The 46645-nt window shown below is 63.9% G+C and carries 42 protein-coding genes and 3 tRNA genes (1 of these 45 running past the window's edge); 28 read left to right on the forward strand and 17 right to left on the reverse strand.

What is annotated here, in order from left to right; all coding sequences use genetic code 11:
- On the reverse strand, nucleotides 1-373 hold the start of the coding sequence (gene pyrB / locus BN1132_RS15930; protein WP_042078770.1) for an aspartate carbamoyltransferase. It extends 548 nt beyond the left edge of the window; only the first 373 of its 921 coding nucleotides appear in the window; the start codon lies at nucleotides 371-373; the stop codon falls past the left edge of the window.
- Between the two features lie 274 nt (nucleotides 374-647).
- Complete coding sequence (locus BN1132_RS15935) at nucleotides 648-1190, reverse strand: hypothetical protein (protein WP_042078771.1); 543 nt, start codon at nucleotides 1188-1190, stop codon at nucleotides 648-650.
- 202 nt (nucleotides 1191-1392) lie between these two features.
- On the opposite strand from BN1132_RS15935, the gene BN1132_RS15940 reads away from it, so the two are divergent.
- Nucleotides 1393-1469: transfer RNA gene (locus BN1132_RS15940), tRNA-Trp, on the forward strand.
- 209 nt (nucleotides 1470-1678) lie between these two features.
- Nucleotides 1679-3049 carry a phosphatidylserine decarboxylase family protein gene (locus tag BN1132_RS15945; RefSeq protein ID WP_042078772.1) on the forward strand — a complete coding sequence of 457 codons (1371 nt, stop codon included), beginning with the start codon at nucleotides 1679-1681 and terminating at the stop codon, nucleotides 3047-3049.
- Nucleotides 3050-3096: 47 nt separating this feature from the next.
- On the opposite strand, the gene BN1132_RS15950 is transcribed toward BN1132_RS15945, so the two are convergent.
- Nucleotides 3097-3615 carry a class IV adenylate cyclase gene (locus BN1132_RS15950; RefSeq protein WP_042078773.1) on the reverse strand — a complete coding sequence of 173 codons (519 nt, stop codon included), beginning with the start codon at nucleotides 3613-3615 and terminating at the stop codon, nucleotides 3097-3099.
- A 240-nt stretch (nucleotides 3616-3855) separates the two neighbouring features.
- Here BN1132_RS15950 and BN1132_RS15955 point away from each other — a divergent pair, with 240 nt between their 5' ends.
- Nucleotides 3856-5745 (forward strand): methyl-accepting chemotaxis protein, encoded by a 1890-nt coding sequence (locus BN1132_RS15955; RefSeq protein WP_042078775.1) that lies wholly within the window; start codon nucleotides 3856-3858, stop codon nucleotides 5743-5745.
- Nucleotides 5746-5806: 61 nt separating this feature from the next.
- On the opposite strand, the gene BN1132_RS15960 is transcribed toward BN1132_RS15955, so the two are convergent.
- Nucleotides 5807-6313 carry a lipocalin family protein gene (locus tag BN1132_RS15960; protein WP_042078777.1) on the reverse strand — a complete coding sequence of 169 codons (507 nt, stop codon included), beginning with the start codon at nucleotides 6311-6313 and terminating at the stop codon, nucleotides 5807-5809.
- Nucleotide 6314: 1 nt separating this feature from the next.
- The gene (locus BN1132_RS15965) at nucleotides 6315-7238 is read right to left on the reverse strand and encodes an AraC family transcriptional regulator (protein ID WP_042078778.1); all 924 of its coding nucleotides are present in this window, start codon (nucleotides 7236-7238) and stop codon (nucleotides 6315-6317) included.
- Between the two features lie 118 nt (nucleotides 7239-7356).
- Between BN1132_RS15965 and yqhD the strand changes: the two genes are divergently transcribed.
- From yqhD to BN1132_RS15985, 4 genes are all read left to right on the forward strand, one after another.
- Nucleotides 7357-8517, forward strand: a complete 1161-nt coding sequence (yqhD, locus tag BN1132_RS15970; protein ID WP_042078779.1) for an alcohol dehydrogenase — start codon at nucleotides 7357-7359, stop codon at nucleotides 8515-8517.
- Between the two features lie 506 nt (nucleotides 8518-9023).
- Entirely contained in the window at nucleotides 9024-10550 is a 1527-nt protein-coding gene (gene pntA / locus BN1132_RS15975) for a Re/Si-specific NAD(P)(+) transhydrogenase subunit alpha (RefSeq protein ID WP_042078780.1), read from the forward strand.
- Between the two features lie 11 nt (nucleotides 10551-10561).
- On the forward strand, nucleotides 10562-12046 hold the full coding sequence (gene pntB / locus BN1132_RS15980; protein ID WP_042078782.1) for a Re/Si-specific NAD(P)(+) transhydrogenase subunit beta: 1485 nt from the start codon (nucleotides 10562-10564) through the stop codon (nucleotides 12044-12046).
- Between the two features lie 320 nt (nucleotides 12047-12366).
- Nucleotides 12367-13659: an L-cysteine desulfidase family protein gene (locus BN1132_RS15985; RefSeq protein WP_042078783.1), complete on the forward strand. Its 1293-nt coding sequence runs from the start codon at nucleotides 12367-12369 to the stop codon at nucleotides 13657-13659.
- A gap of 74 nt (nucleotides 13660-13733) precedes the next feature.
- On the opposite strand, the gene BN1132_RS15990 is transcribed toward BN1132_RS15985, so the two are convergent.
- Nucleotides 13734-14489: an outer membrane protein assembly factor BamD gene (locus BN1132_RS15990; protein WP_042078784.1), complete on the reverse strand. Its 756-nt coding sequence runs from the start codon at nucleotides 14487-14489 to the stop codon at nucleotides 13734-13736.
- Nucleotides 14490-14605: 116 nt separating this feature from the next.
- Between BN1132_RS15990 and rluD the strand changes: the two genes are divergently transcribed.
- The 4 genes from rluD to BN1132_RS16010 all read left to right on the forward strand — a co-directional run bounded on the left by rluD (nucleotide 14606) and on the right by BN1132_RS16010 (nucleotide 20071).
- Entirely contained in the window at nucleotides 14606-15586 is a 981-nt protein-coding gene (gene rluD, locus BN1132_RS15995; RefSeq protein ID WP_042078785.1) for a 23S rRNA pseudouridine(1911/1915/1917) synthase RluD, read from the forward strand.
- A gap of 117 nt (nucleotides 15587-15703) precedes the next feature.
- The gene (pgeF, locus tag BN1132_RS16000; protein ID WP_042078786.1) at nucleotides 15704-16441 is read left to right on the forward strand and encodes a peptidoglycan editing factor PgeF; all 738 of its coding nucleotides are present in this window, start codon (nucleotides 15704-15706) and stop codon (nucleotides 16439-16441) included.
- A 171-nt stretch (nucleotides 16442-16612) separates the two neighbouring features.
- Nucleotides 16613-19186 (forward strand): ATP-dependent chaperone ClpB, encoded by a 2574-nt coding sequence (gene clpB, locus BN1132_RS16005; protein WP_042078787.1) that lies wholly within the window; start codon nucleotides 16613-16615, stop codon nucleotides 19184-19186.
- A 60-nt stretch (nucleotides 19187-19246) separates the two neighbouring features.
- Nucleotides 19247-20071 carry an MBL fold metallo-hydrolase gene (locus BN1132_RS16010; protein WP_042078788.1) on the forward strand — a complete coding sequence of 275 codons (825 nt, stop codon included), beginning with the start codon at nucleotides 19247-19249 and terminating at the stop codon, nucleotides 20069-20071.
- Between the two features lie 205 nt (nucleotides 20072-20276).
- Here BN1132_RS16010 and asnA read toward each other — a convergent pair whose 3' ends face one another.
- A complete protein-coding gene (asnA, locus tag BN1132_RS16015; protein WP_042078789.1) occupies nucleotides 20277-21269 on the reverse strand; it encodes an aspartate--ammonia ligase in 993 nt (330 codons plus the stop codon).
- A gap of 154 nt (nucleotides 21270-21423) precedes the next feature.
- Between asnA and asnC the strand changes: the two genes are divergently transcribed.
- Nucleotides 21424-21885: a transcriptional regulator AsnC gene (asnC, locus tag BN1132_RS16020; RefSeq protein ID WP_041211931.1), complete on the forward strand. Its 462-nt coding sequence runs from the start codon at nucleotides 21424-21426 to the stop codon at nucleotides 21883-21885.
- Between the two features lie 56 nt (nucleotides 21886-21941).
- Here the strand turns inward: asnC and BN1132_RS16025 are convergent, their stop codons facing one another.
- A complete protein-coding gene (locus BN1132_RS16025) occupies nucleotides 21942-22697 on the reverse strand; it encodes a substrate-binding periplasmic protein (protein ID WP_245196061.1) in 756 nt (251 codons plus the stop codon).
- Between the two features lie 270 nt (nucleotides 22698-22967).
- Entirely contained in the window at nucleotides 22968-23372 is a 405-nt protein-coding gene (locus BN1132_RS16030) for a CBS domain-containing protein (RefSeq protein WP_042078791.1), read from the reverse strand.
- Between the two features lie 159 nt (nucleotides 23373-23531).
- On the opposite strand from BN1132_RS16030, the gene BN1132_RS16035 reads away from it, so the two are divergent.
- The gene (locus BN1132_RS16035) at nucleotides 23532-24236 is read left to right on the forward strand and encodes an SDR family oxidoreductase (RefSeq protein WP_042078792.1); all 705 of its coding nucleotides are present in this window, start codon (nucleotides 23532-23534) and stop codon (nucleotides 24234-24236) included.
- A 52-nt stretch (nucleotides 24237-24288) separates the two neighbouring features.
- Here the strand turns inward: BN1132_RS16035 and BN1132_RS16040 are convergent, their stop codons facing one another.
- A complete protein-coding gene (locus BN1132_RS16040; RefSeq protein ID WP_042078794.1) occupies nucleotides 24289-24834 on the reverse strand; it encodes a 2-amino-4-hydroxy-6-hydroxymethyldihydropteridine diphosphokinase in 546 nt (181 codons plus the stop codon).
- Nucleotides 24835-24959: 125 nt separating this feature from the next.
- On the opposite strand from BN1132_RS16040, the gene cydH reads away from it, so the two are divergent.
- The 4 genes from cydH (at nucleotide 24960) to BN1132_RS16055 (ending at nucleotide 28519) form a co-directional block, all read left to right on the forward strand.
- Nucleotides 24960-25052, forward strand: coding sequence for a cytochrome bd-I oxidase subunit CydH (cydH, locus tag BN1132_RS20065; protein ID WP_157005474.1), 93 nt, complete (start codon nucleotides 24960-24962; stop codon nucleotides 25050-25052).
- A 102-nt stretch (nucleotides 25053-25154) separates the two neighbouring features.
- Nucleotides 25155-26567 (forward strand): ATP-binding protein, encoded by a 1413-nt coding sequence (locus tag BN1132_RS16045; protein WP_042078795.1) that lies wholly within the window; start codon nucleotides 25155-25157, stop codon nucleotides 26565-26567.
- A gap of 103 nt (nucleotides 26568-26670) precedes the next feature.
- Nucleotides 26671-27180 (forward strand): hypothetical protein, encoded by a 510-nt coding sequence (locus tag BN1132_RS16050; protein ID WP_042078819.1) that lies wholly within the window; start codon nucleotides 26671-26673, stop codon nucleotides 27178-27180.
- A 58-nt stretch (nucleotides 27181-27238) separates the two neighbouring features.
- A complete protein-coding gene (locus tag BN1132_RS16055) occupies nucleotides 27239-28519 on the forward strand; it encodes a sigma 54-interacting transcriptional regulator (RefSeq protein ID WP_042078796.1) in 1281 nt (426 codons plus the stop codon).
- A 72-nt stretch (nucleotides 28520-28591) separates the two neighbouring features.
- Here the strand turns inward: BN1132_RS16055 and BN1132_RS16060 are convergent, their stop codons facing one another.
- The gene (locus tag BN1132_RS16060) at nucleotides 28592-29074 is read right to left on the reverse strand and encodes a DUF1097 domain-containing protein (RefSeq protein ID WP_042078797.1); all 483 of its coding nucleotides are present in this window, start codon (nucleotides 29072-29074) and stop codon (nucleotides 28592-28594) included.
- 370 nt (nucleotides 29075-29444) lie between these two features.
- Here BN1132_RS16060 and msrP point away from each other — a divergent pair, with 370 nt between their 5' ends.
- Nucleotides 29445-30455, forward strand: coding sequence for a protein-methionine-sulfoxide reductase catalytic subunit MsrP (msrP, locus tag BN1132_RS16065; protein WP_042078798.1), 1011 nt, complete (start codon nucleotides 29445-29447; stop codon nucleotides 30453-30455).
- 16 nt (nucleotides 30456-30471) lie between these two features.
- The gene (gene msrQ / locus BN1132_RS16070; RefSeq protein ID WP_042078799.1) at nucleotides 30472-31128 is read left to right on the forward strand and encodes a protein-methionine-sulfoxide reductase heme-binding subunit MsrQ; all 657 of its coding nucleotides are present in this window, start codon (nucleotides 30472-30474) and stop codon (nucleotides 31126-31128) included.
- A gap of 10 nt (nucleotides 31129-31138) precedes the next feature.
- Here msrQ and BN1132_RS16075 read toward each other — a convergent pair whose 3' ends face one another.
- Nucleotides 31139-31387 (reverse strand): PepSY domain-containing protein, encoded by a 249-nt coding sequence (locus BN1132_RS16075; RefSeq protein WP_042078800.1) that lies wholly within the window; start codon nucleotides 31385-31387, stop codon nucleotides 31139-31141.
- A gap of 63 nt (nucleotides 31388-31450) precedes the next feature.
- Here BN1132_RS16075 and BN1132_RS16080 point away from each other — a divergent pair, with 63 nt between their 5' ends.
- The 4 genes from BN1132_RS16080 (at nucleotide 31451) to BN1132_RS16095 (ending at nucleotide 34458) form a co-directional block, all read left to right on the forward strand.
- The gene (locus tag BN1132_RS16080) at nucleotides 31451-31783 is read left to right on the forward strand and encodes a PepSY domain-containing protein (protein WP_042078801.1); all 333 of its coding nucleotides are present in this window, start codon (nucleotides 31451-31453) and stop codon (nucleotides 31781-31783) included.
- Nucleotides 31784-31853: 70 nt separating this feature from the next.
- Nucleotides 31854-32510, forward strand: coding sequence for an AHA_4052 family stress response regulator transcription factor (locus BN1132_RS16085; protein WP_025328630.1), 657 nt, complete (start codon nucleotides 31854-31856; stop codon nucleotides 32508-32510).
- Between the two features lie 31 nt (nucleotides 32511-32541).
- Nucleotides 32542-33891 carry a sensor histidine kinase gene (locus BN1132_RS16090; protein WP_042078802.1) on the forward strand — a complete coding sequence of 450 codons (1350 nt, stop codon included), beginning with the start codon at nucleotides 32542-32544 and terminating at the stop codon, nucleotides 33889-33891.
- Between the two features lie 105 nt (nucleotides 33892-33996).
- Entirely contained in the window at nucleotides 33997-34458 is a 462-nt protein-coding gene (locus BN1132_RS16095; RefSeq protein WP_042078803.1) for a hypothetical protein, read from the forward strand.
- 230 nt (nucleotides 34459-34688) lie between these two features.
- On the opposite strand, the gene torA is transcribed toward BN1132_RS16095, so the two are convergent.
- The gene (gene torA, locus BN1132_RS16100) at nucleotides 34689-37169 is read right to left on the reverse strand and encodes a trimethylamine-N-oxide reductase TorA (RefSeq protein ID WP_042078804.1); all 2481 of its coding nucleotides are present in this window, start codon (nucleotides 37167-37169) and stop codon (nucleotides 34689-34691) included.
- A 23-nt stretch (nucleotides 37170-37192) separates the two neighbouring features.
- Complete coding sequence (locus BN1132_RS16105) at nucleotides 37193-38323, reverse strand: NapC/NirT family cytochrome c (protein ID WP_042078805.1); 1131 nt, start codon at nucleotides 38321-38323, stop codon at nucleotides 37193-37195.
- A 274-nt stretch (nucleotides 38324-38597) separates the two neighbouring features.
- Here BN1132_RS16105 and BN1132_RS16110 point away from each other — a divergent pair, with 274 nt between their 5' ends.
- On the forward strand, nucleotides 38598-40586 hold the full coding sequence (locus BN1132_RS16110) for a DNA topoisomerase III (protein WP_042078806.1): 1989 nt from the start codon (nucleotides 38598-38600) through the stop codon (nucleotides 40584-40586).
- A 229-nt stretch (nucleotides 40587-40815) separates the two neighbouring features.
- On the opposite strand, the gene BN1132_RS16115 is transcribed toward BN1132_RS16110, so the two are convergent.
- Nucleotides 40816-42171, reverse strand: coding sequence for a TrkH family potassium uptake protein (locus tag BN1132_RS16115; RefSeq protein WP_042078807.1), 1356 nt, complete (start codon nucleotides 42169-42171; stop codon nucleotides 40816-40818).
- The gene (locus BN1132_RS16120; RefSeq protein WP_042078808.1) at nucleotides 42168-42821 is read right to left on the reverse strand and encodes a potassium channel family protein; all 654 of its coding nucleotides are present in this window, start codon (nucleotides 42819-42821) and stop codon (nucleotides 42168-42170) included. Before BN1132_RS16120 ends, BN1132_RS16115 begins: the two co-directional genes overlap by 4 nt.
- A gap of 125 nt (nucleotides 42822-42946) precedes the next feature.
- Here BN1132_RS16120 and murB point away from each other — a divergent pair, with 125 nt between their 5' ends.
- Together murB and birA are read left to right on the forward strand one after the other, a co-directional pair.
- Complete coding sequence (murB, locus tag BN1132_RS16125; RefSeq protein WP_042078809.1) at nucleotides 42947-43984, forward strand: UDP-N-acetylmuramate dehydrogenase; 1038 nt, start codon at nucleotides 42947-42949, stop codon at nucleotides 43982-43984.
- Entirely contained in the window at nucleotides 43981-44946 is a 966-nt protein-coding gene (birA, locus tag BN1132_RS16130) for a bifunctional biotin--[acetyl-CoA-carboxylase] ligase/biotin operon repressor BirA (RefSeq protein ID WP_042078811.1), read from the forward strand. Before murB ends, birA begins: the two co-directional genes overlap by 4 nt.
- A 59-nt stretch (nucleotides 44947-45005) precedes the next feature.
- Here birA and coaA read toward each other — a convergent pair whose 3' ends face one another.
- The gene (coaA, locus tag BN1132_RS16135; RefSeq protein WP_042078812.1) at nucleotides 45006-45944 is read right to left on the reverse strand and encodes a type I pantothenate kinase; all 939 of its coding nucleotides are present in this window, start codon (nucleotides 45942-45944) and stop codon (nucleotides 45006-45008) included.
- 263 nt (nucleotides 45945-46207) lie between these two features.
- Here coaA and BN1132_RS16140 point away from each other — a divergent pair.
- Together BN1132_RS16140 and BN1132_RS16145 are read left to right on the forward strand one after the other, a co-directional pair.
- Nucleotides 46208-46292, forward strand: a tRNA-Tyr gene (locus BN1132_RS16140).
- Between the two features lie 38 nt (nucleotides 46293-46330).
- A tRNA-Gly gene (locus BN1132_RS16145) sits at nucleotides 46331-46405 on the forward strand.
- The last annotated feature ends 240 nt before the right edge of the window (nucleotides 46406-46645 follow it).

Genomic DNA, 46645 nt, shown 5'->3' on the forward strand with positions numbered 1-46645 from the left:
TGATGACCGGCACCCGGGAGAACTCGGAGGCGAGGCGGGCGGCGCCCTCCTTCGGGTGGCGCATCACCACCGCATCGGAGTAGGAGCCGATGATCTTGATGGAGTCGGCCAGGGTCTCGCCCTTCTTGGCGCTGGTGTTGCCGCCGTCGGCGAAGCCGATGATGTTGCCGCCCAGGCGCTGGACGGCAGTTTCGAACGACAGTCGGGTACGGGTGGAGGCCTCGAAGAAGCAGCTGGCGACCAGCTTGTCTTTCAGCAGGCGGCTGTCGGGTTCGGCCTTCAACCGCTGTGCGGTGGCGACCACCAGTTCCATGTCGGACCGGGTCAGATCCGAGATGGAGATGACGTGTTTGTTATAGAGTGGATTGGTCATCGTCTGCATTCCCTTTGACATCAATGAAGGTTTTTCCGGCACAAAAAAAAGCCCCTGAAACAGGGGCTCTTTTTAAAAACAACTGGGGATCTGTGGGGCGGGAACCGGAAACAACGGGGCCGCTCTGGTGCGCTCCACCCGTCTGCAAGGCTGCTTTTTTCATCAAAAACGGCATCGTCCTGTCCCGACCTTTTTTCAAACCGGACAGATTATAGGGCCGCTTTTTGAATTGTCAAAAATTTATTTGATAGGCAGGATTCGCCTGGGAAAACGTTTAAGTATCGCGAACGGGCCGGCAAATCCACAGCTCATGTTCATTTCGCAGCGGCGCGCCGTCTTCGGCCATGCTGCGCAGGTAGCCGAGTCTGTGGTGTCCCTCCAGCAGGCAGTATGGGCGGGGCAGGGGCTGGCCGTCGGGGTAGCAGGCATCGGGCTCGGGTTCCAGCACTATGATGGGTTCGGACCAGGTGCCGAGACTCAGCATCTTCTCCCCGAGCCAGGAGCGGCGCACGTAGCGATTGTGGCGCAGCATCTCGCCCCAGCGGTCGATCACCTCCATATGGCGGGAGTCGATGTTGGCGACAATCTGCGCCGTGGGCCAGCGTTCCCGCTCGAAGCGGTGGCTGGCGAGGTCGATAAAGCTCCAGTTGGATTCAAAACCGCGCCAGTGGCGGTAAATCCACTGGGCAAGCACGTTCGGGGGAATGAAGGGCACCAGGGGATAGACCCGCTCGAGGTAGTCAGCCAGGGACTCGGTTTTGCGCTCATCCCGGAAGTTGAGCGGTGCAAGTTGTTGCAGCAGTCGGTAATTGAGCATGGGCGGCCTCCCTGTACCTGATTTCACCCTACCCCCATTTGTGTCCCATTCCTACCCCGTTGGGGCTGCAAATACAGCAGCTTACCCCTGCTCCTTGCAAGAATGACGGGGATTTGCTCGTCATTTGTTCGATCGCATCGAAAGTGAGAAAAAAAGCCTTTACCTTTGAACCCCGCTTTGTATACTACGCCTCGTTTGTTGCAGGGGCGTAGTTCCAATTGGTAGAACAGCGGTCTCCAAAACCGATGGTTGCGGGTTCGAGTCCTGCCGCCCCTGCCATTTTTCAGAAAGGCCAGCTCATTGAGCTGGCCTTTCGCATTTCCGACGTTTGCCGCCGCCTCCGTTAGCCTCTTTTCCCCCTCTTCGCCGCTGCCATTTCTGCCAATGGAGGCCGCTTTTCCCCTGTGCTACACCTTGCTTCCTGCCAGATGGCGCCCTCAGGCGCATCGCATCCGGCGGGCCCAAGGCGCTTCAACAAGGAGAGAGCGATGAACAAGGCAGTGGATACGCGTCACCCCCATGCCCATGCCGGTGGCTGGGTCCCCCGGGATCAGGCCCATGTGGCGCGCTGGGTGCAGCGGCTGCGTCAGGCGGTCACCCGCCAGCCGCGCCCGCTGGTGGCACCAATCGCCGGGCTGAAGGCGCTGGTGGAGCAGGATCCTGTCCTGCATCTGCAGGCCCAGGCGATGTTTGACGAGGCGTGGCAGCACGAGCAGAGCACGCCGCTCGGCCAGATCGAGGTGCGCAGCTTCGACGAGTTCCTGTTGCTGCTCAACGGCATCATGACCACGGCCCCGGAGGCCTATCAGGATGTGAAAACCCAGGAGCCTGCCGGGCTGATCGGATTTCCCATCAATGCCCTGCTCAACTGGCCCATGGCGACGGCTGCCGGCTACGACTTCTTCGCCAATGCGCTGGTGAACCAGCAACTGCGCAAGATCCTCGGCTACTGGGCCGACTTCCTGCAAAGCCCCGCGTCCCGCTATGTGCTGACCGAGTCGGTGAGCCCCCTGGATCGCCAGACCCTGATCGTCCCCTGGCTCGGCGAGGCGGCGAAGGAGGAGATGGTCCGGGTGGCTCAGGGGGCACTCGGGGCCGGTGACAACCCCACCCCAGACCGCTTCGAGGAGATCTTCCACACCGTGCCGGGAGAGCAGTACGAGGGCTTTGCCAGCTGGGACGACTTCTTCACCCGCCGTTTCTGCCCCGGCGTGCGGCCGGTGACGGCCCCGGATGATGACAGCGTGATCGCCAACGCCTGCGAATCGGCCCCGCTGCAGGTGGTCAGAGGGGTACGGCGGCAGGATGCCTTCTGGCTCAAGGGGCAGCCCTATTCCCTGGACAACCTGCTGGACTTCGACCCGCGTGCCGCCGTGTTCGAGGGGGGCACCCTCTATCAGGCCTTCCTCAGCGCCCTCAGCTATCACCGCTGGCACAGCCCGGTGAGCGGCACAGTGCGCTCGGTCAAGGTGGTCAACGGCAGCTACTACCTGGCCAACCGCCATCAGGGTTTCGACAATCCGGAGGGGCCCGACCCGAGCGCCCCCAACCAGTCCCAGCCCTTCCTCACCGCGGTGGCGACCCGGGCACTCATCTTCATCGAGGCGGACAACCCCAAGATCGGCCTGATGTGCGTGGTGCCGGTGGGCATGGCGGAGGTGTCGAGCTGCGAGGTGACGGTGCAGCCGGGGCAGCGGATCGCGAAGGGGGAGCAGCTCGGCATGTTCCATTTCGGCGGCTCCACCCACTGCCTGCTGTTTCGCCCCGGGGTCGAGCTGGCGTTCGACTTCTACGGCCAGCAGCCGGGGCTGGAGGCGACCAACCTGAGGATCAACACGGCGCTGGCGCGGGTCGGATAACCCCGCCTCCGATAGCACGAGGCCGCCTTCGGGCGGCCTTGTTGCATTCAGGCCTGCTGCCGGAGAAGCAGATCCAGGTAGGCACCTTCTATCAGTTGGGAGGGCTCTACCTCAAGCTGCGCCATGATGTCGTTGGCTTCCTGCATCCCCGCCTCAAGCGGCTCGTCATCCTCCAGCACCACCTCCAGTTCGAGGAAGTGGCCAAGCCCCTGCACCTGATCGAGGTGGATCCGGGTTCTGCCGACCAGCAACAGGGTGCGCTTCTTCTGCACCCTGCCGATCTGGCCCCAGGCCAGGCTGAGGGTCTCCCGCAGGCGATCTGGTTCATGTGTCGGGGTCAGCTGATAGAAGCTCTCCTTGGGGCCTTGTTGATCGGCGCGGCGGTAGAAGATGAGCTCGCCGGCCGAGGGGGAAAAGGTTCGCAGCTTCAGACGACCGGCGTCACAGCGAAAGAAGGAGTCATCCTGCTCGATCTCGACGGGGCCCTGATCGGCGATGGCGAGTGCCTTGGGGAGTAGATCATCTATCCGCTCTATGCTGGCTTTGATCTCGATATTTCGGGGCATGGCAGGTTTATCTATCAGGGTTTGAAGGAGTCCACCCTAGCACGGATTGCGTCCCTGCATAGCCATCTGTCGAGACGGATATCGGCTGAAGACTTGGTAGTTTTTCGTGACCCACGGCACAACCTGTTGCCGAGTCATGATAAATCAACAGGATTCACTAAAGTCTGCTCCTCATACTGCCGATAGATCTACCAAGATGGGGGTATTTCCGACCCCCGGCTACCACAAGGATTCGTTGTCATGACTCTCTCGTTGCGCGGCAAGTTGCTCGCGGCCAGCCTGGGGGTAGTGCTGCTGATGGCAGCCCTGCTCGGTATCGTCGCCTTCCATACCCTCAAATCCCGCACCCTGGGCGCCATCCAGAGCGAGGCGGTCAACTACGGCCACGCCCACTCGGTGGCCATCGGCAACTGGCTGGCGGATCGCAAGCACGCGGTCGATGCCCTGGCCGCCGTGATTGCCGACAATCCCGAGACGACCCTGGTGCCGCACCTGCTGCAGACCCGCACCTCGGGCGGCTTTGGTCTGACCTACTTCGGCTCGGAGCAGGGAGAGATGACCCGCCACGATCCCTCCCTCAACACCGCCAACTACGACCCCAGGGTGCGTCCCTGGTATCAGAACGCCAGCAAGGCGGGTCGACTCATCGTCACCGCTCCCTATGTCAGCGTGACCATGCAGCAGATGGTGGTGACCCTGGCCGAGCCGGTGAGCCACCAGGGCCGGGTGATCGGGGTCGCCGGGGCGGATCTCTCCCTCGATGCCCTGATCGACGAGGTGCTGGCCATGAAGGTACAAGGGGAGGGCTACGCCATGCTGCTCGATCGTGCCGGCCTCATCGTCGGCCACCCGAACAAGGAGCTGGCGCTCAAGCAGGTGGCGGAGCTGGATCCCGGCCTCACGGGGGCGGCGCTGGATGCGTGGAGCCGGGACGGCGAGCTGCACGGCGCCAACCTGAACGGGCGCGAGGTGCTGCTCTCGGTGCAGGGGGTGCCCGGCACCGACTGGCTGCTCGCCATGGTGATGTACAAGGACGTGCTGGAAGCCCCGCTCGCCACCCTGCTGTGGCAACTGGTGGGGCTGACCCTGGTGCTGCTGCTGGTGTTCGGCACCCTGCTCATCGCCATGTTCAACTACCTGTTCGCCGATCTCGGCCGGGTGTCGAAGGCGCTTGCCGCCATCGCCCACGGGGAGGGGGATCTCACGGTGCAGATCGCCACCAGCAGCAAGGACGAGGTGGGGCAGCTGGCCCAGAACTTCAACCTGTTCGTGACCCGGCTGCACGGCATCGTCAGCCGGTTGCGGGACGTCACCATAGAGCTGGCGGCCCAGTCCAGGACCCAGGCGGCGGGGGCCGAGGCGCGCAGCCAGCGGGTGCGCCAGCAGCAGGACGAGATCGTCATGGTGGCGACCGCGGTGACCGAGATGGCCTCCGCCACCCAGGAGATCGCCGGCAACGCCGAGTTTGCCGCCACCACCGCCGGGGAGGCGGTCAGCCTGGCCGTCGCCGGCCAGTCCCAGGTCGGCCAGAGCCAGCGCAGCATCACGGGGCTGGCGGACGAGGTGTCCGACGCGAGCCAGACCATTCACGAGCTGGATGGCCACGCCCAGCAGATCAGCGGCATCCTGGCCACCATCAGCGGCATCGCCGAGCAGACCAATTTGCTGGCGCTCAACGCCGCCATCGAGGCGGCCCGGGCCGGGGAACAGGGGCGGGGCTTCGCCGTGGTGGCGGACGAGGTGCGGGTGCTGTCGCGCCGCACCCACGACTCCACCGCCGAGATCCAGCAGATGATCGAGGCCCTGCAGCAGACCACCCGCCGCGCCGTGGGCGGCATGGAGACCAGCCGCCGGCTCGCGGGCACCAGCGTGGAGGATGCGGAATCCGCCAACCAGAGCCTGGCGCGGATCAACGAGGCCATCGGCTCCATCAGCGACATGGCGACCCAGATAGCGGCGGCGGCCGAGGAGCAGACCTCGGTGACCGGCGAGATCAGCCGTAACACCGAGAACATCCGCCACGTCTCCCAGGCGCTGGCGGAGCAGGCCGGGGAGGAAGCGGCTCAGGCCGCCGAGCTCAAGTCACTGACCGAGCGGCTGGAGCAGGAGATCGGGCGCTTCCGGCTCTGATCCTCCCGCCATTCAGCCAAGAAAAAGGGCAGCCCGCGGGCTGCCCTTTTGTGTTGCCGGCTCAGGGGGTCTGACTGACCCGGATCAGCTGGTCGGTGGCAAAGCCGAGCGCCCTGGCTTGCGCGATCAGGGCCTGCACCTTCTCCTCGGGCGGGTTGGGGGTTCGCGAGAGGATCCAGAGGTACTGGAGGTTGTAGCTGCTCACCAGGGAGAGCTCGTAGTCGGTCGCCAGCACGTTGTAGCTGCCGTAGAAGGGGCCGAAGAAGCTCACCTTTAGGCGTCCCTCGTCGCGCTCGCCCACGAAGTAGGCGCGCCCCTCGGCCTCGCGCCACTGGCCGTCCTCGTCCTGGCCCCGGTTCAGCACCCTGACGCCGCCGTCGTCCCTCAGGCTGTAGCTGGCGGTGACCCGGTTCAGGCCGCGCTCGAAACCGTGATCGAGGCGGGCCACCTCGTACCAGGTGCCCAGGTAACGGTCGAGCTGGAAGGGCTTGACCACCTGATGTCCCGGTGGAATGCCGGTGCAGGCGGTGGCCAGCAGGGTCAGAACGAGCAGGATCAGCGTGCGCATGTCATCCCTCCACGATACGCAGTTGTCCCGAGCGAAAGCGTGCCGCGTGTTCGCTCGGGGTGTTGCCAAAGAAGCGTTTGTATTCGCGGCTGAACTGGGAGCCGCTCTCGTAGCCTACCTTGTCCGCCGCCACCCCGGCCTTGAGGCCGTCGTGCAGCATCATCAGCCGCGCCCGGTGCAGGCGCAGGGTCTTGATGTACTGCAGGGGCGAGGTGGCGGTGGCCGCCTTGAAGTGGTGGTGGAAGGCCGAAACGCTCATGTTTGCCTCCCGGGCCAGCTCCTCCACCGTCAGGTTCTCGGTAAAGCGCTGCTCCATGATACGCAGCACCCGAGCGATCTGGCTCACCTGACTGTGACGGCTGGCCATGGCGAGCAGGGCGGGGGCCCCCGCCTCGTGCAGGGCGTGGAACAGGATCTCGCGCACTATCTGGGGCCCCAGCACCCGGGCGTGGAGCGGCTTGTCCATCACGTCGATGAGGCGCTCCACGGCGCAGAGCATGGTCTCGGAGAGGGGCACGGAGACCACGCCGCGACCCGGCTCCGCCGGGGCGGGAGCCGCGTCCCCCATCTCCAGCAGCAGGGCCTGCAGCGCCGCCACGTCGATCTCCACCGAGAGCCCCACCAGGGGGGATTCGGGGGAGGCGAAGCACTCGCACTCGCAGGGCAGCGGCAGGGTCATCATCAGGTAGTGCTCGGGGTCGTAGCGGAAGGTGAAGTCCGAGAGGTAGCCCACCTTGTGCCCCTGCAGGATGATGATCATGCGCGGGCGGTAGAGCACCGGGATGCGGTCGTGGTGCTCCGTGGTGTAGATGAGGTGCACGCCGGGCACGGGGGCGGCGGTGATCCCCGGGTGCGGCGCCAGGGCGGCGAGTCGGGAGGCGAGGGCGGACTGGTGGGTCGCCGCAACGGGCTGATTTGTACTCATTTATCCAGGCTCAGTAGAAATAGGCAAAAAATCGGCAGAAAGCTCCCTTGATGGTAGGTGGTTATAAGAGAAAAATGCAACCCATACCTTACCGACTACGACCACTCCGGGAGATCCCATGAACAACTTCATCCTGCACACCCCCACCAAGGTGCTGTTCGGCAAGGGCCAGGTGGCCCAGCTGCGCGGCCAGATCCCCAGCGACGCCCGCATCCTCGTCACCTACGGCGGTGGCAGCGTGGTGCGCAGCGGCCTGCTGGACCAGATCCGCAGCGAGCTGGATGGCCTGACCCTGTTTGAATTTGGCGGCATCGAGCCCAACCCCACCTACGAGACCCTGATGGGCGCCGTCGAGCTGGCGCGCGCCGAGCGGATCGACTTCCTGCTCGCCGTTGGCGGTGGTTCCGTGCTCGATGGCACCAAGTTCATCGCGGCCGCCGCCCACTACGATCCGGCCAGGGATCCCTGGCACATCCTCGAGACCGTGGGTGGCGAGGTGGCCTCCGCCATTCCCCTCGGCAGCGTGCTGACCCTGCCGGCCACCGGCTCCGAGATGAACATGGGCGCCGTCATCACCCGCAAGAGCACAGGGGACAAGCAGCACTTCTTCTCGCCCTTCGTGATGCCGCGCTTCGCCGTGCTCGACCCCGTGCTCACCTATACCCTGCCCGCCCGTCAGGTGGCGAACGGTGTGGTGGATGCCTTCATCCACACCCTGGAGCAGTACCTCACCTACCCGGTGGACGCCAAGGTGCAGGACCGCTTCGCCGAAGGGCTGCTGCTGACCCTGATGGAGGAGGGCCCCAAGGCGCTGGTGGAGCCGGAAAACTACGACGTGCGCGCCAACATCATGTGGAGCGCCACCCTGGCGCTGAACGGCCTGATCGGGGCCGGCGTGCCCCAGGACTGGGCCACCCACATGCTGGGCCACGAGATCACCGCCCTGCACGGTCTGGACCACGCCCAGACCCTGGCGGTGGTGCTGCCTGCCCTGCTCAATGCCAAGCGCGAGCAGAAGCGCGCCAAGCTGCTGCAATACGCCGAACGGGTCTGGGATTTGCGCAGCGGCAGCGAGGCCGAGCGCATCGACGGTGCCATCGCCGCCACCCGCGACTTCTTCGAGCGGATGGGGGTCAAGACCCGGCTGCGGGATTACGTGGCCGACGCCCAGGTCGACGCCCTGCTGGCCAAGCTCGAAGAGCACGGCATGACCAGCCTGGGGGAGCACGGCGACATCGACCTGGCCCAGAGCCGGCATATTTATGAGGCCGCCTGGTAAGCAGAGCACGCCTGAACCGGGCCGCAGGCCGGGTTGCACGAGGGGGCCCGACTCCGCCGGATGGCGGGGCTGCGGCCCCCTGATCGTTGCAAAATGGTTACTTTTTCCTTTTTCATCTCATCAGATGAGCCAACGGCAGATTTCATAAGAACAAAAAACGCTAAGGTAGAGAGCGGCCAAAACATTTTTTTTGACTGGTTGGATCACTTTTTTTGGCGCTTTTTGCTGGTATAAGCCCCTAATTTGGTTTGTTTTTTTTAATCGTGCGCCGGGATGGGTTGAATTCTGTACCCGACCGTCCGGGGCCGTGGTTGTAATAAAACTCCAAAATTTGATACTAATCACCCTCGCGCCTGAAAAGCGGGGGCCTGACCGTGACAGGAGGTCGAGGTGAAGCCTGCTGATTTTCATAACAAAGGGCCCGTGACCTGCACTTTGATCATGCCTTGTCCCCTCAGACATGAGAGACTGGGTAATGATTGTTTATTAACCATCAGGGAATAGTCATGCAGATTGGAATACCGAGAGAGAGTCTCGCCGGTGAGACCCGGGTCGCAGCGACCCCGGCCACTGTCGAGCAGCTGAAAAAGCTCGGCTTCGAGGTTGCCATCGAGGCCGGTGCCGGCCTGCGAGCCAGCTTCGATGATGCCGCCTTCGAGGCTGCCGGTGCCAGCGTGGTACCGAACGTCTGGCAAGCCGACCTTGTCTTCAAGGTCAACGCGCCGACCGAGGCCGAAATCGCACAAATTAAGGATGGTGCCACCCTGGTGAGCTTCATCTGGCCCGCCCAGAACCCCGAGCTGGTCAAGAAGCTTTCCGCGCGCAACATCAATGTGATGGCGATGGACATGGTGCCGCGGATCTCCCGTGCCCAGTCCCTGGACGCCCTCTCTTCCATGGCCAACATCGGTGGGTATCGCGCCGTGGTGGAAGCCGCACACCAGTTCGGTCGCTTCTTCACCGGCCAGATCACCGCCGCCGGCAAGGTGCCGCCCGCCAAGGTGCTGGTCATCGGTGCCGGTGTGGCCGGTCTGGCCGCCATCGGGACCGCCGGTTCCCTCGGTGCCATCGTGCGTGCCTTCGATACCCGTCTGGAAGTGGCCGAGCAGATCGAGTCCATGGGTGGGGAATTCCTCAAGCTGGACTTCGGCGGCGAAGATGGCGCATCCAGCGACGGTTACGCCAAGGTGATGAGCGAAGAGTTCATCAAGGCCGAGATGGAGCTGTTCGCCCAGCAGGCCAAGGAAGTGGACATCATCATCACTACCGCCCTGATCCCGGGCAAGCCGGCACCCAAGCTGATCACCAAGGAGATGGTGGACAGCATGAAGCCGGGCTCCGTCATCGTGGACATGGCGGCCCAGGCCGGCGGCAACTGCGAATACACGGTTCCGGGTGAACTGCATGTCACCGACAACGGCGTCAAGGTGATCGGTTACACCGATCTGCCGGGCCGTCTGCCTGCCCAATCCTCCCAGCTCTACGGCACCAACCTGGTGAACCTGATGAAGCTGATGTGCAAGGAGAAGGACGGCAACGTCGCCATCGACTTCGAAGACGTGGTGCAGCGCAACATGACGGTGGTCCAGGCCGGTGAAGTGACCTTCCCGCCCCCCGCCATCTCCGTCTCTGCCGCCCCGCAGAAACCGGCTGCCGCCAAACCGGCCGCCAAGAAGGAAGAGGCCAAGCCCTCCAACAAGAAGTTCGTGTTCGGTGCCCTCGGCATCGCCGCCTTCGGTTGGGTGGCCGCCGTGGCGCCTGCCGCCTTCCTCTCCCACTTCACCGTCTTCATCCTGGCCTGCGTGGTCGGTTACTACGTGGTGTGGAACGTCTCTCACGCCCTGCACACGCCGCTGATGTCGGTCACCAATGCCATCTCCGGCATCATAGTGGTCGGTGCGCTGTTGCAGATTGGACAAGGGTCGACCCTGGTCACCGTGCTGGCCTTTGTCGCCGTGCTGATTGCCAGTATCAACATCTTCGGTGGCTTCACCGTCACTCAGCGCATGCTGAAGATGTTCCGTAAGGATTAAGGGGGTTTAACGTGTCTCAAGGACTGGTAACAGCATCCTATATCGTTGCCGCCGTGCTCTTCATCCTCAGTCTCGCGGGACTGTCGAAGCAAGAGACGGCCAAGCATGGCAACCTGTTCGGTATCGCGGGGATGGCCATCGCCCTGCTCGCCACCGTCTTCAACCCGGAAACCAGTGGCGTCCACTGGATCATCCTGGCCATGGCCATCGGTGGCGCCATCGGCGTGCGTCTGGCCCTCAAGGTCGAGATGACCGAGATGCCCGAGCTGGTGGCCGTGCTGCACAGCTTTGTGGGCATGGCAGCGGTGCTGGTGGGCTTCAACAGCTTCATCGATCTGCACCCCTCCGCCCCCGCTGAAGTGGTGGTCTCCGTCGGTTCCAACCTGGATGCGACCCTGGCAGCCGCCCGGGCGGCGTTCGAGCAGGCGGCAAGCATAGCCCAGGTCGAGCACCTCTCCGGCGCCATGCTGAACATCCACCTGGTCGAGGTATTTTTAGGCGTCTTTATCGGTGCCGTGACCTTCACCGGTTCCGTAGTGGCGTTCGGCAAGCTGCGTGGTCTCATCTCTTCCAAGCCGCTGATGCTGCCCCATCGTCACAAGCTGAACCTGCTGGCCGTGGTGGTCTCCTTCGCGCTGATGATCCACTTCGTCAACGCCGGTGGCTCCACCTTTGCCCTGCTGGTGATGACTCTGATCGCCTTCGCCTTCGGCTGGCACCTGGTGGCCTCCATCGGCGGCGCCGACATGCCGGTGGTGGTCTCCATGCTGAACTCCTACTCCGGTTGGGCGGCGGCGGCGGCGGGCTTCATGCTCTCCAATGACCTGCTGATCGTCACCGGTGCCCTGGTGGGTTCCTCCGGTGCCATCCTGTCCTACATCATGTGCAAGGCGATGAACCGCTCCTTCATCTCCGTGATCGCCGGTGGCTTCGGCTCCGACGGCGTGGCCTCCACCGCCGAGCAGGAGCTGGGCGAATACCGCGAGACCAACGCGGAAGACGTGGCCGACATGCTGAAGAACGCCCACTCCGTCATCATCACCCCGGGCTACGGCATGGCGGTGGCGCAGGCGCAGTATCCGGTGGCCGAGATCACCCACAAACTGCGTGAGCGCGGCGTCAAGGTGCGCTTCGGTATCCACCCGGTGGCCGGTCGTCTGCCTGGTCACATGAACGTGCTGCTGGCGGAAGCCAAGGTCCCCTATGACATCGTGCTGGAAATGGACGAGATCAACGAGGACTTCGGCGATACCGACGTGGTGCTGGTGATCGGGGCGAACGACACCGTCAACCCGGCCGCCATGGAAGATCCGGGCAGTCCCATCGCCGGCATGCCGGTGCTGGAAGTGTGGAAGGCGCAGAACGTCATCGGCTTCAAGCGCTCCATGAACACCGGCTACGCCGGGGTCCAGAACCCGCTGTTCTTCAAGGAGAACACCCAGATGCTGTTTGGCGATGCCAAGGCCAGCGTCGAGGCCATCCTGAAGGCGCTCTAAGGGTCGATGGGATGAGACAAGAGGAGGCTTCGGCCTCCTTTTTTATCGCCTGTTTTTTACCGGGGCCAAGGCATTGATGGCAAAGAGATTCGCCGGGATGGCGGTGCGCGCGTGCCGGCGGCAGCGCAGCAATCCGGTGACCTTGCCCCTGCGGGAAGGCATAATGGCGGCAAAAGGGGAGCGGGCTCAATTTTATTTGATATCCGCCCCGTTAGAATCAAATTAAGTTGCATGAACAGGGTGGCCCGGCGGGCCACCCCGAGGCGTGACCCGACACCGTCATGGGATGACCGCGGTACAGTGAACCAGAGAAACCACAGATGAAAGCACAATGGACCGACTTTATTACCCTGCTCAAGCGTGAAGTGGTGCCGGCCCTGGGCTGCACCGAACCCATGTCGGTGGCCCTGGCGGCGGCCAACTGCCGCAGGCTGCTGGGGCAGGTGCCGACCCGGGTGAGCGTCTGGGTCAGCGGCAACCTGTTCAAGAACGGCATGGGGGTGGGGGTGCCGGGCACCGGCATGATAGGCCTGCCGGTGGCGGCGGCCGTCGGCCTCACGGGGGGCAACCCGGACGCCGGGCTGGAGGTACTCAAGGCCCTGATGCCGGCCCAGGTGGAGGCCGCCAAGGCGCTGCTGCCCATCATCCAAGTGGATGTGAAGGACGTGCCGGACGTGCTCTACGCCGAGGTGCTGGCAGAGGTGGAGGGCCACAGCGCCCGGGTGGTGATCTGCACCGACCACACCCGCATCGTGCTGATGGAGAAGGATGGCGAGGTGCTGCTGGCGCAGGACAGCGCCCCGGGCGTGCAGATCCAGCCCGCCAGGTCCGACAAGCCCGCCATGACCCTGCGGGAGATCGTCGACTTCGCCCTGCAGGCGCCCCTGGCCGAGATCGACTTCATCCGCGAGGCGGCCAGCATGAACCAGGCGCTGGCGGACGAGGGGCTGCAGGGCTATGGCCTGCGCATCGGCAAGATCCTGACCGAACAGGTGGAGCGCAAGCTGCTGTCCGACGATCTGATGACGCTGGCCATGCGCCTGTCGTCTGCGGCCTCCGATGCGCGGATGGACGGTGCCATGCTGCCCGCCATGTCGAACTCGGGCTCCGGCAACCAGGGCATAGCCGCCACCATGCCGGTGGTGGCGGCCGCCCGTTTCCTCAAGGCCGATGACGAGCAGCTGGCCCGCGCCCTGGTGATGAGCCACCTGGTGGCCATCTACATCAAGATGTACCAGAACAAGCTCTCCGCCCTGTGCGCCGCCAGCACCGCCGCCATGGGATCGGGGGCCGCCATCACCTGGCTGCTCGGCGGCCAGTTCGAGCAGATCAGCCACTGCATCAACAACATGATTGGTGACGTCTCCGGCATCATCTGCGACGGCGCCGGCAGCGCCTGCTCCATGAAGGTCTCCACCTCCACCTCGGCGGCGGTGAAATCCTCGCTGATGGCCATCAACAACCTGCGGGTGCCCCAGAGCGAGGGGATCGTCTCCGACGACGTGGATCAGACCATCGCCAACCTGGGGCGCCTCTCCAAGCAGGGGATGCTGGACACCGACATCGAGATCATCAACATCATGCGGGCCAAGCAGCAGGGTAAGGCCAGCTGACGAGCCGCAAGCCGGCATAGACCCATAAAAAAACCGGAGCCACTGGCTCCGGTTTTTCATTGTCCGTTGAACGCTCAGCCGCGGCCGAGGCGATTGTCCGGGTAGTTCTTGGCCAGCACTTCGCGGGCGTGGCGGGCCAGGGTCGGCATCTTGAGGGTGTCGTAGGCGTTGACCATGATCTCCAGCGCCTTCTCGGTTTCCGCCGTGTCGGGGTAGGTCTCGACGACCAGCTTGGCGCGGTTGGCGGCGGCGATCAGGGCGTCACGCTTGACGTAGTACTCGGCCACCCCCAGGTCGTAGCGGGCGAGGCGGTTCTTCAGGCCGATCATGCGGGCGCGGGCGTCGGCTGCATACTGGCTGTTGGGGTAGTTCTGCAGCAGGGTCTTGAAGTCCTGGAAGGCCTGACGGGCGTAGGAGGGGTCCTTGTCATCCCGATCGATGCCCAGGAAGTCCTGGAAGAAGTTGTAGTCTGCCGCCATGTTGGTCAGACCGCGCATGTAGAAGACGTAATCGATGTTCTTGTGCGCCGGATTGAGGCGGATGAAACGGTCGATGTTGGCGACCGCCTGGGCGGTGTCGTCCTGCTTGTAGTAGGCGTAGATGAGGTCGAGCTGTACCTGGTTGGAATAGGCACCGAACGGGTAGCGGGAATCCAGCGCCTCCAGCAACTCGATGGCATTCAGGTAGTTGCCTGCATCCAGCTTGAGCCGGGCTTTATGGTACAGGACTTCCGGCGGTTCGTCGGGAACCTTGGGTTTGGTGCTGGAACAGCCAGTGATCAGGGTGGCAACCAAGGCGAGCGACATCAGCAGGTGAGACTTCTTTCCCATCAACAACATCCGGTCCATTTCCACGAAATTGGCAAAGTATCCGTTATGCTTGGCTAAAAGAAAAGCTAGAATACCCGGATTATTTTGAATTGATACCCCCGCTCAAGAGACCATACATGAGCCAGCATATTGAACTGACAGGCGAATTTCAGGATCACCAATTCGGGCAGCGACTCGACCAGGCCCTGGCCGAATTGTTTCCCGACTACTCCCGCACCCGCATCAAGGAGTGGATTTTACAGGACAGAGTGACCCTAGACGGTCAGGTTGCCAATACCCCGCGCGAGAAAGTGGTGGCCGGGCAGCAGGTGCATGTGAATGTGGAACTGGCAGACGACACCCGCTGGGATGCCCAGAACATCGAGCTCAACATCGTCTATGAAGACGAACACATCCTGGTGATCGACAAGCCGGCCGGCCTGGTGGTCCACCCGGGCGCCGGCACGCCGGACGGCACAGTGCTCAACGCCCTGCTGCACCGCTACCCCGGCATCGCCGAGGTGCCTCGTGCCGGCATAGTGCACCGTCTGGACAAGGACACCACCGGCCTGATGGTGGTGGCCAAGACCATTCCGGCCCAGACCCACCTGGTGGAGGCGCTGCAGGCGCGCCAGATCACCCGTGAGTACGAGGCCATCGCCATCGGTCACATGACTGCGGGCGGCACCGTCGATGCCCCCATCGGCCGTCATCCGACCCAGCGTACCCACATGGCCGTGGTGCCCAATGGGCGCGAGTCCGTCACCCACTACCGGGTGCACGAGAAATTCCGTGGTCACACCCGCCTGCGGCTGCGGCTGGAGACCGGTCGCACCCACCAGATCCGCGTGCACATGGCCCACATCAAGCATCCCCTGGTGGGGGATCCCGCCTACGGCGGCCGTCTGCGTCTGCTGCGCAACGCCACCCCAGAGCTGACCGAGGCCCTGCGCAACTTCCATCGCCAGGCACTGCACGCCACCATGCTGAAGCTGGCCCACCCCATCACGGGTGAGGTGATGGAGTGGCACTCCCCCACGCCGCAGGACATGGTGGATCTGATGGAGGTGCTGCGGGCGGATACCCTGGCCAACCCGGACGATCTGGTCTGGAACTGAGACAGCGGCAGTTCTGCGACGATTCCTGCCGCAACCTGCCCAGCATGATCTGACACGGGGCCCCTTGACTGGTTGCAGCCAAGGGGCCCCGCTTTATATGACCGAAAGGAGCCACAGATGAACTGGATCGAACCCGACTGGCCCGCGCCGGGCAACGTCAGGGCCCTGTCGACCACCCGAAACGGGGGCCTGAGCGAGGGGGTCTTTGCCGGCCTGAACCTGGGGGCTCACGTGGGAGACGAGCCGGCCAGGGTCGAGGCCAACCGCACCTTGCTGCAAGAGGCCGCAGGGATCCCCGGCCCTCTCAACTGGCTCAACCAGGTGCATGGCACCGCCGTGCATCCCGTGAGTCGCGAGTATGGGGGGGCGCCGGAGGCCGATGCGGCCTGTGCCCGCGAGGCCGGGCTGGGCTGCATAGTGATGACCGCCGACTGCCTGCCGGTGCTGTTCTGCGATCGGGCCGGTACCGTAGTGGCGGCCGCCCATGCCGGCTGGCGCGGGCTGCAGGGGGGCGTGCTGGAGGAGAGCATCGCGGCCATGGGCTGCGAGCCGGGGGGGATCCTCGCCTGGCTGGGCCCGGCCATAGGCCCCACGGCCTTTGAGGTGGGCGGCGAGGTGCGCGACGTCTTTATGGCGGAGCAGGCGGAAGCGGCGGCTGCGTTCGTCCCTTCGTCCAGCGAAGGGAAATGGCTGGCGGATATCTATCAGCTGGCCCGGCTGCGGCTGGCCCGTGCCGGCGTCACCGCCGTTTATGGCGGCGAGCACTGTACCTTCAGCGATTCCGAGCGTTTCTACTCCTACCGCCGCGATGGCCAGACCGGTCGCATGGCCTCCATCGTCTGGCTGGCTCCCTAACCTCTTCCCCCGCCCTGCATCTTGCCGGGCGGGGGATGCTGCCTCCTTCCCGCCTTGCAGAAAAAATAACCAGGCCTGCCCCTTGAAATAGCCCGTACGGGCCTCATCTTTCATCTCAGAAAGTTATGTTGTTTGCCGCGCAAGCGGCGTCTGTCTTGAAGGGGGAGTGCAATGCGCCTCGATCGCCTGACCAGCAAATTCCAGATTGCCATTTCCGATGCCCAGTCTCTTGCACTGGGTCGTGACCACCAATTCATCGAACCCGTCCACCTGATGAGCGCCCTGCTCAATCAGGACGGCGGCTCCATTCGTCCGTTGCTCGCCCTGACCGGGCTCGACATCAATGCCCTGCGCTCGCGCCTCGGTGAGGAGCTCGATCGCCTGCCCCGCGTCAGCGGCGTGGAGGGGGACGTTCAGCTCTCCAACGGCCTCGGCCGGCTGCTCAACGTCTGCGACAAGCTGGCCCAGCAGCGCAAGGATCAGTTCATCTCGTCCGAGCTGTTCGTGCTGGCGGCCCTGGACGAGAAGGGGACCCTCGGCGAGCTGCTGCGCGCCCAGGGGCTGACCAAGGAAAAACTCGACGCGGCCATCGACAAGGTGCGCGGCGGCAAGAAGGTGGAGGATGCCAACGCCGAGGAGAACCGCCAGGCGCTGGAGAAGTACACCATAGATCTCACCGAGCGGGCCGAACTCGGCAAGCTCGACCCGGTGATCGGCCGGGATGACGAGATCCGCCGCACCATCCAGGTGCTGCAGCGCCGCACCAAGAACAACCCCGTGCTGATCGGCGCCCCCGGTGTCGGCAAGACCGCCATCGTCGAGGGGCTGGCCCAGCGCATCATCAACGGCGAGGTGCCGGAAGGGCTCAAGAACAAGCGGGTGCTCTCCCTCGACATGGGGGCCCTGGTGGCCGGAGCCAAGTATCGCGGCGAGTTCGAGGAGCGGCTCAAGGCGGTGCTCAGCGATCTGGCCAAGGAGGAGGGCAACGTCATCCTGTTCGTGGACGAGCTGCACACCATGGTCGGCGCCGGCAAGGGCGAGGGGGCCATGGACGCGGGCAACATGCTCAAACCCGCCCTGGCCCGTGGCGAGCTGCACTGCGTCGGCGCCACCACCCTCGATGAGTATCGCCAGTATGTGGAGAAGGATGCCGCCCTGGAGCGCCGCTTCCAGAAGGTGCTGGTGGAGGAGCCCTCGGTAGAGGACACCATCGCTATCCTGCGCGGCCTGAAGGAGCGCTACGAGCTGCACCACCACGTGCAGATCACCGACCCCGCCATCGTCGCGGCGGCCCAGCTGTCCCACCGCTACATCGCGGATCGCCAGCTGCCCGACAAGGCCATCGACCTCATCGACGAGGCGGCGGCCAGCATCCGGCTGCAGATCGACTCCAAGCCGGAATCCCTGGACCGCCTCGAGCGGCGCATCATCCAGTTGAAACTGGAGCAGCAGGCGCTGATGAAGGAGGACGACGACGCCAGCCGCAAGCGCCTCGATCTGCTCAATCAGGAGCTGAGTGAAAAAGAGCGGGAATACAACGAGCTGGAAGAGGTGTGGAAGGCCGAGAAGGCCGCCCTCGCCGGTACCCAGCACATCAAGGCGGCGCTGGAGCAGGCCCGTCAGGATCTCGAGGTGGCGCGTCGCGCAGGCGACCTGGGCCGCATGTCCGAGCTGCAGTATGGCCGCATCCCCGAGCTTGAGAAACAGCTCGACCTCGCCACCCAGGCGGAGATGCAGGAGACCAGCCTGCTGCGCAACCGGGTCACCGACGTGGAGATTGCAGACGTCCTGGCGCGCTGGACCGGCATTCCGGTGGCGCGGATGCTGGAGGGGGAGCGGGAGAAGCTGCTGCGGATGGAAGATCAGCTGCACAGCCGGGTGATCGGCCAGGAGGAGGCGGTGGACGCCGTCTCCAACGCCATTCGTCGCTCCCGTGCCGGGCTGTCCGACCCGAACCGCCCCATCGGCTCCTTCCTGTTCCTGGGCCCCACCGGGGTGGGCAAGACCGAGCTGTGCAAGGCGCTGGCGGAGTTCCTGTTCGATACCCAGGACGCCATGGTGCGCATCGACATGTCCGAATTCATGGAGAAACACAGCGTGGCCCGTCTGGTGGGGGCGCCTCCGGGATACGTGGGTTACGAGGAGGGGGGCTATCTCACCGAGGCGGTGCGCCGTCGCCCCTACTCGGTGATCCTGCTGGACGAGGTGGAGAAGGCGCACCCGGACGTGTTCAACATCCTGTTGCAGGTGCTGGACGACGGCCGACTGACCGATGGTCAGGGCCGCACCGTGGACTTCCGCAACACCGTGGTCATCATGACCTCCAACCTCGGTTCGGATCTCATCCAGGAGCACCACTCCGAGAAGGATTACGACGAGATGAAGGCCATGCTGATGGAGGTGCTGACCCGCAGCTTCCGCCCGGAGTTCATCAACCGGATCGACGAGACCGTGGTGTTCCACCCGCTCGGCGAGGAGCACATCAAGTCCATCGCCCGCATCCAGCTCAAGAGCCTGATGAGCCGTCTGGAGTCCCAGGGCTTCGAGGTGGAGGTGAGCGAGGAGCTGCTGACCAAGCTGGTGCACGCGGGCTTCGACCCCGTCTACGGGGCGCGGCCCCTCAAGCGGGCCATTCAGCACAAGGTGGAGAACCCGCTGGCCCAGGCTCTGCTCTCGGGTCGGGTCATCCCCGGCAAGCGGCTGCTGCTCGGGGCGGACAGCAACGGTCTCACCATGACCCAGTAACCGGTTGGTCGATAAAAAACGCAGGCTCAGTGCCTGCGTTTTGTTTTGAGGGAAAATCTGATGCTCACCTTTTCCGTGCTGGTGGATGACGATGTTTATCGGCCAGGCTGTCTGCCCGAGCGAGGATTGGCGCTGCTGCTGGAGTGCGACGGCCTCAGGGTGCTGTTCGACAGCGGCCGTGGCCGGGCTTTGCGTCACAACGCCACCGTGATGGGGATCGATCTCGCCTCCCTCACCCACGTGGTGCTCTCCCACGGTCATTACGACCATGTGGGCGGGGTCGGCTCGCTGCCCCGCTATGCCACGCCCATCCCGCTGATCGCCTGTCCGGATGTGTTCAATGAGCGGGGCTACTTCCTGCCAATCCCCTTCTGGCGATGCAACCTCTATCGCCTGTCGGGGGTGCTGGCTCAGGAGTCGCTGGCGGCCAAAGGTTTGCTCCCCCACTGCTCGGCCGATCCGGTGTGGATCTCTGATCGTCTGGTGTTCCTCGGCAGCATTGTGCGGCGCGACAGGGCCACCCCCTCGCTGCTCGGCTACATAGTGCGGGGCGGACGGGTGGAGAAAGACCTTATCAGCGACGACTCGGCACTGGCCTACAAGAGCGAGCAGGGGCTGATCGTCTTTATCGGCTGCGGTCACGCCGGGGTCGAGAACATCATAGCGCGGGCCAGGGAGGTGTGTGGCGAGGAGCGGATCCACGCCGTCATCGGCGGCCTGCATCTGAAGTTTTCCGGTCCGCAGCGGGCGGCGGCGCTCGGCGCCTATTTGGAAGAGGAAGCGGTGGAGAAGCTGTTTGCCTGTCACTGTACCGGCAGCAGAAAGGCGAGACTGCCGCGTCAGCACCCGATCGGGGCCGGTTTCGAGTACAGTTTTCCGACATAAAAAACGGCAATCCGAAGATTGCCGGGAGGAATGTATTCAATGCGACCTGGCGTGGGTCGAGCGGGTCGCAGGGGCAAGCCCCGTTTTCGCAGAGGGCCGTCGAAGATGGCCTCCTGCTTACAGCCTGTCCGGACTGCGCTCGCTCAGTCCGCACTGCCACACTTGCTGGCGTCCGGCGGGCATGCCGCCGGGCGCCATCCGTTCGTTACAGCATGCCGGGGATGCGCTCCTTCATCTCGGCCGGCCAGACGCCCACCTGCACCTGACCGATATGCTCTTTTTGCAGCAGCAGCATGGCCAGACGGGATTGGCCGATGCCGCCGCCTATGGTCTGGGGCATGCGCGCTGCCAGCAGATCCTGATGCCAGTCGTACTGCAGGCGATCCTCGTCCCCCGTAATGGCGAGCTGGCGGCGCAGCGCCTCGGCGTCAACCCGGATCCCCATGGAGGAGATCTCGAAGCTGTCTTCCAGCACCGGGTTCCACACCAGGATGTCGCCGTTCAGGCCGGCCAGCCCCAGCTCGCTCTCGCTGCTCCAGTCGTCGTAGTCCGGGGCGCGCACGTCGTGGCGCTCACCGTGGGACAGGGCACCGCCGATACCGATGAGGAAGACGGCGCCCAGCTCTTTGGCGATGGCGCGCTCGCGCCCCTTGGCGTCGAGATCCGGGTAGCGGGTCAGCAACTCTTCGCTGTGGAGGAACTGGATCTCGGCCGGCAGGAAGGGAGTCAGCGCGTGCTCGGCGCAGACCGCGCGCTCTGTGGCCTTGATGGCGGACCAGATGCCGCGCACGGTTTCCTGCAGGTAGGCGAGATCCCGGCGCTCGCTCGGCATCACCTTCTCCCAGTCCCACTGGTCCACGTAGACGGAGTGGATGGGGGTGAGGCGATCCTCGTCCGGACGCAGCGCCTTCATGTGGGTGTAGATGCCTTCGCCCGGGCCGAAACCGAAGCGACCCAGGGTCTGGCGCTTCCACTTGGCCAGCGAATGCACCACTTCGTAGCTGTGCTGCGGCAGGGTCTTCACCTTGACCTGCACCGCATTCTCGTGGCCGGACAGGTTGTCCTGAGTGCCATCACCGACCCGGCTCAGGATAGGGGCTTGTACCTCCATCAGGCCCAGTTGCAGGGCGAGTTGGCGGGAGAACATCTCTTTGACGAAGCTGATCTGTTGTTGGCTGCGAATGTAGTGCTGTTTCATGCTGAATGACCTGTCTTGAACCCGTTGAATGCGGTGATTCTTCAACAGATGGTGCAAACAATTCAATATTCGATAATAGAAATAGGCTTTATCTATTTTTTTCATCAAAATATGCGTGTAATTAATGAGGTATCGTTAACGGGAGTGCGAAAAAGTGTCAGAAAATTATCGGATCGATAATCTCGATCAGGCCATCCTCACCGCCCTGATGGAGAATGCGCGTATCCCCTATGCGGAGCTGGCCAAGCAGCTGGCGGTCAGCCCGGGGACCATCCACGTGCGGGTGGAGAAGATGAAGCAGGCGGGGATCATCGAGGGGACCAGGGTGCAGGTGAACCCCAAGAAGCTGGGTTACGACGTCTGCTGCTTTATCGGCATCAATCTGAAGAGCGCCAAGGATTATCCCTCGGCCCTGGCCAAGCTGCAGGCGCTGGACGAGGTGGTGGAGGCCTACTACACCACGGGTCACTACAGCATCTTCATGAAGGTGATGACCCGCTCCATCGACGAGCTGCAGACGGTGCTGATCCACAAGATCCAGACCATAGACGAGATCCAGTCCACCGAAACCCTGATCTCCCTGCAAAACCCCATCTTGAGAGATGTGAAACCCTGAGCGAGGTAGGAGATCCCTCTCCCGTGCGAGCCCCGGATTAGGGCTGTTGGCCGGCCTCAGGGCTCGAGATAGGGAATGCCGTACTTGTCGTAGAGGGCCTTGAGGCGCCCATCCTGCTTCATGTGCAGCAGTTCGGTGTCATAGGCCGCCATCAGGGCCGGGGTGTCGGCATCGGCCCGGGTGCGGGTCCAGACATTGAAGTAGGGGCTGGTCTTGAGGGGCTTTGGTAGGTAGTCGAGCCTGCCCTCCAGCCCCTCTTCCCTTATCTGGGCGAAGGCGGTGACCAGGGACATGGGGACCACATCGATGCGCCCGGCGATCAGCTTGCGCAGTTGCAGCTGGTTGATGGGGATCTCCTGGAAGCGGTAGGCAGGGTCGGCCATGGCTGCCGCGAGCTCGGGGGTGTAGGAGAAGTCACGGGTGACACCGATGCGCCAGGGCTTGAGATCCGCCAGATGGTCGTAGTGGATCTGCCCCACGGACTCCTTGCGTATGAAGAAGTGCCAGCTGTGGAGGATGTGGGCCTGCTTGGGGTAGAGCAGGTAGGCCTCCCGCTCCGGCTTGTAGGAGTGGGTCAGCAGCAGATCATAGAGGCCGCCCTCGGCATTGCGGGTGAGCCTGGCCCCGGAATCGATCAGCTCTATCTTGATGGGGATCCGGAGGGTGCCGAAGATGGCGCTGACCAGATCCACGTCCAGCCCCCTGGGGTGGCCGCCTTCATCCAGCCACTTCAGGGGCGGCTCAAGGATGCCGCCAATGACCAGCTCCCTGGCCGACAGCCAGCAGGGCAGCAGCAAGCAGAACACGAGCAAGCTTCGCACGTTACATCTCCTGAGCACGCGGGACGAGGTCACGCATGCCGGATGCGGTGGCCGTCAGATATCTAACTAGAGACGACCCCGGATGGCAAACCCTGAAATGGGGAGGGGACAAAAGAATGGCACCGGGGAAGGGGCGTGGCACTGCATCGGCAGGCCGCCCTGTGGCAGAGTCGGGAGGGGGGACCAGCCGCTCGTTGTTGTGCAGGGGAAGTTTGCAGGAGCCCGCCCCCTGCGTGGAACGTGCGTGGGGGCAGCGTCGCCTCAGGTCGCCTGACATTGCTTCAACTGGGTGTTGAGGGCCTGCATCACCCGGCGCCGGCTGATGAGGCCGATCACCCTGTCCCCCTCCATCACCGGATAGAGCCTGGGCTTGGCCCCGGTCATCTGGCGGGCGAGATCCAGAATGCTGTCGTCCGGGCCGACGAACAGCGGTGTCCGGCTCATCAGATCCTCGACCCGGGTGCGGCTGTCGCAGTGATAGCTGCCGGTGAGCAGGGCGGGAATGCAATCCCGCTCGGAGAGGAATCCGATGAGCCGTCTCTGGTCGTCCAGCACTGGCAGGCCGCCGAGATCGGCCAGGTGCAGCCTGTCCATGGCCTCGGCCAGGCCGAGCTCGGGGCTGAGTGAGTGGGTCAATGGCTGCATATGATCGCGAACTTGTAGCATGATGGTGGCTCCAACAGGGTCGATGGTGTCACTATGCCCGATCGGCCCGGCGTGGGGCCAATGGGTTTGGTCTCGGACATTGATAGGTCATTCACGAAGCAGAGGCCCTTCGCGGGATCCGGTATGGGTCGGGCAGGGCGACAACCACAAGGAGAGGGTATGCGTGCATTGGTAACGGGCTGTGGCCGCCGACTGGGATTCTATCTGTGCGAGCAGCTGGTGGCATCGGGTTGGCAGGTCACGGGCAGCTATCGCAGCGAGCGGCCCGAGTTGGCCCGCCTGCGGGCGCTGGGGGTGGAGCTGGTGCAGGCGGACTTCGCCGTGGAGGAGGAGGTCGCCCGCCTGGTCAGGGCGCTGGGTGTCCATGAGGATCTGGCGCTGATCATCCACAACGCCTCGGCCTTCGAGCCAGAAGCCGATGAGCAGGCGGCCCAGCTGGCCCAGTTCGATCAGTTCTACCGGGTGCACATGGCAGCACCCTTCCAGCTCAACCGGGCCCTGGCCCCCGTGCTGGCGCGCAATGCCAACGCCAGCATCATCCATATCACCGATATCTATATCCACGCCCCGGCGCCCCAGTTTGCCAGCTATGTGGCCACCAAGGCGGGGGCCCACTCGCTGGCCATGAGCTTTGCCCGGGAGTTGGCGCCCACCGTGCGGGTCAACACCATAGAGCCCGGGCCCATCCTGTTTCTCGACGAACACGGCGACGAGTGGCGCCAGCAGGTGCTGGCAAAGACGCCGCTGGCGCGGGAAGGGGGGCTGGCGCCCATCTGGCAGGCGGTGCAGTTGCTGATGCAGAACGACTATATGACCGGGGCCAGCATACGGGTGGACGGAGGGCGGGCCCTGGCCGTCATCTAGGAGGCATGATGACGCGAGGCGCCCCTGGGTGCCTCGCGGTTTTGAGCGGGGACTAGTGGTGGCGGATGGTCGCGTGATGGGACGCCCTGTCCGGCGGCGTGCCGCCGAGGCCCCTGTGCTCCTCGGGCAGCAGGAGATCGACGGGGGAGTGGCCGAAGTGCTGGCGTGCAAATACCTTGCTGCCAGGCAGGCTCAGCACCACCTTGCCGGCCTCGATGCGCCCGCCCAGATACATCTCGGCCAGCAGCTCGCCGAGGTAGGCATCCACCCCGACCGCGGCGAAGTCATCCCGCTCGTCCCAGGCCAGGATGTCGATGTCGAGCGGCCTGTCCGCCACCTTGCACAGAGGGTGGTTGCGATCCCGGCCGTGGGCCAGCTCCATGGTGACAAACTCGGCCTTGAGCTGGGCGGTGGAGAGTTCGCTCTGGACGACGAACAGGCAGTTGAGAAAGTCATGGTGCGAGTGCATGCCGACCGGTTTGGTCCGGATCACCGAGCTCAGGCGCAGGTGACCGAAGCGTGCCAGCAATTCCTCAACGGCCTGACAGACATGCAGGCCGGGGTCGAGATTGGATCCAATGCTGCAGAGATAAAACATGCGTACCCTTCCTTGGTTTGGGCTCGTCTGAAATATATACGCGGCTCACGGTTATTGGATTCACTATGAATTAACATATCGTTATCTGTTGTGATCCAACTCTGATTGGCAGAAAGGAGGTTTGCATGAGCGTGGAGATGAAATGGGCACTGTTGACCGCCGCGGGGGCCCTGGCCGTGATCATGATCATCTGTCTGGCGTCCGTCGGTCTGGCGTGATCCCGGGCCCCTGGTGCAATCAAACCGGCCTCCTGGCCGGTTTTGCTTTTTGGTGCAGTGCGGATATGCTGGCCCACCCATGACGACTCGAGACCGCAGAAGATGACCAAGGTTCGCCCCCGTTCCCTGCTCCAGGTGGTATTGATGGGCTTCGTGCTGGTGCTGATGCCCCTGGGGGGCATGATCTGGCACGACAGTCAGGCGCTCTCCCACCTGGGGCAGCTGACCAGCGACGAGATGGAGCGGGCGGTGCGGGATACCCGCCGGGCGACCCTGCTCACCACCCAGGCCACCGATCTGGAGCGCACCCTGCGCCGCTACGCGGTGCTGGGGGACGAGCGCATCCTCGCCAGCTATCAGCAGCAGCTGGCCCGTTATCGGGAACTGCTCGGCACCCATCAGCAGTCCATACCGGATGCCGAGGTCTATGGGGATCTCGAGGCCGCACTGACCTGGCTGGACGGCCTGCAGGATCTGCGCAAGGCCAGGCAGGAGGCGAACAGCCCCCATTTCACCGAGTTCAACGAACTGAACCAGCAGCTGGAGATCGTCACCCGGGGTCAGGTCGACGAGCACGTGACCCGGATGCGGGCCGCCATAGCGGAGCTGAGGAAGGAGATCTGGTGGGTCAGCGGCTTCGTGGTCGGGCTCAGCCTGTTGCTGGTGCTGCTGTTTACCTACCTCATCATCCACCCCGTACGTCAGATTGAGTCGCGGATCCTGAGCCTGGGGGCCGGGGTCGAGCCGGACACGCGCCCGGTGGACGGCCCGGCTGAGCTGGTGCTGCTGGGAGAGCGGATCGGCTGGTTGCACGACAAGCTCAAGGAGCTGGAACAGCAGAAGTACCAGTTCCTGCGCCACGTCTCCCACGAGCTGAAGACCCCCCTCGCCGTGCTGAGGGAGGGGGCGGATCTGCTCTCCGAACAGCTGGTGGGACCCCTCAACGGGGATCAGCAGGAGATCTGCCAGATGCTGGAGGAGAACAGCCGCCGGCTGCAGACCCTGATCGAGCGCCTGCTCGACTTCAACCGCCTCAGCCAGCAGGAGGTGTTCAGCCTGACGGCGGTCCCCCTGGCGCCCCTGTTGTCGGACTTGTCCGAAGAGTACCGGCTGGCGCTGGAATCCAAGCAAATCAGTGTACACTTGCCGCCCGAGCCCATCAGTCTGCAGGCCGAGCCCTATCGCCTGCGACTCATCCTCGACAACCTGTTTTCCAACGCGGTCAGCTACGGCGCCAAAGGGGGCCAGATCTGGATCCGGGCCGGTCAGGGGGAAAACGGGGGCTGGCTGGAGGTGGCCAACGAGGGGCCCGTCATCCCGCTGGCCGAGCGGGAACGGATCTTCGAACCCTTCGAGCAGGGCAGCATAGTGCGCCAGGGATTGTTGAAAGGGTCCGGGATGGGCCTCTCCATCGCCCGCGAGTCGGCGATGAGCCTGGGCGGCGAGCTCAGGCTCATCGAGGATGAGCAGGCGGATGTCTGCTTCCGGCTGGATTTGAAAGAGCGCCCGGCATGACGGGATCTGCCGTGTCGGCGATCGCCCGGCGCACCCTTGCAACCGAATATTGAGACGAACAGGCGGACGCCTGTTTTCCCTTGGATCTGAAGTGACGTTCAAGATGAAACGATTTGTTGTTCCCGTGTTGATGATGAGCCTGCTCGCGGGCTGTTCCCTGCTGCCATCCCCCAGCCTCACCGAGCCTTCCCAGGAGGCGATCGCCAGGCGGATGGAGTTTGCCAACAAGGAGATGCAGGTGCGCCTGCAGTACTCGGACTGGCTGCTGGCCAGCCACCCCCAGCAACGGGCACAGGAGCGCCAGCGGCTGGCGGGTGCCACCGATCTCGAGAGCCGGGTCAGCCTGGCCATGGTCAATACCCACCCGTCCGAATCGGTGGCCAGCCGTCGGGCCGGGCTGGACAAGCTCAAATCCCTGCTGCCCGAGCTCGGCCTGGATGCCCAGGCCTTCCTGCGTAGCTGGATAGCCCTCGGCGAGGAGCTGCTGGTGCGCGACAGCCGTCGCGACGACCAGAGTCAGGAGGTACAGCGTCTGCGCCGCCAGATAGAACAGCTCTCCGCCATCGACGAACAGCTCAACGAGCGTAAGCTCAATGGAGAGGGCCAGCCATGACACGCCGGTCCTGTGCCGGGGCTATCCCCCCGGTTCTTCACACAGAGGGAGTCAGAGCATGAGCCGCATTCTGCTGGTGGACGACGATGCCAGCCTGCTCAAGCTGATGAGCATGCGCCTGCGCAGCCAGGGCTACGAGGTGGATACCGCCGACAGCGCCGAGGGGGCTCTGGACAGGCTGCGGCAGCAGCGGGCCGACCTGGTGCTGAGCGATCTGCGCATGGGGGGCATGGACGGACTGGCGCTGTTCGAGCGGATCCAGTCCCAGTGGCTCGGCATGCCGGTGATCATCATGACCGCCCACGGCACCATTCCCGACGCCATCCAGGCGACCCGCTCCGGGGTGTTCAGCTTCCTCACCAAGCCCATCGACAAGGACGAGCTGCTGGTCACCATAGAACACGCCCTGAGCCTGACCCGCCCGAAGCAGCAGCAGGAGTGGCAGTCTCTCATCCAGACCCGCAACCCGCAGATGGAGCAGTTGCTGATCCAGGCGAGCAGCATCGCCACCATGGACGTGCCCGTGCTGATCCTGGGGCCTTCCGGCTCCGGCAAGGGGGTCATGACCCAGGCGCTGCATCAGGCCAGCCATCGTCGCGACAAGCCGCTGTACACCATCAACTGCGCCGCCCTGCCCTGGGCGGCGCTGGACCTGCAGCTGTTTGGGGAGGACGGCCAGTCCGGCCTGTTTGCCGATGCCAAGGGGGGGACCCTCTTCCTCGACGAGATCGGGGACCTGTCGGAGTCGCTGCAGGCCAAGCTGCTGCAGGTGCTGGCGGAGTATGGTCAGGGGGCCCCCGAGGTGCGGGTCATCAGCTCCAGCCACCAGGATCTGGTGGCGGCCATGGAGGAGGGGCGCTTTCGCGAGGATCTCTTCTATCGCCTCAACGTGGCGAACATCACCCTGCCGCCCCTCAGTGCCCGCAGCGAGGATATTCCGCTGCTGGCGCGCCAGGCGCTGGACGATTACCGCAGCCGCAACGACAACTGCGCCGCTCTCGGCTTCTCGCCGGAGGCGCTGGCCCTGCTGGCCGCGGCGGCCTGGCCCGGCAATGTGCGCCAGCTCTGCGGGGTGGTGGAACAGCTCGCCAGCCTCTGCTGCAGCCCGGTGATAGGCGCGGCCATGGTGGAGTCGGCCCTGAGTGGCGGCGGTGGCGGCATTCCCTCGTTCAACGAGGCGCGGGCCGAGTTTGAGAAGGAGTATCTGATCCGCCTGCTGCGCACCACGGAGGGGAACGTGACCCTGGCGGCCAACATGGCGGGGAGAAACCGCACCGACTTCTACAAGCTATTGAATCGGCACGGTATCGAGGCGGCAAACTTCAAGTCGAAGGGGTAAATGACAGAGGGGCGGCTCGTCGATGACGGGCCGCCCCTCTGGTTTCAGACCGAATCGGTCACATCGCTAGGATCAGGCCGGGTCGGTAACGCCAGCGGTGGCCTGGGTTTTCTGGGTCTTGTGGGAGAGCCAGAGGCCGCTCGCCTTCATCAGGTAGCCGAACAGGGCGCCTATCACCAGGGAGGGAAGGATGAGGCGCCACTCCCCTGCAGCGCCGAAGGTGGCGCAGCATCCGGCGAAGGTGCCGGGAATGTAGGCGAGCCACTGCTGCCTGGCCTGCACGCACATCAGGGTCGCCACCACCCCCGTCATCAGATAGCCGGCCATGCCGGCCCCCCACCAGGACTCCCCGTGGATCAGCAAGAGTGCCCACAGCATGCCGCTGGCGTTGCACAGCAGGGTCTGCAGCAGCGCCTTGTAACCGCCGCTCGAGGCGAAGTAGCTGGTGCAGCCGAGGAAGCCGACCCAGGAGATGAGGCCGAGGGCGGCGGCCAGTCCGCCCCAGACGGCGGAGAGGATCCCGGTCGTGATGGCGATGGCGATCAATGGGCTCATGGCGTGACTCTCAGTGGTTGAATCCGGAAAAGGAGGCAGCCTACCCTGCGGCAGGGGGGCGGCAAGCGGGGGCCGGATTGTGTGTGATCCGGGTCACTCTTTGCAACTCGGGAATACGCTTGCGCTCGCGAAAAAAATTCATTGGAGGCACCGCAGGCCTTGAACCATAGTTAGAGGCCCTGTCCTGCTCATGGAGTGAGTCTGATGGTGCCAAACGTGATAGTCCCTCTGCTGGTATTCATTCTGCTGTTCCTGGTCGGAACCATGGCCAAGGCACTGCCCATTTACCAACTCATGTGATCTCGTGTGAAATAAAACTCGACCGGGGCGGGTCTTATGATTGTCAGCCTCATCGCCCCGGGAGTTTTTCATGTTGATCAAACACCGCTCTTCTCGCCACCCCGTCGAACGGGACGTCACGCCGGAAGCCGTCTATCAGGATCGTCGGCGCATTCTCAAGGGGTTGGGCCTGGGCGTCGCCACCGCCACCCTGGCATTTCCCACGCACGCCAGCCTGCTGGATCTCTTCTCCACCGAGGAGAAAACCCCGGCACCTGCCAGCAAACCGCTCAATTACAAGGCTGCGACCCGGCCGGACGGATTGACCCTGACGCCGCTGGAAAAGGCCACCACCCACAACAACTTCTATGAGCTCGGCACCGACAAGGGGGATCCGGCCCGCAACGCCCACTACCTCAAGCCCGAGCCCTGGACCCTGAAGGTGGAGGGGGAGGTAGCCAAGCCCTTCACCCTGGATGTGTGGGATCTCATCAACAAGAGCACGCTGGAGGAGCGGATCTACCGGCTGCGCTGCGTGGAGGCCTGGTCCATGGTGCTGCCCTGGAGCGGCATCCCCCTGGCGGAGATCATCCGCCGCGCCGAGCCCAGCAGCCGCGCCAAGTTCGTGGCCTTCGAGACCCTCTATGACCCCGAGCAGCTGCCGGGCCAGGCCTCCCGGACCCTCGGCGGCGGCATCGACTATCCCTACGTGGAGGGCTTGCGTCTCGACGAGGCCATGCACCCGCTCTCCTTCCTGGCGATGGGGCTCTACGGCAAGACGCTGCCCGCCCAGAACGGGGCGCCCATCCGGCTGGTGGTGCCCTGGAAATACGGCTTCAAGAGCATCAAGAGCATCGTCTCCATCCGCCTGGTGGAGGAGATGCCCCCCACCACCTGGAACCTGCTGGCACCGAACGAATATGGCTTCTATGCCAACGTCAATCCACGGGTGGATCACCCGCGCTGGAGCCAGGCCAGCGAGCGCTTCATCGGCGAGGGGGGCATCTTCGGTGCCAAGCGCCAGCCGACCCTGATGTTCAACGGCTATGGCGATGAGGTGGCCTCCCTCTATCAGGGCATGGATCTGCGCAAGTGGTATTGAGACGGGGGTCGACGCCATGACATTGAGACTGACCACACGCCATATCACTCTGCTGCGGGCCCTGGTACACCTGGCCTCGCTGGGCTTTTTGCTCTGGCTTGGCTATGCGGTGCCGGCGGGCCTGCTGGGGGGGGATCCGGTGCAGGGGCTGACCCACTACCTCGGCAAGGGGGCCCTGCACCTGCTGCTGCTGACCCTGCTGGTATCGCCGCTGGCCAAGCGCTGGCGCCAGGGCCAGCTCGTCAAGCTGCGCCGCCCCCTCGGGCTCTGGTGCGCCGCCTGGGCGTCCCTGCACTTTATGGTGTGGCTGGGGCTGGATCTGCAGTTCGACTGGGGTCTGATCGGCGGCGAGCTGGTGAAGCGCAGCTACATAGTGGTGGGGATGGTGGCGCTGCTGCTGTTGCTGGCGCTGAGCATCACCTCGATCCCGGCGCTGCTGCGGGCCATGGGGCCGGCCTGGCAGAAGCTGCACAACTGGATCTATGCGGTGGCCCTGCTGGTGCCGGTGCACTACTGGTGGTCGGTCAAGAGCGGGTGGCTGGAGCCCCTCATCTATCTGATGCTGGCCACCGCCCTGCTGTGGCCGCGTCGTGACAAGCTGCTGAGGCCCTGGCGCCCGCGCCAGTCACTGAAGGGGACGCAGGGTGCCGTGCAGCAGCCGTCGCGTCCATAGCAAAAGAGGCCTAATCGGCCTCTTTTTTGGTGATTTCCCCGCTGTAGGCATCGACCTCCAGCTGGACGCGCTGGTTGTCGGCATTCAGGGTGTCCACCTCGAATTTGTCTCCTTCCAGCGCCACTTCCCGAATGTCGTGGTACCCTTGTGCCAGCAACAACTTGACCAGTCCGGCCATGTCGAGACGGGTCTGGGCCGCCCAGCCAAAGGTGGAAAAGAGACACAAGATCAGCAGGATACTGCGTGGGATCATATTCATTCCGGATTCATGGCTGGCACACTATAAACGGCATTATGTTAGGTTTTGAGAGATGAATCACCCATGAATAGCGCCCTGCCCCTGCTTGGATTGCTGCTGCCGATGCTGGTGCAGGCGGCCCAGCCGAACGAGGCCTTGCTGCAACAGGCGGTCAGCGAGGGGCGGATCCGGCCTTTTCATGAGCTGATGGCGGTGGCGTCCCGTCTGCCGGTGCGCGTGCTGCGGGTCGACCTGGGGGAGGAGGACGGTGTCTGGTTGTACGAGCTCAGGCTCATCGACGAGGAGGACAGCGTCATCAAGGTGGGCTATCGGGCCGACAACCTGGAGATGGTGTGGCTCAAGGGTCATCATCTGGAACGCCTGTTCGAGCCCCGCCCGCCCCCGGAAGAGGAGTGAGCCGCCGGCTGCCCCGGTCTCTCCCCAATCGCCGCCGTGACAGGCACAACTCTGCTTTGGATACCCATTTATGCGAATTCTGATAGTTGAAGACGAGAAGATCCTGGCGGGCCAGCTGGCGGAACAGCTGCGCCTGTCCGGCTTTGTCACCGATCTCTGCCACGACGGCAACGAGGCCGGCTTTCTCGGCGAGACCGAACCCTATGACGCCATCATCCTGGATCTCGGCCTGCCCGGTCGCGACGGCCTGAGCGTGCTGAAGGAGTGGCGCAGCAAGGGCATCGACACCCCGGTACTGGTGCTGACCGCACGGGGCCAGCTGCACGAGAAGATAGAGGGGTTGAACGCCGGGGCCGACGACTACCTCACCAAGCCGTTCCAGGTGGCCGAGCTGGTGGCCAGGGTGCAGGCCCTGGTACGCCGGGCGGCGGGCAATGCCAGCTCCATCCTCGAGATCGGCGGCGTGCGCCTCGACATGGCGGCCTCCCAGGTCTGGTACGAGGGCACCCCCATCAAGCTCACCGCCCACGAATTCCGGGTGCTGGGCTACCTGATGCAGCACAGGGGCAAGGTGGTGTCCCGCAGCGAGCTCATCGACCACATCTATGCCCAGGATTTCGACCGGGATTCTAATACTGTTGAGGTGTTTATCGGCCGGATCCGCAAGAAGACCCACGCCGATCTCATCGAGACGGTGCGCGGCCTCGGCTACCGGATCAACGAATGAGCCGGGTCCAGGGGATCGCGAGGCGGGCTGAATGAGGCTGGTACGCACCCTGCGGGGACGGCTGGTGGTCATCGCCATGGTCTGGTGCGGTCTCTTCCTGTTCGCCACCGGCTTCAGCCTGCAGACCATGATGCGCAACTACTGGCAGGAGGCGGAGGCCGACGGCCTGCGCCTGCAACTCTACGATCTGCTCGCCCGCCTAGAGATCCAGCCGGACGGCCTGCCGGTCGTCACCGAACCCATGGCGGATCCCCGCTATCGCCAGCCTTACTCCGGCTACTACTGGCAGCTGGAGCTGGGGGAGACGGTGGTCAGCCGCTCCCGCTCCCTGTGGGATGCCCATCTGAGCGCCCATGGCCTGAAGTCGGCCTTCGGCGACCCGGATCTCTTCGTCGGCAAGGGGCCCAACAAGGAGCCCCTGCTGATCATGACCCGCACCGTGCTGCTGCCGGGCTCGGATAGGGTCTTTACCCTGGTGATGGCCAAGGACAGCAGCGCCCTGACCCAGACCCTGAAGAAGACGCGGATCAGCCTCTTCCTCGGTCTCGGCTTTGCCGCGACCGGCCTGGTGCTCGGCTTCATGTTCCAGATCGTCTACGGCCTGCGCCCGCTGCACCTGCTGCGCCGCGAGCTGGGGCGTGTTCATCAGGGCCATCAGGAGGGATTCAGGCTGCGCTACCCGCTGGAGATCCAGCCCCTGGTGGAGGACATCAACCGCCTGCTGCACCACTACGGTGAGCTGTTGCAGCGGGCGCGCTCCCACACCGGCAACCTGGCCCACGCCCTCAAGACCCCGCTCAGCATCATGCGCAACCAGGTGGCCCAGCTGCCGCCGGAGGATCAGGCCGCCATCGGCGAGCAGCTCGACCAGATCCAGCGCCACATCGACTACCACCTCGGCAAGGCGCGGGTGACCGGTGCCGCCAAGATCCTCGGGGTCTCGACCCCGGTGCGGGCCCGGGTGGAGTACATCTGCCGCGCCTTCTCCCGCCTCTATCCGGGCCGCGAGGTGGATCTGCAGGTGCCGGCCAGTCTGGCGGTCGGGGTGGAGGAGCAGGACTTCGACGAGATGGTGGGCAACCTGCTGGAAAACGCCTTCAAGTGGTCCGCCGGCCGGCTGCGCATCTCCAGCGCCGAGCTGGGGGGCTGGATCACCCTGCGCATCGAAGATGACGGCCCCGGCATGAGCGAGGATCAGATCGCCAAGGCGGTGCTGCGCGGGGTGCGGCTCGACGAGAAGGTGCCGGGTTCCGGTCTGGGTCTCAACATCGTCTCCGATCTAGCGGAAGCCTACCGCGGCAGCCTAATCATGGGGCGGGCCGAGCTGGGGGGATTGGCCGCTTCTCTGTCGCTGCCCAAGGTCGCCAGGGTCGAGAGTTAGGTCGGGGTTTGTCATCAGGGGCCTTCGGGCTGCCGCCCGCGCTGGCAAGGGACGGGTCGCCGGCATAAGATAAGGCTCTTGTTTCAAGGTTGAGGAAGGGTAGCAATGACTGACGATCCGTGGGCACTGTGTCATCTCGACGATTCGTTCGATGCCTCCGTGCTGGGCACCAAGGGGGCCCAGATCCAGTGGTTCGAGGACAGGGACGCCCTGATCCAGTTCCTGCTGGAGGATTTCGTCGACCTGCTGGCCGACGTGGGGGAGCTGGACGAAGATCAGACCGAGAGCGCCCGCGAGCGCTTCACCCTGCTGGTGGAGCAGAGCCTGGATGATCGCACCCTGATGGATGCCATCAACGATCTCGCCTCCGGCCTGCGCCGCATCGCCTGGCTGGGTCCCCTCTCCGAACTGGCGGAGCTGAGCGACGACTTCGCGAGCGGCCTGAGGGCCTTCTTCTGGAGCCAGTATGACGGTGACGAGGACGACCCCGAGGCCTGGGTGCCGGAAGAGCTCTGGCCACAGCTGGTGGAGTGTGCGGAAGAGTATATGGTGGAAGGGGACTTCTGAGTCATCTTGTCCGCGCGCACTCTGGCTGCAAGGCGGGTGGAGCGAGCGGAAGAGTATATGGTGGAAGGGGACTTCTGAGTCATCTTGTCCGCGCGCACTCTGGCTGCAAGGCGGGTGGAGTGAGCCGAAGAGTACATGGTCGGGGGTGACTTCTGAGTCACACAGGAAACGGGAACCCGCGATAAAAAATGGCGCCTTGATGGCGCCGTTTTTATTGGGTTACAACCTGCTTAGCCGTTGGCCGGTACCGCGTGGGCGGTGTTGGCCAGCACCGGGCCTGTGTACTTCTCGATCTGCAGCTGGGCCATGTGGCCGCAGTTGCCTTGCGCCAGACTGGACGAGCCTTCGTCGAAGGTGAGGCAGTTGACGTTGCCGTTCTTGCAGATGCTGCCCGCTTCGCCCGGCTTGGCCGGGTCATACCAGGCCCCTTCGCAGATCCGCACCACCCCCTGACGCACATCCTCGGAGAGCAGGGCGCCCACCAGGATCTGACCGCGCTCGTTGAAGGCGCGTACCAGATCCCCCTGAGCGATGCCACGAGCCTTGGCGTCGGCGGGATGGATCATGATCGCCTCGCGGTCGGCGATGGCGAACTTGTCCCGCAGCGGAGTGTTGTCGAGCTGGGAGTGCAGCCGCTGGGTCGGGTGGGAGGTGTTGAGGGACAGCGGATAGCGCGCCGCCATCTCGCTCTTCACCCACTCCCTGGGCTCATACCACTTGGGATGGCCGGCGCAGTCGGCGTAACCCATCCCGGCCACGGTATTGGAGAAGATCTCGATCTTGCCGGACGGCGTGCCGAGCGGGTTGAGCAGCGGGTTCTCGCGAAAATCGGCGTGACGGATCCACTGGCGGTTGGCCTCGGGGATCGGGAAGCGCACGTAGTTGTTGGACTCCCAGAACATGTCGAACGGCGGCAGCGCCACCCGGGCACCACGGGCCTGCGCCGCCATGCCGTCGTACATCTGCTTGAGCCACAGCATCTCGTCCTTGCCCTCGGTGTACTGCTCCTGCACGCCCAGCTTGGCGGCGATGGCGCTGAAGATGTCGAAGTCGTTGCGGGCTTCAAACTGGGGCGGCACGCACTGGTGCATGGGGAACACATAGCGCTGGGAGTAGTCGCCACCCATCTCCAGATCGTTGCGCTCGTAGCTGGTGGTGACCGGCAGCACGATGTCGGCGTGCTTGGCGGTCGCCGTCCAGTAGGGCTCGTGGACGATCACGGTCTGCGGCTTGCGCCACGCCTGCAGCAGGTTGTTGGTGTCCTGATGGTGGTGGAAGGGGTTGCCGCCCGCTACATAGACCAGCTTGATGTCCGGATAGGTCACCTTGCGGCCGTTGAAGTCGATGGTCTTGCCCGGGTTGGCGAGACAGTCGGCGATGCGGGCCACCGGGATCGGTGCCGGGCTGTTCTTCGGTGCGTTGCCGGCAGAGATACCCGCCAGAATGCCGCCCTTGGCGGTGGGGCTGCCACCGGAGGAGTAGTGGTAGCTGAAGCCGTAGCCGCCCCCCGGCAGGCCGATCTGGCCCAGCATGGCGGCCAGGGTCACCAGCATCCAGTTCGGCTGTTCGCCATGCTGCTGACGCTGCATGCCCCAACCGGCCATGATCATGGTGCGCTTGGCTGCCATGTCGAGGGCCAGCTGGCGAATGACCTTGGCCTCGACACCGCAGACGGTGCTCGCCCACTCGGCGCTCTTGGGCTGGCCGTCCTCCTTGCCGAGCAGATAGTCCAGGAACTTGTCGAAGCCGACGGTATAGCGATCGAGGAAGGCCTGATCGTGCTTCTTCTCGCTGTAGAGGGTGTGAGCGACACCCAGCATCATGGCCACGTCGGTGTAGGCGTTCGGCGCAATCCACTCGGCGCCGACCAGCTTGGCGGTCTCGTTGTAGACGGGATCGATGCTGATGACGCGGGTGCCCTTCTCTTTCAGCGCCATGAAACCGGCCTGACCCTCGTGGTCCGGCATGTTCCAGCTGTTCTTCAGGGTCACCTGAGCGTTGACCCCCCAGAGCACCACCAGTTCGGCGTTCTCCACCACGTTGGGCCAGGCGGTCTGTTGCTCGTACACCTCGATGGAGCCCATCACGTGGGACATGATCACCTGGGCCGCGCCAGTGGAGTAGTCCCCGGCATAGCCGGTAAAGCCCCCGGCGAGGTTCATCAGGCGGTGCAGCAGGGTGCGGCTGTTGTGGAACATGCCGACACTCTTCCAGCCGTAGGAACCGGCGTGGATCGCCTGCGGGCCGAAGTTGCTCTGGACCCGCTGGATCTCGCCGGCCACCAGTTCAATCGCCTTGTCCCAGCTCACCCGCACCCACTCGTCGGCACCGCGCAGCTCCGGCTTGGCGCCCGGGCCGTGCTCCAGCCAGCTCTTGCGTACCATGGGGTACTTGATGCGGTTCTTGGCGTGCACCTGGAACGGCGCCATATCGATGAGATCGTTCGGCGCCGGATCATCGGCTACCGGCTGCACCCGGATCATGCGGCCATCGGCGACTATGGCTTCGAAGGCCCCCCAGTGGGCGCCGGTCAGAATGCCCTTCTGGGCGGGCACCAGGGTCGGGAACTGACTCAATGCGGTGCTGATGGCTTGTGCCAGCGCACTCTTGGGAAAAATGCCGCCGAGCAGGGGCAGGGCTGCGCAGGCACCGAGTCCCTTGAGCAGGTTGCGGCGGGACAGATTGGTCTTCTTGTCATTGAAAAAAGTCATAACGGTTTTCCTCTGTGCCAGCCTCAGTGGGCCGCGCTCATGTCGCTGGCGTGCTTCTGCACGTATTGGGTCAACATGCGAGCCTGTTCCGGAGTCAGGGAGGTACGAGATTCCATCCCCTTGATGACGCCGATCCACTGGTTGGCGTTGAAGTGATCCAGCGCGGTGAGGCCGTGGCAGCCGGTACAGTTGTTGGACATCAGGGTGGAGGCGTACTGCCACAGCTTGCCCTGGTCGCCGATGAGCTGGCTCTGGTCCACCCAGGCGGTCAGCTTGACCTGATGCCAAGTGAGGTTGGTGGCGCTGTCGGTTTCGCTCTGGCCGGTGACCAGCGCTTTCTTGGCGGCATCGCCGACCAGTACGCTGAGGATCCGTTTGCCCGGTGCGGCGTAGAACACTTCGCTCACACCATCCTGTTGCCAGCCTTCGATCTGCACCTTGGCGCGGCCGTTTTCGTTGGCAAGCACTTCCACCTTGGTGGAGGGCATCAGGGTGCCTTCGTCGGTCTTGGCTGCGGCATCGAGGAACAGCGGGGCGGTGGCGATGGCGTAGCGGGTGGTGACGTTGGCCGGGGTCTGGGCCGCAGCCTGCGCCAGCTCGCTGGCACCGGCGGCAGCCAGGCCGCTCATGTCAGGCATGATGTGGGCGACACCGCGGTGGCAGTCGATACAGGTCTGGCCTTCCTTGATGGCGACCGGGTGCTCGGCACGGGCATTGGGGCGCTGGGCCAGCACGTCCATCGCCGCGTAGCTGTGGCAGCTGCGGCAGGTGGCGGAGTCGTTGGCCTTGAGCTGATCCCACACCGTCTGGGCCATCCGCAGCTTGTGGGCCTCGTATTTCTCAGGGGTGTCGAGCGTGCCGATCGCCTCGTGATAGATATCCTTCACGGCGCGGATCTTGGTCCAGAGGTAGGAGGCAGGCTCATTGGGGATGTGGCAGTCGGCGCACTCGGCGCGGATCCCCTTCACGTTCTGGAAGTGGACGCTGCCCTGGTATTCGGCGAGGGGGGTCTGCATGGAGTGGCAGGAGACGCAGAATTCGGTGGAGCTGGTCTTGTGCAGCACGGTGACGGTGACCCCCAGCGCGGCTATCCCCAGCAGGGCCCCGAGCAGCAGAAGCCAGAACCAGGGCTTTCTCAACATTTTTCCAAGCATGGTGGCAGTGTCCTTAGAATCGGGTAGTACCAATATAGTAGTAGTCCTGGGAACACAGGGGTTGACCTCGGTCATGGTTTTTATTTCGATGGAAACTATTTGGCTGTTAAAAGTTTTCCATTTTCGTTTTTTTATGAATTTAAGTCTGATTATCCTGTTTTGAACGGGTGAGACTCAGGTGCGGAGGGCGGAACAAGGTGACAGCCCGGGGCTTGGGGTTTGCGCCTGGCGGGATGTATACTGTTCGCATATACAGTATTCAGGTGTGTCTTCCATGCGACTCTTTATCGCCGAGAAACCCAGCCTTGGCCGCGCCATCGCCGACGTTCTGCCCAAGCCCCACAAGAAGGGGGAGGGTTTCATCGAGACGGCGCAGGGGGACGTGGTGACCTGGTGCATCGGCCACCTGCTGGAGCAGGCGGAGCCCGACGCCTATGACGCCGCCTACAAGCAGTGGCGGATGGAATCGCTTCCCATCATCCCCGAGCAGTGGCAACTGGTGGCCAAACCCAAGACCCGGGCTCAGCTCAATGTGATCAAGGGGCTCATCAAGCGGGCCGACTGCGTGGTCAACGCTGGCGACCCGGACAGGGAAGGGCAGCTGCTGGTGGACGAGGTGATCGACTTTCTCGGCTACCCCAAGAGCAAGCCGGTGCAGCGCTGCCTCATCAGCGATCTCAACCCGCCGGCGGTGCGTCGTGCCCTGGACCAGCTGCGGGACAACAAGGAGTTCGTGCCGCTGGCTGTGTCGGCCCTGGCCCGCAGCCGGGCCGACTGGCTCTATGGCATCAACATGACCCGGGCCTACACCCTGCTCGGCCGCAAGGGGGGTTGCAACGAGCTGCTGTCGGTGGGGCGGGTGCAGACGCCGCTGTTGGGGCTGGTGGTGCGGCGGGATCTCGAAATAGAAGCCTTCGTGCCCAAGCCGTTCTACGAGGTGCTGGCCCACCTGCTGACTGGGGGCAATGAGCGTTTCACCGCAAAGTGGCTCCCCTCGGAAGCCTGCCTCCCCTGGCAGGATGAAGAGGGGCGGGTGCTCAACCGGGCGCTGGCCGCCAAGGTGGTGGAGCGGATCCAGGGGCAACCCGCGTTGGTGGAAGAGGTGGAGGAGCAGGCCCGCAAGCAGGCGGCGCCGCTGCCCTACAACCTCTCCAGCCTGCAGATCGATGCGGCCAAGCGGTTCGGCATGGATGCCAAGCGGGTGCTGGACGTCTGCCAGAGCCTCTACGAGCGTCACAAGCTCATCACCTACCCCAGATCCGACAGCCGTTATCTGCCGAGCGATCACTTCCATCGGGCGCCCCAGGTGCGGGAGGCCATCGCCGCCACGGCGCCGGCGCTGGCGAAGGCGGTGGCCGAGGCGGACGGCAGGATCCGCAGCAAGGCGTGGAACGACGGCAAGGTGGATGCCCACCACGCCATCATCCCCACCGAGAAGCGGGGCAACGAGGGGAGCCTGAGCGGGGATGAGGCCAGGCTGTATGGTCTCATCGCCCGCCAGTATCTGCTGCAGTTCTACCCGCCGTTCGAGTACAACGACAGCAAGGTGCTGCTGCGCATCGCTGGCGGCCTGTTCCAGGCCAAGGCGCGTCGCATCCTCAAGGCGGGCTGGAAGGCGCTGCTCGGGGTGGAGGAGGATGACGAGGAGGAGGCGGGCACCCTGCCTGCCCTGAAGAAGGGGGAGCAACTATTTTGCGAGCGGGGCGAGCTGCTGGAGAAGATGACCCAGCCCCCCAAGCCGTTTACCGATGCCACCCTGCTAGCCGCCATGACAGGCATCGCCCGCTACGTTCAGGATCCCGAGATCCGCAAGACCCTGCGGGAGACCGACGGTCTGGGCACCGAGGCGACCCGGGCCGGGATCATAGATCTGCTGTTCAAGCGCCGCTTCCTGGTGCGCCAGGGCAAGAGCATCAAGGCGACACCCACCGGGCGGGCCCTGGTCCAGGCGCTGCCCCCTGGCGCCACCATGCCGGACATGACGGCACTGTGGGAGCAGAGCCTCGGCAGGATCGCCGAGCGTCACGGTAGCTACCAGCAGTTTATGGGGCCGCTGACGGAGCAGCTGAACGCCTTGATAGAGGGGGCCAGGCAGGACTCCGGCGCCAGCTTCAGCGCCCTGCCCAAGGCGGCCGCCGGCGCCGACAAGCGCCGTTTCACTCGTCGTAGCAGTGGAAAGCGCGGGGGCAAGGGTGGTGCTGGCACAGGAGCCAGCCCTCGCAAGGGCACGGGCAAGCGCACCACTCGAACCAAGGCGGCTTGAGAACCTGTTTACGATCTGTCGCGAGAGGTTGTCAGCAAGGTGAAGAGCAGCGCAGGAACCGGAGTGTATAAGCCATACATGAGGATTCCGAGCAGCACATGAGCCTTGATCACGGCCTCGCAGTAAGATCATAAACAGGTTCTAAGTCGTTCAGAGGCCGATGTCTGCCATAGAGAAGAGGGGCTTTCGCCCCTCTTCTCTATTGAAATAATCCAATAACAGCAGTGAATTAACCTGTATAGACCCCTTCCTCCGGGTAACGGATCCGGGTCTCGCTCGGTCTGGCCAGCATCAGGGCCAGGGTGAGGGGACCCAGACGGCCGCAGATCATCACCAGCACCAGGATCAGCTTGCCCGGTTCACTCAGGGAAGCGGTGATGCCGGTCGAGAGGCCGACGGTGGCGAAGGCCGAGATGGTCTCGAACATGATCTTGTCGAAGGAGTGTGATTCCGTGAGCATCAACAGAAACATGGCCAGCATCAGGGCCATGGTGCTGACGATGATGATGGCGAGCGATCGGGTCACTATCTGGGGGGATAGGGTGCGGCCAAAGGCGGTGACATGGGGGCGCTTGGTCAGAAACGCCCGGGTCGCGAGCAGGACGACGGCGAAGGTGGTGACCTTGATGCCGCCCCCTGTCGAGGTCGCCCCGGCACCGATGAACATCAGCATCATCATGAACAGCAGGGAGGCCGGCACCATCTGGCCGATATCCACCGTATTGAAGCCCGCCGTGCGTGCGGTGGCCGACTGGAAGAAGGCCGCCAGCCACTGGCCGCCCAGACTGCTCTGGCCCAGGGTGTTAGGGTTGTCGTGCTCCAGCAGCCAGAACATCTGGGTGCCCAGGAGCAGCAGGGCAGGGGTCATCAGCAGCATCAGCTTGCTGTGCAGCTTCAGCTTGCGCCAGCGGCGGTTGCGCACCAGATCGACGATGACGGTAAAGCCGATGCCGCCGAGGATGAGCAGGGCCGGAATGGTCAGGCTGATGAGGGGGTCGTCGCGATAGTCCATCAGATTGTTGGCAAACAGCGAGAAACCGGCGTTGTTGAAGGCCGACACCGCGTGGAAGAAGCTGACATAGAGGCCGTGGCTCCACCCCATCTCGGGGACCCAGCGAATGGCCATGATGCCGGTGCCGATCAGCTGGGCGATGAGGGCGAACAAGACGATGCGCTTCACCAGCTGGATGATGTTGACTGAGCCCTCCTGGCCCAGCGCCTCCTTGGCCAGAACCTGCTGGCGCAGGCCGACCCGTTTGCTGAACATGGCGATCAGCAGCAGCGTCATGGTCATCTGGCCCAGCCCGCCTATCTCCATCAGCATCAGCAGGATGATCTGCCCCTGCAGGGTGAAAGCGGTGCCGGTATCTACCACCCCCAGGCCGGTCACGCTGATGGCCGAGGTGGCGGTAAACAGGGCGTTGATGAAGGTGACCTCCCCCTTGTGGCTGGAGGGCTGCACCAGAAACAGGGTGCCGACCAGCAGTATGATGAGGAAGCTGCCCAGGATCAGCCTGGCCTCGCTCCAGCGGGAGTTGTCATCCCGATAAAGGGTGAAGGCGTAGTTGCTGCGCCAGCTGATCATAGGGTGTCGAGCCAGTGGTCGATGGCATGCTTGTTGCCCGCCAGGATCAGGATGTCACCCAGCTGCAGCTCCATCTTGCCGGTCAGCACGTTGTGCAGGACCTCGCCGCGCTTGATGGCCAGCAGCTGGAAGTCGTTTTGCTGCAACAGGTGCAGGTCGGCCAGGGTGCGGGCATTCTGCTGCAGGCCGATGACGAATTCGGTGAGCACCATGTCGTGCCCCAGCTCCAGATAGTCGAACAGCCGGTTGTCCAGCATGCTCTGGGCCACCCGGCGCCCCATGTCCCACTCCGGGTTGATCACCTTGTCGGCCCCCACCTTCTGCAGGATCTTGGCGTGGAACTTGTCGCGGGCCTTGACCCACACCTTTTTCACGCCGGCTTCCTTCAGAACGAGGGTGGTGAGGATGCTGGTCTCCAGGTTGTCGCCGATGGCGACGAAGACGATGTCGAAATTCGCCAGACCCAGTTCGGCGACCGTGGCCTCGTCGGTGGCATCGGCGACGATGACATGATTGCACAGGGTGGCTATCTGGCGGGTCTTGACCTCGTCGATGTCGATGGCCAGCACCTCGGCATCCTGCCGCTGCAACTCTTCGCACAGGGCGCTGCCAAACAGGCCGAGGCCGATGACGGCGAATTGATTGTTCATTCATGCTTCCTCAAGGAACTGAAGGCGTTACTCTACTCCAGCGATGTGAGTCCGAAAAGTGTCCGGGTTTTTTGTCCCGGAAGATCTGGGGTAAACTGCCCCCCTCTCCTTGTCGGAACACGCAGATGAAACTCACCCCCCAAGCCTCCCTGTCGACCCTCAATACCCTGGCGCTGGATGCGCACTGTCTCTGGCTGGCAGACGTGACCCAGCTGGATGACCTCGCACAGTTGCGGGTTCACCCCGAGCTGAGCGTCTTGCCGCGCCTGGTGCTGGGCGGCGGCAGCAACATCCTGTTCTGCGATGACTTCGCCGGTCTGGTGGTGCATAACGGCCTGAAGGGGATTGTGCTGCACGATGAGGGGGAGCACTGGCTGCTGCACGTGGCGGCCGGCGAGAACTGGCACGAGCTGGTGTGCCATGCCCTGCAGCAGGGTTGGTACGGCCTGGAGAACCTGGCGCTCATTCCCGGCACCGTCGGTGCCGCCCCGGTGCAGAACATCGGTGCCTACGGGGTCGAGCTGGCCAGTGTCTGCGCCTATGTGGAGGCATTCAATTGGCACAGCGGCGAGGTGGAGCATATCGACGCCGCCGATTGCCAGTTCGGTTACCGTGACAGCATCTTCAAGCACGCCTGTCAGGACTCCCACTTCATCACCGCCGTCGGCCTGCGTCTGCCCAAGGCCTGGCGACCGGTGGCGGGGTACGGCCCCCTTGCCGCCTTGGGGGAGGCGCCGAGTGCACAAGCCATCTTCGACACCGTCTGTGCCACTCGCATGGCCAAGCTGCCGGATCCCGCCGTGCTCGGCAATGCGGGCAGCTTCTTCAAGAACCCGGTGGTGCCTGCCGCATTGGCTGAGACCCTGAGACAGCAATACCCGCAGATGCCCAGCTACCCGGCCGGCGACGGTCAGGTGAAGCTGGCGGCGGGCTGGCTGATCGAACAGTGCGGCCTCAAGGGGTTCGCCATCGGCCGTGCCGCCGTCCATCAGGAGCAGGCGTTGGTGCTGGTTAACCTGGGAGGCGCCAGCGCCATGGAGCTGATCGCCCTGGCGGCCCATGTGCGGGACAGCGTGGAGCAGAAGTTCGGGGTGGTGCTGGAGCACGAGGTGCGCTTCATGGGCCGCAGCGGCGAGACCCGGCTCGATGAGGTACTGGCATGATCCTGACCCCCATCCGGCAGACGCTGATCACCCTGCTCAGCGACGGCCAGTTCCACTCGGGCGAGCAGCTCGGCGAGCGGCTCGGCATCAGCCGGGCGGCGGTGAGCAAGCACATGGCTGCGCTCAAGGAGCTGGGGCTGGACTTATTCAGCCTGACCGGCAAAGGCTACCGGCTCGCGGTGCCCATGGCGCTCTATGACGAGATGCAGCTGCGGGCGCTGGCTCCAATGGCACCGGTGCACTGCTTCCCGGTGATCGACTCCACCAACCAGTACCTGCTGGAGCGGGTCAACCAGCTGAGTTCAGGCGAGAGCTGTCTGGCCGAGTGTCAGACCGCCGGCCGGGGGCGCCGCGGCAAGCCCTGGGTCTCCCCCTTCGGCTGCCAGCTGATCCTCAGCATGTACTGGCGGCTGGAGCAGGGCATGGCGGCCGCCATGGGGCTCAGCCTGGCGGTGGGGGTGGCCGTGGTGGAGGCGCTGGAGTCGCTCGGTTATCCAGGGGTTGAGCTCAAGTGGCCGAACGATCTCTACTATCAGGGCCGCAAGCTGGCGGGCATCCTGGTGGAAATGAGCGGCAGTGCCGGCGCCAGCTGCAATCTGGTGATCGGGGTCGGCCTCAATCTTGCGATGCCGAGCCGGGAGGGGGAGAAGATCGACCAGGCCTGGTCCGAGCTGCGCCACATCCAGCCCGAACTGGTGGACCGCAACCAGCTGGCCGCCTGCGTGCTGTTGCATCTGCAGCAGGCCATGCAGACCTTCGAGCAGACCGGGCTGGCGAGCTTCGTCGAGAGCTGGAACCGGCTCGATCACTTCGCCGGCCAGCCGGTGAAACTATTGATGGGGGAGCAGGTGATCCGCGGGATCGCCAGGGGCATCGACGATCGCGGGGCCCTGCGGCTGGAGACGGAGGAGGGGATCAAGTTCTACCTGGGCGGGGAGATCTCCCTGCGCCGGGGGGACTGAGACTCCATCCGGCATGAATGAGAAGAGGGGGCCCATGGGCCCCCTCTTCGTCGCTGTCATTATTTGCGCAGCTTGATCTGCTCGATGGCGTGCTCCTTGCCCTTGGTCAGGATCAGGTTCGCCCGCTCCCGGGTCGGCAGGATGTTCTCTTGCAGATTCAGGTAGTTGATATCCTGCCAGATGTTGTTGGCGATCTCGGTGGCCTCGCTCTCCGCCAGCCTGGCATAGTGGTGGAAATAGGAGTCGGGATCCGAGAAGGCGCCGCTGCGGAACTTGAGGAAGCGGTCTATGTACCAGGTGCGCAGCAGCTCGGCGTCGGCGTCCACATAGATGGAGAAGTCGACGAAGTCGGACACGAAGACGCGATGGGGGTCCTGGGGATAGTCCATGCCGCTTTGCAGCACGTTGAGCCCTTCCAGGATCAGGATGTCCGGCTGCTCCACCACCTTCTTCTCGTCGGGCAGGATGTCGTAGACGAGGTGGGAGTAGACGGGGGCCTCGACCTTCTCGTGGCCGGCGCGGATATTGGCGACAAACTCCACCAGATGGCGGATGTCATAGGACTCGGGGAAGCCCTTGCGGCGCATCAGGCCGCGGGCTTCCAGCTCCTTGTTGGGAAACAGGAAGCCATCCGTGGTGACCAGCTCCACCCTGGGGTGCTCAGGCCAGCGTTCCAGCAGTGCCTGCAGGATGCGGGCCGTGGTGCTCTTGCCCCCCGCCACGCTGCCGGCGATGCTGATGATATAGGTGCCCTTACCGCGGGACTGGCCGAGAAACTGCTCCAGCACCCGGCTGCGCCGCTGCTTGGCCTTGACGTAGAGATTGAGCAGGCGGGAGAGGGGCAGGTAGATCTCTTCCACCTCCCGCAATGACACCTTCTCGTTGATCCCGCGCAGGGTCTGCAGATCGTGCTCGGTCAGGGTCAGGGGGACCGCATCGCGCAATAACGCCCATTGTTCGCGGGTGAATTGCAAATAGGGGTTATGCTCTGTCGTCATGGTGTCATCACTGTTTCTTGGGCAGGGCGACCATACACCAAGGGGTCGGGAGCGACAAGGGACGCGTCCGGTTGGGACGGAGAAGGAGCGCTTTTTTGCCTAGATCCCGGCAATAATGCACATTTTGCAAGGCGCAATGGTTGCATCCCCAAAATCCTTACCATAAAATGCGCGACGCTTGGATGTCTGTCGTCTATTTGCCCAGCAAAAGCGACAAAAACAACGGGTGCAAGCAGAATTACCGTTGTGGCATTTATGCAACCGGAGGGGTTCCCGAGCGGCCAAAGGGATCAGACTGTAAATCTGACGGCTCTGCCTTCGAAGGTTCGAATCCTTCTCCCTCCACCATATTTCTCTGCGGTTTGAGTTCTTTGGGTTAGAGAAATGCGGGCATCGTATAATGGCTATTACCTCAGCCTTCCAAGCTGATGATGCGGGTTCGATTCCCGCTGCCCGCTCCAAGATGCTGATATGGCTCAGGTAATTCTGAAAGCCACACCCTAGGGTGAGTTCGGCAATCGAACCAGCCTGTCAGCACCAGCCTCTCTGCTCCCCGTGATTCAAATCCATCATATAAACTGTTCTGTGGTTAGCTTGCCACCGCGTACTCAGCGTTAGTTTAGAGGGACGATCATGTCTAAAGAAAAATTTGAGCGTAATAAACCGCACGTTAACGTGGGTACCATCGGCCACGTTGACCA

Origin of the sequence: Aeromonas sanarellii, assembly GCF_000820085.1 — a bacterium.
Taxonomy (GTDB): domain Bacteria; phylum Pseudomonadota; class Gammaproteobacteria; order Enterobacterales; family Aeromonadaceae; genus Aeromonas; species Aeromonas sanarellii.

What these genes read in the sequence shown, in the direction of transcription:
- pgeF (WP_042078786.1), top strand. Translation starts at nt 15,704, where the DNA reads ATGAACTGGATCGAACCCGACTGGCCCGCGCCGGGCAACGTCAGGGCC.
- birA (WP_042078811.1), top strand. Translation starts at nt 43,981, where the DNA reads ATGATCCTGACCCCCATCCGGCAGACGCTGATCACCCTGCTCAGCGAC.
- BN1132_RS15945 (WP_042078772.1), top strand. Translation starts at nt 1,679, where the DNA reads ATGAACAAGGCAGTGGATACGCGTCACCCCCATGCCCATGCCGGTGGC.
- BN1132_RS16090 (WP_042078802.1), top strand. Translation starts at nt 32,542, where the DNA reads ATGAGGCTGGTACGCACCCTGCGGGGACGGCTGGTGGTCATCGCCATG.
- BN1132_RS15935 (WP_042078771.1), bottom strand. Translation starts at nt 1,190, where the DNA reads ATGCTCAATTACCGACTGCTGCAACAACTTGCACCGCTCAACTTCCGG.
- BN1132_RS15960 (WP_042078777.1), bottom strand. Translation starts at nt 6,313, where the DNA reads ATGCGCACGCTGATCCTGCTCGTTCTGACCCTGCTGGCCACCGCCTGC.
- asnA (WP_042078789.1), bottom strand. Translation starts at nt 21,269, where the DNA reads ATGAAACAGCACTACATTCGCAGCCAACAACAGATCAGCTTCGTCAAA.
- pntA (WP_042078780.1), top strand. Translation starts at nt 9,024, where the DNA reads ATGCAGATTGGAATACCGAGAGAGAGTCTCGCCGGTGAGACCCGGGTC.
- BN1132_RS16080 (WP_042078801.1), top strand. Translation starts at nt 31,451, where the DNA reads ATGAATAGCGCCCTGCCCCTGCTTGGATTGCTGCTGCCGATGCTGGTG.
- BN1132_RS16095 (WP_042078803.1), top strand. Translation starts at nt 33,997, where the DNA reads ATGACTGACGATCCGTGGGCACTGTGTCATCTCGACGATTCGTTCGAT.
- BN1132_RS16105 (WP_042078805.1), bottom strand. Translation starts at nt 38,323, where the DNA reads ATGCTTGGAAAAATGTTGAGAAAGCCCTGGTTCTGGCTTCTGCTGCTC.
- BN1132_RS16030 (WP_042078791.1), bottom strand. Translation starts at nt 23,372, where the DNA reads ATGCTACAAGTTCGCGATCATATGCAGCCATTGACCCACTCACTCAGC.
- BN1132_RS15985 (WP_042078783.1), top strand. Translation starts at nt 12,367, where the DNA reads ATGAAAGCACAATGGACCGACTTTATTACCCTGCTCAAGCGTGAAGTG.
- BN1132_RS16045 (WP_042078795.1), top strand. Translation starts at nt 25,155, where the DNA reads ATGACCAAGGTTCGCCCCCGTTCCCTGCTCCAGGTGGTATTGATGGGC.
- BN1132_RS15950 (WP_042078773.1), bottom strand. Translation starts at nt 3,615, where the DNA reads ATGCCCCGAAATATCGAGATCAAAGCCAGCATAGAGCGGATAGATGAT.
- BN1132_RS15990 (WP_042078784.1), bottom strand. Translation starts at nt 14,489, where the DNA reads ATGGGAAAGAAGTCTCACCTGCTGATGTCGCTCGCCTTGGTTGCCACC.
- BN1132_RS16115 (WP_042078807.1), bottom strand. Translation starts at nt 42,171, where the DNA reads ATGATCAGCTGGCGCAGCAACTACGCCTTCACCCTTTATCGGGATGAC.
- BN1132_RS16075 (WP_042078800.1), bottom strand. Translation starts at nt 31,387, where the DNA reads ATGAATATGATCCCACGCAGTATCCTGCTGATCTTGTGTCTCTTTTCC.
- murB (WP_042078809.1), top strand. Translation starts at nt 42,947, where the DNA reads ATGAAACTCACCCCCCAAGCCTCCCTGTCGACCCTCAATACCCTGGCG.
- BN1132_RS16060 (WP_042078797.1), bottom strand. Translation starts at nt 29,074, where the DNA reads ATGAGCCCATTGATCGCCATCGCCATCACGACCGGGATCCTCTCCGCC.
- msrP (WP_042078798.1), top strand. Translation starts at nt 29,445, where the DNA reads ATGTTGATCAAACACCGCTCTTCTCGCCACCCCGTCGAACGGGACGTC.
- msrQ (WP_042078799.1), top strand. Translation starts at nt 30,472, where the DNA reads ATGACATTGAGACTGACCACACGCCATATCACTCTGCTGCGGGCCCTG.
- BN1132_RS16050 (WP_042078819.1), top strand. Translation starts at nt 26,671, where the DNA reads ATGAAACGATTTGTTGTTCCCGTGTTGATGATGAGCCTGCTCGCGGGC.
- yqhD (WP_042078779.1), top strand. Translation starts at nt 7,357, where the DNA reads ATGAACAACTTCATCCTGCACACCCCCACCAAGGTGCTGTTCGGCAAG.
- rluD (WP_042078785.1), top strand. Translation starts at nt 14,606, where the DNA reads ATGAGCCAGCATATTGAACTGACAGGCGAATTTCAGGATCACCAATTC.
- BN1132_RS16040 (WP_042078794.1), bottom strand. Translation starts at nt 24,834, where the DNA reads ATGTTTTATCTCTGCAGCATTGGATCCAATCTCGACCCCGGCCTGCAT.
- torA (WP_042078804.1), bottom strand. Translation starts at nt 37,169, where the DNA reads ATGACTTTTTTCAATGACAAGAAGACCAATCTGTCCCGCCGCAACCTG.
- cydH (WP_157005474.1), top strand. Translation starts at nt 24,960, where the DNA reads ATGAGCGTGGAGATGAAATGGGCACTGTTGACCGCCGCGGGGGCCCTG.
- BN1132_RS15955 (WP_042078775.1), top strand. Translation starts at nt 3,856, where the DNA reads ATGACTCTCTCGTTGCGCGGCAAGTTGCTCGCGGCCAGCCTGGGGGTA.
- BN1132_RS16035 (WP_042078792.1), top strand. Translation starts at nt 23,532, where the DNA reads ATGCGTGCATTGGTAACGGGCTGTGGCCGCCGACTGGGATTCTATCTG.
- BN1132_RS15965 (WP_042078778.1), bottom strand. Translation starts at nt 7,238, where the DNA reads ATGAGTACAAATCAGCCCGTTGCGGCGACCCACCAGTCCGCCCTCGCC.
- BN1132_RS16010 (WP_042078788.1), top strand. Translation starts at nt 19,247, where the DNA reads ATGCTCACCTTTTCCGTGCTGGTGGATGACGATGTTTATCGGCCAGGC.
- BN1132_RS16110 (WP_042078806.1), top strand. Translation starts at nt 38,598, where the DNA reads ATGCGACTCTTTATCGCCGAGAAACCCAGCCTTGGCCGCGCCATCGCC.
- coaA (WP_042078812.1), bottom strand. Translation starts at nt 45,944, where the DNA reads ATGACGACAGAGCATAACCCCTATTTGCAATTCACCCGCGAACAATGG.
- BN1132_RS16085 (WP_025328630.1), top strand. Translation starts at nt 31,854, where the DNA reads ATGCGAATTCTGATAGTTGAAGACGAGAAGATCCTGGCGGGCCAGCTG.
- clpB (WP_042078787.1), top strand. Translation starts at nt 16,613, where the DNA reads ATGCGCCTCGATCGCCTGACCAGCAAATTCCAGATTGCCATTTCCGAT.
- BN1132_RS16055 (WP_042078796.1), top strand. Translation starts at nt 27,239, where the DNA reads ATGAGCCGCATTCTGCTGGTGGACGACGATGCCAGCCTGCTCAAGCTG.
- BN1132_RS16120 (WP_042078808.1), bottom strand. Translation starts at nt 42,821, where the DNA reads ATGAACAATCAATTCGCCGTCATCGGCCTCGGCCTGTTTGGCAGCGCC.